The following is a 54,404-nucleotide window of genomic DNA, read 5'->3' as shown; positions in this document are numbered from 1 at the left end:
AGGTTGAATTCTGTAAAATATAAAACCTGTAATTGTAAATTTTTATAGTTTTTTATAGATTCTTATTTACTGTTATTCCCTCCGAACGAATGAGATGATATAGCTTAAGGATAATGAACTATTTGTCTTTGCACAAGTGGTAGTCAGTTTTCTAATTGTATTAAGGTGAGAATTAGTTTCAATTTTTTAATTTTATCTATTATACTTAATATAATGATTAATAAGATTTAAATTCAATGCGAAGGGGATGCTTTGGGGAAGATGTTAAGAAGTTTACGTTTAAAAATTGCGGTAGTATTTTCGGTACTTATTTCTATGATGTTCGTAATATTGGGTACAGCTATGTATCAATTACAGAAAGAGAAGGAAGTGCGCTCCTTAGACCAGTATTCTCAAAATACGATGGATCTTGTGACAGAGCAACTTACAACATTTGTTCAAAGAACGGATGAAGATATGGGGTATTATGCGAACAGTGAGATGATTCGTAATATGCTTCAAGATGGAGTTACTCCAGAAGAGGAAGCATTTTTGACGAAAGAGTTTTCGGAGTATAAAAAGAATCATCCTGGCATTTTAGACTTATATATTGGTACGAAAGATAAAAAAACATTAAGTGCCAACCTTGCTGAAGGTGGACAAGTGCCAGAAGGATATGACCCAACGACAAGACCTTGGTATAAAGACTCAGAAGCTGATGTGAAAAAGGTTCACTGGGGACAACCTATGTATGAAATTGCAACAGGGAAGTTAAGTGTGGGAGTTTCTAAAGCAATTACAGCTCAAGATGGATCTGTATTAGGTGTTGTGGCGATGGATGTATCGCTCGGAACAATTCAGAAATTACTTCATAATATTCAATACAATAACGGCGGAGAAATGTTTATTATAAATGATAAAAATATGGCTCTTGTTTACCCGGAAAAGATAGGGAAAGATGTTTCGAAAGAGCCGCTTGTGCAGAGTTTAAATAAAGATGTAACAAAATATGCTGTCACTACATTAAAAGGTGAAGAGGTAGTTGCATATAGTCAGTCATTTGATTTGATGAAATGGAAGATAGGCATTTTTTATCCGAAAGAAACAATTGATGGGCTATTAAATAGTACGAGAAATACAGTCATTATAATGGCATGTATTAGCTTATTCGTTGGAATCGTAGCTTCATACTTGTTTTCACGAAGATTAGCAAGACCGCTGCAACTATTAACGAATCACGTTCAAAAAGTAGCAGAAGGTGATTTAACGTTGCAAATGAAAGTGACAAGTAAGGATGAAGTTGGAGAACTGACGAACCATTTTAATCATATGGTTGAGCAAATGAATGAAATGGTAAGTAAAATTAAAAATAGTGTATCAACCGTGCAACAATCAACGAGTAATCTACATTATTTAACGAATGAGACTGTAGCAGCTAGTAGAGAAGTGTCAGGTGCAATGGATGACGTGAGCGGAGGAGCTTCTACGCTTGCTAATAGTGTAGATGAAGTTTCAGAACAGCTCGAGAATATGGCGCAGTCAGTGGAACAAATGAATAACTCTGTTGGTGAAATAAAAGGGGTGGCTGGCAAAGCGGAAGAGGCATCTAAGCAAGGGCTAAATACGATGCGTAATTTAGTTCGTACAAGGGGGCAATCATCTTCAATTGTTGTTCATACAGAGGAAGCATCCGGAAAGTTAGAACAAAGAGTTGGCTCGATTCAAAATGTGGTAGAGCTTATAAAGGGGATTTCGGATCAAACGAATTTACTTGCTTTAAATGCTTCAATCGAGGCGGCACGTGCGGGCGAACAAGGTAAAGGTTTTGCTGTTGTTGCTGAAGAAGTTCGAAAATTAGCGGAACAATCAAAAGAAGCAACAGTAGAAATTGCGACGATGATTGGTGATGTACAAGTAGAGGTAAGAAGAGTTGTAGAAGTTGTAAGTAAATTGAAAGACATTGCGGATATACAAAATAATGTTACGACAGAAGCAGAGGCGGAATTCCGTACCATTATGTCAGTTGTAAATACGATTAGTACTTCAGTGGAACAAATTGTAGAAGAGGTACATAACATCGGTCACGAGCAAGGAGAAATTACAGCGGTCATGCATACAATTGCTGGTACGAGTCAAGAAAGCGCAGCGGTTTCGGAAGAGGTAAATGCTGCAACTGAATCACAAGTGAATCATCTAGAAAAGGTAGCTCATACGATGGAAAGCTTGACGGAGCATATGAGAGACTTAGAAAGATTAGTTGAGCAGTTTAAAATAGAGGAATAACAAATTAGTAAAATGATGCGTATTTCGGTAAAATAGACAATGGATATATAAGAAGCAAGTATAGGAGGAAGGCTACTATGGCAATTGTTGACGTATCGATTATTCCAGTAGGAACAGGTAATCCAAGTGTGAGTGAATATGTAGCAGAAGTACAAAAGGTGCTAGAGAAAAACTCAGATCGTGTGAAGTATCAATTAACACCAATGAATACAATTATTGAAGGAGATCTTCCTGTCATTCTAGAAGTAATTCAACAAATGCATGAAGTTCCATATGCGAAAGGTGCGCAGCGCGTTGCAACAACAATTCGTATCGATGATCGTCGTGATAAAGTAAGCACAATGGAGAAGAAATTAAACTCTGTTCGATCAAAATTATAAAGAAAAGCAGCGATCTTCGCTGCTTTTTTCATATAGGAGGTAGATAAGATGAGTGAAAAATTTAACGAACAATTTGACGGGTTGTTAGAGAAATACACGGAACTATTACTTGGAGAGAGCAATGAAGAGAGAAAAGAACAGGTACAGAAGTGGGCACTGTATTCTTACATAGCGAAGACGATGCCGGCTTTAGTGAAGCATTGGAATGAGACGTATCCCGATGCGAAAGAAGAGATGGTGCAGTTAATTACACATATTAAAAGGCTGAATGAAGAGAAGAGAAATGAGCAATAAAAAAACTTGAGGTAAATATAATCTCAAGTTTTCTGTATTAATATCCTCATATAATTTACATGGAATATAAAGGGTTTTATAGGCATGTCGAATATTTTCGGCATGCCTATTTTGTGCCTATTAAACTCTATTTTTCTAAATGTCGAAAAATATTTCAGACATATTTATAAGCGAGAATATAGGTTTTTAAATGTTTTTATAGTATTTTATAAATTATCTAAATAATTATTTGTATCCAATAATTTTAAACAATGATATAATTTCGAAGAGGGGTAAAAAACAGATAAATTAAGTCATAGGGGTGAATTACATGGAACAATTAATGCGAAATTCGTTTCTTTTCTTATCTAAAAATAAAGCGCTAACAAAACTGGCTAAAAAGTACGGTTTACGCTTTGGCGCAGGTCGCTTTGTCGCAGGGGAGACAATTGAATTAGCGACAGCAGCTATTAAACAATTAAACAAGCAAGGACTTTGCGTAACAATCGATTATTTAGGGGAATTCGTTGATAATGAAGCGGAAGCAAATGAAATGGCTAACCAATCGATTGAAGCAATCCGTGCAATTGGAAGAGAAGGTCTTGATTCGCAACTTTCTTTAAAGATGACTTCTATGGGGCTAGATATCTCTGATGAAATCGTAATGAACAATATGCGCCGCATTTTAGAAGCTGCAAAAGAAAATGGTGTGTTCGTTACAATTGATATGGAAGATTATACACGCTGCGGAAAGACAATTGATATCTTTAAACAGTTAAAGTCTGAGTACGATAATATTGGTACTGTTATTCAAGCTTACCTATATCGTACAGAAAAAGATATTGAAGACTTAAATGCTTATAATCCTAATTTACGTCTTGTAAAAGGGGCTTATAAAGAACCTGAAGAAGTGGCGTTCCCGGACAAGAAAGATGTAGATGACAATTATAAAAAGATTATTAAAATGCACTTATTAAATGGAAATTATACTGCAATTGCTTCACATGACGAAGCGATTATTGAATATACGAAAAAACTTGCCGAAGAACACAACATTCCAAGGGATCAATTTGAATTCCAGATGTTATATGGTATTCGTAATGAGCGTCAACTTGAGCTAGTAAAAGAAGGTTACAAAATGCGTGTTTACGTACCTTATGGAAACGACTGGTATGGCTACTTCATGCGTCGTCTAGCAGAGCGTCCAGCAAACGTTGCGTTCGTATTAAAAGGTATGGTTAAAAAATAACCAAGGAGAAAATACTCCTTGGTTATTTTAATTGCTGAAATGCGTAATGTGCCATTTTCTTCGTATCAGGATACAGTTGCTTGCGAGTAGAAGATAATACAACATTAATGACGCGTTTACCGTCTTTCTCATCCACTGTTACGACTGTATATTTTCCGAGTGCTGATAGACCGCTTTTACTTCCAATTGCATATGGATCGTCATATAGTTCTTCCCGTCCATAGTTTGCGATGTTTGGAGAGCGTTCTGAAGTATGTAGAGTTGTACGCGTTGAATTCATATATTCTAAAACAACTGGGTATTTTAATGCTTCTTTCGTAATTATAGCAATGTCATATGGTGATACTTTGTTTCCTAGTGCATCAGCACCACTTGCGTTTTTGAAAGTCGCATGCTTTGTACCGAGTTCCTTCGCTCTAGCATTCATCATTTTTACAAATTCATTTTTTGATCCTGCAATATGTTCTGCGATGGATTCAGCTATTGGGTCTGCACTAATGATAAGCATCAGTTTTAATGCCTCATCACGTTTTAACTTTTCCCCAGCACGAAGTTTAATTTTCTTACTTTGACTTTCTGTTTTAATTGCGTTTTCTGTAACTGTAATTTCCTCATCCTCTTTTACATTCTCTAGTAAAAGAAGGGTTGTCATCATTTTGGCTATACTAGCCGGATAAGAGCGTTCGTCTTCTCGTTTTCCATACAAAATTTCACCTGTGTCTGCATCGATTGTAATCCCGTATTGCCCAGTGATGCTAGGTTGATCGGCTCTTACAGCTTGTTGTCTTTGTGCATAAGAGAAGAAAATCATCCCTGTAAATAGTGTGGCAATCATTACAATCATAACTATTGTTCGTTTCATTATAATTCCCTCATTTGTTACAAATAAATTGGGCAGAAAAAGTAGCCATTACCCATTATGCCACGTTCTCTGCCCAAAAATATAGCGTTATTTTTCGCCCATATTATGCTTCTTATATTGTTGGTTATTACCTTGACGTCCTTTTTCCACGCCTCGATCAGTTGGGCCAGCGTTTCCTGTCACACTTGCTGCGCTAATTCCAGCCTTTGAAGGGTTCTTCTTAAGTTTTGCCATATATATTCCTCCAGTTTCGTCAGATTATAAAAAGGGAAAGTGTATTTTAGTGAAGAAAATACATATATAGCATGGGCAAATAAAAGAAAAATATTTATTTCAGAAAATTTTATCAATAAATATATTGCGAAAATTTAAACAGTATCATATATTTATTAGTAGAGGCTCACTCATTGATTGCGACTTATGTCGAAAAATTGAATGAGCATTCATTCAAGAATAGGGGGAGAATTGGATGTTCCAAATTAAAAAGGCTGCTGTTCTAGGGTCAGGCGTAATGGGTTCAGGAATTGCGGCACACTTAGCTAATATTGGTATTCCGACATTATTGCTTGATATTGTACCACCTGCGCTTACGAAAGAAGAAGAAGCGAAGGGACTTACATTAGAACATAAAAGTGTGAGAAATCGTTTTAGTAATACGGCACTACAAAAACTATTAAAGCAAAAACCAGCTCCTCTGACAGTGAAAGGAAATTTAGCACTGATTGAAGCAGGTAACTTAGAAGATGACCTTGAGCGTCTAGCTGATGTAGATTGGATTATTGAAGTAGTAGTTGAAAACTTAGATATTAAAAAGAAACTATTTGAAAAAGTAGATGCTGTTCGTAAACCGGGTTCTATCGTAAGTTCTAATACGTCAGGCATTTCAGTTGAAAAAATGGCAGAAGGTCGTTCAGACGACTTCCAGAAACACTTCTTAGGCACACACTTTTTTAACCCACCACGATATTTAAAACTTCTAGAGGTAATACCGACGAAAGAAACTGATCCACAAGTATTAAGCTTCATGAAATTATTTGGCGAAGACGTTCTTGGAAAAGGCGTTGTTATCGCGAAAGACACACCAAACTTTATTGGAAACCGCATCGGTACGTACGGTTTATTAGTAACTCTTCAAGAGATGGTAAAACGCGGCTATAGCATTGGGGAAGTTGATTCAGTAACAGGCCCACTTATTGGTCGTCCGAAGAGTGCAACGTTCCGTACATTAGATGTTGTCGGATTAGATACATTCGTACACGTTGCAAATAACGTATATGAAAACGTACAAGAAGAAGAGCGCGATGTATTTAAAGTACCAGCTTTCATGCATGACATGCTTGATAAAAAATGGCTTGGAAGCAAAACAGGTCAAGGCTTCTTCTTAAAACAAGGAAAAGAAATTTTAGAATTAAATCCAGAAACGATGGAGTACGAAGCTCGTAAAAAATTAAAAGCTGCATCGATCGAGTTAAGTAAACAAGAAAAAGGTTTATCGAATAAATTGAAAGCGCTTGTATATGCGAAAGACCGCGCAGGAGAGTTGTTATGGAATATCATCACACCGACTCTTTTATACTCTGCAAAACTTCATAAAGAAATTGCTGACGATATCGTTGCAATTGACCAAGCGATGAAGTGGGGCTTCGGCTGGGAGCAAGGACCGTTTGAAGTTTGGGATGCAATCGGCGTTGAAAAGTCCGTTCAAAAGATGGAAGAAAACGGCGTAGTTGTTCCGGCTTGGGTGAAAGAAATGTTAGAGAAAGGTTTCACTACTTTCTACAAACATGATAACGGAGATAGCTACTATTACGATAATGGCGAATATAAGCTAATTGAGCGTAATAAAAAAGCAATTTCTCTTAAGCAATTAAAAGCGAAAAATGGCGTATTAAAGAAAAATAGCGGAGCGAGCTTAATTGATTTAGGCGACGGCATCCTTTGCTTAGAATTCCATTCGAAGAGCAATGCAATCGGCATGGATATTACGCAAATGATTAACTACGCTGTTGATGAAGTAGAAAAGAATTATAAAGGTCTTGTTATCGGTAACCAATCGAAGAACTTCTGCGTTGGTGCGAATCTAGCAATGATCTTAATGGAAGCACAAGACGACAACTACTTTGAAATTGAGTGGGTTGTGAAAAACTTCCAAGATGCGATGATGAAAATTAAATACTCTTCTAAGCCAGTTGTAGCAGCGCCATATGGTATGACGCTTGGCGGAGGTACAGAAGTTTGCTTACCAGCAGCGAGCATTCAAGCTTCTAGTGAAACGTATATGGGCTTAGTAGAAGTTGGTGTTGGCTTAATCCCTGGCGGAGGCGGTAATAAAGAGCTATACATTAAACACTTAAATAAAATGGCAAACGGCGTAGAATTTGACTTGCAAAAAGTTGCAAATAAAGTGTTCGAAACAGTCGCAATGGCGAAAGTTTCAACTTCAGGACAAGAAGCGGTTTCTCATAACTTCTTAGGTGATAAAGACGGTATTAGTGTGAATGGTGATCACTTACTATACGATGCAAAACAGAAAGCACTTGCTTTATATGAAGCTGGTTATAAAGCACCGATTCGTAAAAAGATACCGGTTGTTGGTGAAACAGGATATGCAACTCTTGCACTTGGTGCAGAAGCAATGCATTTATCTGGCTACATTTCAGAGTACGATCTTCATATTGCGAAGAAACTTGCATATGTCATCGCAGGCGGAAAAGTGCCGTACGGAACAGAAGTTGATGAGCAGTATTTATTAGATGTAGAACGTGAAGCATTTATTAGCTTAGTAAGTGAGATGAAATCACAAGCAAGAATGCAGCACATGCTTGTAAAAGGAAAGCCATTACGTAACTAATAACGAGGGGAGATATCGTTCATGAGAGAAGCTGTCATTGTTGCGGGAGCAAGAACACCAATTGGAAAAGCAAAGAGGGGTTCATTAAAAACAGTTCGTCCTGACGATCTAGGGGCGTTAGTAGTAAAGGAAACGTTAAAGCGTGCGAATTATGAAGGACCAATCGATGATTTAATTTTCGGTTGTGCGATGCCAGAAGCAGAGCAAGGTTTAAATATGGCTCGTAATATCGGCGGATTAGCAGGACTTTCTTACGATGTTCCAGCTATTACAATTAACCGTTACTGTTCTTCAGGTTTACAAAGTATCGCTTACGGAGCAGAGCGCATTATGCTTGGTCACTCGGAAGCGGTATTATCAGGCGGAGCGGAATCAATGAGTTTAGTTCCGATGATGGGACACGTTGTTCGTCCGAATAGTCGCCTTGTAGAAGCAGCTCCAGAATATTATATGGGTATGGGACATACAGCAGAGCAAGTTGCTGTGAAATATGGAATTTCTCGTGAAGAGCAAGATGCATTTGCAGTAAGAAGTCATCAACGTGCTGCGAAAGCATTAGCTGCAGGAAAGTTTGCTGATGAAACAGTATCTGTAGATGTAACGTTACGTACTGTTGGAGCAAATAACAAACTGCAAGAAGAAACAATTACTTTTGCGCAAGACGAAGGTGTAAGAGCAGAGACGACGCTAGATATTTTAGGTAAATTACGTCCAGCATTTAACGTTCGCGGTTCTGTAACAGCTGGTAACTCTTCACAAATGAGTGACGGCGCAGCATCTGTACTATTAATGGATCGTGAAAAAGCAGTGAGCGATGGTATGAAGCCACTTGCGAAATTCCGTTCATTTGCAGTAGCTGGCGTACCACCAGAAGTAATGGGAATCGGCCCAATCGCTGCCATTCCAAAAGCGTTAAAATTAGCTGGCTTAGAGCTATCTGATATTGGCTTATTCGAACTAAATGAAGCATTCGCTTCTCAATCGATCCAAGTTATTCGTGAACTTGGTTTAGATGAAGAAAAAGTAAACGTAAACGGCGGTGCAATCGCACTTGGACATCCACTTGGCTGTACAGGAGCAAAACTAACACTATCTCTTATTCACGAAATGAAACGCCGCAACGAACAATTCGGTATCGTAACAATGTGTATCGGCGGCGGAATGGGAGCAGCGGGAGTGTTTGAATTACTATAAAAAAGTGCAGGTGGCTTGCTCAGAACAGGAGGGCGTTGGAAGCCCTGACGAAGAGGCGCTTTTTGCCTCACAGGAAGGGGTGAAACGACCAACTGTTCTAGCCACTGGAACTGGATTATGAAAAAAAGTGGAAGCGGCTTGCTCAGAATGTGAGGGGGATGGAGCTTCAGACGTAGAGGCGCTCTTTGCCTCGCAGGAAGAAGCGAAGCCACCGAACATTCTAGCCGCTGGAACTGGATTAAAAAAAGTGGAAGCGGCTCGTTCACAACGAGACGCCGACAATGCAAAGAATGGAAGCAACAAAGGTTTATAAAAAATAAACGGGAGAGCTAGCTTCTTTCGAAATGAAAGAAGCGGCTTATGAAAATATGAAGGAGGAAATTTTCATGGAAAAAACAGTAGGAAATGCGGTTAAAGGCGGTAGCTTTTTAGTAGATGAGATTACAATTGATCAAGTGTTTACGCCAGAAGATTTTTCATCTGAGCATAAAATGATTGCAAAAACAACAGAGGACTTTATCGTAAATGAAGTTCTTCCAGAGCTTGAATATTTAGAGCAACATGAGTTTGATCGTTCTGTTCGTCTTTTAAAAGAAGCTGGGGAACTTGGTTTATTAGGCGCTGACGTACCAGAAGAGTACGGCGGAATTGGTCTTGATAAAGTAAGCTCAGCGTTAATCGCAGAGAAATTCTCTCGCGCTGGTGGTTTTGCAATTACTCACGGTGCTCACGTAGGTATCGGATCTTTACCAATCGTGTTATTCGGTAACGAAGAGCAAAAGAAAAAGTATTTACCATTACTTGCAACTGGTGAAAAATTAGCTGCATACGCATTAACAGAGCCAGGTTCAGGATCTGACGCATTAGGTGCAAAAACAACGGCACGTTTAAATGCAGAAGGTACACATTACGTATTAAATGGTGAAAAACAGTGGATTACAAACTCTGCATTCGCTGACGTATTTATCGTATACGCAAAAATTGATGGAGAGCACTTCTCAGCATTTATCGTAGAGAAAGACTACGCTGGTGTATCTACAAGCCCAGAAGAAAAGAAAATGGGTATTAAATGTTCTTCAACTCGTACGTTAATTTTAGAAGATGCGTTAGTACCGAAAGAAAACTTACTTGGTGAAATCGGTAAAGGTCATATTATCGCATTCAACATTTTAAATATTGGTCGTTATAAATTAGGTGTTGGTACAGTTGGATCTGCGAAACGTGCAGTAGAAATTTCAGCACAATATGCAAACCAACGTCAACAGTTCAAACAACCAATCGCTCGCTTCCCATTAATTCAAGAGAAACTTGCGAATATGGCAGCAAAAACATATGCAGCTGAAAGCTCTGTATATCGTACAGTAGGCTTATTCGAAAGCCGAATGAGCACATTATCTGAAGAAGAAGTAAAAGACGGTAAAGCAGTAGCAGCTTCTATCGCTGAATATGCAATCGAGTGCTCTTTAAACAAAGTATTCGGTTCTGAAGTACTAGACTATACAGTAGATGAAGGTGTTCAAATTCACGGTGGTTACGGATTTATGGCAGAGTACGAGATTGAAAGAATGTATCGCGATTCTCGTATTAACCGTATTTTCGAAGGAACGAATGAAATTAACCGCCTAATCGTACCAGGTACGTTCTTACGTAAAGCGATGAAAGGTGAATTACCACTTCTTCAAAAAGCACAAAAATTACAAGAAGAGTTAATGATGATGATGCCAGAAGAAGTAGGCGATGAGCCATTAGCACTTCAAAAATATTTAGTAAATAACGCGAAGAAAATCGGCTTAATGGTAGCTGGATTAGCTGCTCAAAAATACGGTAAAGCATTAGATAAAGAGCAAGAAATTCTTGTGAATATCGCTGACATCGTAAGCAACTTATACGCAATGGAATCAGCTGTTCTTCGTACAGAAAAAGCCATTAAAACAACTGGTCTTGAAAAGAATAAACAAAAAGTGTTATACACTGAAGTATTCTGCCAAGAAGCATTTAACGAAATCGAAGCAGATGCGAAAGAAACACTTATCGCAGTTGAAAACGGCGACATGCTACGCATGATGTTATCATCATTACGTAAATTAACTCGCCACACACCACTTAACGTAATTCCGAAGAAACGTGAAATTGCTGCGAAAATTTTAGAAGATGAGCGTTATACAGTTTAATACCTTTAAAGAACAGTAGTCGTTTATACGGCTACTGTTCTTTTTTCTGAAAAAATGAAATTTTTAGTGGCATAAAACTAATACCATTAGTATAATAAAACTAACGGTATTAGTTTTCGTGAAGAGGGAGATGGGAATATGAGAATGATGCATGAAAAAACGGTATATCAATTGTCATTTTTGCCAAGAGTGTTTCCTGTGAATTGTTACTTTGTGGAGGAAGAAGATGGTTTAACTTTAATTGATGCTGCTTTACCATATAGCGCAAAAGGGATTTTACAGGCGGCTGAGAAAATAGGAAAACCAATTACTAAGATTGTATTAACACATGCGCATGATGATCACATCGGTGCATTAGACGCATTAAAGGAAGTAATTCCTCATGTTCCAGTCTATATTTCTAAGAGGGACGCAAAGCTGTTAGAAGGGGATACGACGTTACAAAAGGATGAACCAAATACGCCAATAAAAGGCGGTGTACCTAAAAAGATAAAAACGGTACCTGATATTTTATTAGAAGATGGTGACCGAGTTGGATCGCTTCTTGCGATTAGGACACCGGGACATACACCGGGCTCCATGTCGTTTCTTGATATAAGAAATAAAGCTCTTATTGTTGGGGATGCATTTCAAACAAGAGGAGGTACGGCTGTTTCGGGACAAATGAAATTTTGGTTTCCGTTTCCTGCAATGGCAACGTGGAGTAAAGAAATATCATTACAAAGTGCAGAGAAGTTAAGAGAATATGAGCCGTCCTTGCTTGCGGCAGGGCATGGAAAAATGATAAACGATCCAGGGGCTTTCATAGAGCTTGCTATTAAGGAAGCGAAGCGAAATATAGAAAGTAGAAAAGAGGGTTAATTTATGTCACCGAGAATCGGACTTACATTACAGAAAATTGTAGAAACAGCAGCAGAAATTGCAGATACAAATGGAATACAAGAAGTAACGTTAGCTTCATTAGCGCAAACATTAGGGGTACGTTCACCTTCGCTATACAATCATGTGAAAGGTTTACAAGATGTACGGAAACATCTTGGTATTTACGGAATCAAGCAGCTGTATAACAAACTGGAAGAAGCGGCCGAGGGTAAACGGATGGATGAAGCAATTCATGCTTTAGGAGAAGCGTATGTAGCATTCGTACGTAAACACCCTGGACTGTATGAAGCAACCTTTTTACGAGATGAAGAAGTAAGAAAAGCAGGTGACGGGATTGTAAAGCTTTGTCTTCAAGTTTTACAACAGTACGGCTTAGAAGGAGAGAATGCACTTCATGCGACACGTGGATTCAGAAGTATTTGTCATGGATTTGCGTCGATTGAACAGCAGGGCGGATTTGGTTTGCCGTTAGATTTAGATATAAGTTTACATGTATTGTTGGAAACGTTTATTAAAGGATTACATGTAATGCGAAAATGAATAAGAAGAAAGAAAACATCTGATTATGCTTTTGTACAGTAAGTTGCGGTTTGTTGGAGGCACATGACAAAAGGATGTGATGTGAAATGTTTGCAGGGCATTTTGGCTTAGCGGCAGTAGTAAAAGCCAAATCACCTAAACTACCAATTTGGGCTCTTATGGTAAGCTCACAATTGTTGGATGTCATTTTTTTGCCACTTTATATTTTAGGAGTAGAGACAATTGAACCTATTAACAGGAATAGTTATGGTGAAGCAATCATTCATGCGGATTACACACACTCTTTAATAGGAGCACTGTTTATTGCTTTTGTTGCAGGAATAGTCGGTACGAGGCTGTGGGGAAAGCGAAATGGCTTTGTTATTGGAGCTGTAGTTTTTAGTCATTGGATTTTAGATTTACTTGTGCACCGTGCTGATTTGCCGTTACTTCCAGGGAATTTTGGAGACTTACCTATGCTTGGGTTTGGTTTGTGGCGATTTCCGGCTATTAGTATCATATCGGAATGTATTCTTATTGCGATAGGTGGTATATTATATTTCCGTTTTATTGTTTCAAGTGCGGGCGAACAAAAGAAATTTATAGCAAGAATAACCGGCGGGTTGGTAGTTATATTATTAATTTTTTCGTTGCTTATCAGTATAGTGTCTTGAATATGGATAGCCGGAAACCTTAGAAGCGATTCTAAGGTTTTTTAGTGCATATGATTCGAAAAGAATGGTAGGTGGGGGTGGATGGATTAAAGTTTCATTTTATTGATGTTAAAAATAATTTACATCATGTTAAAAATAAATTACAATTGAAATATAGAAAATAATGTAAAAAGGAGAGGTTATGAAACAGAGTGGAATTTTACAAAATAATCTCGTTGTACTTAGAGCGGAAAAACGCTGGTCACAAACTGATTTAGCGAACAAAGCTGGGGTAAGTAGACAAACGATTGCCTCAATTGAAGCAAATCGTTACAATCCATCTTTAATTTTAGCTTTTGAAATTGCACATATTTTAGGTAAGGAGTTTCATGAAGTTTTTCAATATAAAATAGAGGGGGAAACGGAATGAGCATTGTAATAGGGATCATAATCTCAGTAGCAGGACTAATAGGTGTTTTATATGCAACACGTTTTCAGAAGAATGAGGGGGAAGACGAAAGAGGTGAGCATATTACAGGAAATGCTGCTAAAATTTCATTATTTGTATTTTTATTTCTATATTTAGTTATCTTTTTAATTGGGAATCTATATTCGTTAACAGGCGAACAGTATAAATTAGCAAATGCATGTTTATTAGCAGGAGTACTTTGTTCTTATGCTTTAACTATTGTAGTTTTGAAAAGAAGATATTAGATGAGAAAGAGCCTCTAGTGGTTTAGAGGCTCTTTCTTGTTAAATGATATTATTTTGCAGGTTTGAAAAATGTGTATATGGCTAAGAAAAAGCAAACGAAACTGAATACGATAGGATCTTGATATGGACTAGGCTCAGAGCCCTTCTGGATTTCTGTAAGGAAGTCATGTGTTTTCATGTTTATTGCTCCTTTAACTAATAAGTTTTATATGATGCGAGGTTTATGGTGAATAGGAAGTGTTTTTTGAAATTTCATACAATAATTATTGCATAGCAATTCTATTCCTAAAACTATAAAATATAAAGTTTTTATAATATGTAAAATTGCATATTATTCTTTTTGTAAAATTTGTTATATTATCTTTATATTTAAATTAAAGGATTTTAATGATATAAATGAGAATAACTGGAGGGATACTGTGAGTAAAACAGTGTTAGAAGCGTATAGTGCAGAAAGAAAAATAGAGAATATAACATATAAAAATCTATTTGTAATGATAGCAATGATTATAGGGATTTCACTCCTAGGAGGACTATTCCTTGGTTTAGCCTTTGGGATTTATGGAGAAGAAGCGTTAAGTACTAAATTAGAAGGATATTATTTGCTCTTATTCGATGCATCTGTTGTTGTTATCGTTTTATTAGCTTATAAACCAGTTCTTCATTTTATTAAATCTATTTGGGATTTATCTGTTTTGAAGAGTTGGAAGACATATTTATATCTATTAATTGGCTTTATTGTCATTGCATTATCACAATATTTAATGTTACATGTGTTTAGTTTTGAAAGTGCAGCAGAACAAAAGGAACAATTAGGGAGTTTAGGACTTCGAAATAGCATACAAAGTATTATATATGTGTTAAGTGTTGCTATCATTACACCGGTTAAAGAAGAAATTCTATTTCGAGGTATTTTATATCGATTTTTAGAAAAGAGATATAATTTTTTAGTTAGTATCATGATTTCTTCCTTCGTTTTTGGAATTCTTCATGGAGGTCTTCTAATTACGGCAACGATTATGGGAATGGTATTTGCAATGTTATACAAAAAGACACAATCTATTATACCTAGTATTATTTTACATATTGTATGGAACTTACTTGTGAGTATAAGTATGATTGTATCTCTATAAAAATAAATACATAACCAGTATAAAAGATGAATGGCTTAGCTATTCATCTTTTATTTTGTATGCACGTGAAAAAGTTAATTTATGTATACAATCAAAAAATAGCTAAATACTAACAGTGAACGAACAAAGAAAGGTAGGAGTATTCTATGCAAAACTTAACAGAGCTTGAAGTAGAAAACTTACGTCATTTAATTGGTGGACACGCAACAATTATTAACAAGTTAGAGCAGTATGCACAAACGTGTACAGATCCACAATTGAAACAAATGCTACAAAAAGATGCGCAAGATGCACGAAATACGAAGCAACAATTAATGACTTTTCTAGGATAGGAGGAAGCAGAACATGAATGAAAAAGATATGGTAAATGATTATTTAGCAGGATTAAATGCAAGTTTAACAAGTTATGCAAATTATATTGCTCAGTCTGATAATGAACAGTTACACCAAACGTTAATTCAAATTCGTAATCAGGATGAGATGCGTCAACGTAATATGTATGAGTATGCAAAGCAAAAGAGTTATTACAAGCCAGCAGCACCTGCGAATCCAATGATTGTACAACAATTAAAAAGTCAATTAAGTGCGGAATAACAGAAAAAAGAAAACGAGCGAATCTATTCGCTCGTTTTCTTTTTGTATATGTCAATAAATACATAATAAATATTTTTCCAGTTGTAACAAATATGACGAAAATGGAATATAACAATTCACAAAAAGGACAAAAACTTTGCTCAATATTTCACAAAGTATCCATGGTTTCTATCGTGGGAACCTCTATAATTAGGAGTGTAAGGAACAAAAGAAATAGATTATATGATCAATTAGGAGAGATTGCTATGAAAAGACATACAAGAAAAATTGCAATTATCGGTACTGGATTAGTTGGATCAAGTTGTGCATATTCCATTGTCAATCAAGGCATTTGCGAAGAGCTATTATTAATTGATATAAATCATGAACGTGCAGTTGGGGAAGCAATGGATTTATCACACTGCATTAACTTTACAAATACAAGAACAAAAGTATATGCAGGAAGTTATGAAGACTGCAAAGATATGGACATTGTTATTATTACAGCAGGACCAGCACCAAAACCAGGGCAAAGTCGCTTAGATACTTTAGGAGCAAGCGCAAAGATTATGGAAAGTGTTGTTGGCGGCGTAATGGAAAGTGGATTTGATGGTATTTTCTTACTTGCATCAAACCCAGTTGATATTATTACATATCAAGTGTGGAAATTATCTGGATTACCTAGAAATCGTGTGATCGGTACTGGTACATCACTAGATTCTTCTCGCTTACGAACAATTTTATCTGAAATGTTACATGTAGATCCTCGTAGTATTCACGGGTATTCATTAGGGGAACATGGTGATTCTCAAATGGTTGCTTGGTCACACGTAACTGTTGGTGGAAAACCAATTCTGCAAATCTTAGAAGAACAAAAAGAACGATTTGGTGAAATAGATTTAGATGAAATCGTTGAGAAGACTGCAAAAGCCGGATGGGAAATTTATAAACGAAAAGGTACTACTTATTACGGAATCGGAAACTCTCTAGCATATATTGCAAACTCAATCTTTAACGATGATCACCGTGTAATTGCTGTATCAGCTATTTTAGATGGTGAGTATGGTGAATATGATATTTGTACAGGAGTGCCAGCTATTATTACTAGAGATGGTATAAGAGAAATTGTAGAACTAAATTTAACAGAGGATGAAGAATCTCGATTCGCAAAATCAAACGACATTTTACGTGATTATATGAAAACAATTGGCTACTAACTTATAGGAGAAGGTGAAACAAATGAAGGAATATATAATGTCTCGTGTATTTAAAGCATCAGCTGGAATCGCACAAGGTATTTTCGTATCCCTTGGAATTGGTTTACTAATCGAAAATATAGGAAGAATTGTTGATATTCCGTTGCTTATTACAATCGGAGTTGTTGCAAAATCACTTATGGCACCAGCCATTGGTGCCGGAATTGCTTTTATGCTCGGTGCAAATGGCCTTGTAATCTTCTCGGCTATGGTAGCTGGAGCGATTGGTGCCGGATCCATTTCAATTACTGAAGCAGGTCTAATTATTAAAACAGGTGAGCCAATCGGTGCATTATTAACAGCGACTTTAGCTGTATATATTGGTAAACGTTTAAGTGGAAAAACTGCGTTAGATATGATGCTCGTTCCATTTGCGGCAATATTAGGTTCTGGTTTAGTCGGCATTTGGTTATCTCATAATATTACTCCTGTTTTAAATGCAGTTGGAGCATTCATTAAAGATAGTTCAGCTGGTAGCCCGTTCATCGCTTCTATCGTCATTGCAGTCGTTTGGGGATTATTACTTATCTCTCCAGCTTCATCAGCTGCGTTAGCGATCGCACTTAGCTTAGACGGTGTTGCAGGTGGTGCTGCTCTTGCAGGCTGCGTTGCTCAGTTTATCGGATTCTCTGTCATCTCTGCGAAAGAAAATAATTTAGGTGGCATATTAGCTCAAGCTCTTTGTACTCCGAAAGTACAGTTGCCAAATATCACTAAAAATCCAATGATTCTCGTCCCAACTGTCGTCGCCAGTGCGATAGTTGGTCCAGTATCCGCATTAATTTTCCAACTGGAAGCAGGAAAAGAAATTGCAGGTCTTGGATTAAGTTCTCTTATCGCACCAATTAATTTAATTTCCAGCGAAGGATGGGAAGTTGTCCCAGCGATGGTAATCACTTATATCGTCATTCCAGTAGCTGTTTCTTATATACTTTACATTGCTCTTAAAAAAGCAGGCCGTATTCACTCTGGTGATATGACTGTACCGCAATCTTAACTTGAAAATCTCCTTTTATATAGAGAAAAGCAGACTGAGAAGCCACAGTCTGCTTTTTACATTTTATGATTTTGTTTTACTGGAACACGTACGGTTTCTTTTGCTAATAAAAGCTGAACGCCGAAGTAGAGTATGCTTGCAAGAGTCATTCCAGAAATGGCGTCTACAAATGCATGTTGCTTCGTAAATAGCGTTGATAAAATAATAAGCGTACCGAAGAAGGTAAGGATGTAATATTCAAAAGCATGCTGTTCTCTACGTTTAAAGGCAGCTAGCATAATGACAAATGTAGTAAGAACATGAATGCTAGGGAAACAATTTACCGGTTGATCGATACTATAAATATAGCGGACTAGTTCGGAAAATACGTCTGTTCCAACGACGGTTGGACGTGGTACAGTTGTCTGCCAAAAATAATAAATGGAAAAACAAGCAAGTTTTCCAAGAATGATACTACTTAAAGTGACATAATATTGTTTTCGATCTGCAAAGCAGTAATAAATAAGTGCGCCGTATAAGTAAGGAAACCAAAGTAAATAAGGAATAATAAATGCTTTCACAAATGGAATCCAATCATCTACTACAGTTGTGACATCTACTGCGTGTACAGTCGATTTATTTAATACATCGTAAAGGGGACTTACGAGTACGAGTAGAAGTATATAACTTAACGGAAGAAAAGATGAAAGTTTAAATTTCTTCATGATAATCTCCTATGTTTAGTAATGTAAGTAAATTCAATTGATTATAATATAGAAACGCAATTTGGGCTATCGATTTTGCTTACATTTTCTTGAATTCACCTTACGTTTTTGTCACTTGACTGAAAAGAAGGGGAGGGTGCTAAATGAAGCGTTTATCGTATTTCTTAGTTTTTATATTCATATGCCTAGCGAGTGCTGGGTGTGCAAAGGATAAAGAAGGAGAGAAATTAGAATATAACGGAAGAGCACTCGTAATTGGAGTTGTTGGAGAAAAACCGAAAGATACGTTTAGGAATGTAAAGTTTGAGGAAATAAAGTTAGAGGAACTGGAAAAGAAATCTAAGGAAGTAGATGGTTTTCTAATAATGAAAGATCACTTTCAAGAAGCCTCAACAGAGCAATATAAAAATGTATTTTCATCACTAAAGAAACCAGTGTTTTTTATCGGTTTACAAGATAAATCGTATTCGATTTTTATTACAAAAGGGATAGAGTATAACAGTGCCCGAAAAGATGTAAATGCTATGTACACGCAAGGGTTTGCAAATATCGGAAGTGGTGAAGGACAACAATGGGCAGTTGGTTTATCAAATGGTGGAAATACTGAAGAAAGTATTCATAATATGTATATCGTTGTATTTCAAACAATTGCAGATTATTTGAATAGATGAGGAAGAAGCCTGTAAACGAGGCTTCTTATTTTTTTAATCAAACGTTTGTTTAAGAGGTATGTTCGGTAGGAAGAAACTGATGTAGCTAAAGGGTGAACAAGGGAAAATAGGAATTTAATCAAACGTTTGTTTAACATATATGTTCGGTAGAAAGAAAACGATGTAGCTAAAAGAGTGAACAAAGAAAAATAGGGAGTTAATCAAACGTTTGTTTAACATATATGTTCGATACAGAATGAGAGGAAAATCTAAAAAAATATATATTTATTTTTTCTTAACAAATGGCGGAAAAATAAGAAAAATTCGCAGGATTATTAAAAATTATCACGAAATAAGTAAAAGTTTAGCGAATAATGGTTTGAAATAATAAAACGTTTTCTATATGATAAAGGTAAAGGTTAGTAAAAAAGTAGGTGAATTTATGACAGTAACATTTTATTCATATCCAAAGTGTGGCACATGTCAAAAAGCAAAGAAATGGTTTGAGGCAAACGATGTAGCATATGAGATGATTCATATTGTTGAAAATCCACCATCAAAAGAAGATTTACGTAATTTACATGAAAAAAGTGAATTACCATTAAAAAAATTCTTTAATACAAGTGGAATGCGTTACCGTGAACTTGGTCTGAAAGATAAGTTGAAAGATGCAAGCGAAGACGAAATGTACGAGCTTTTAGCATCTGATGGCATGTTGATTAAACGTCCAATTGTAACAGATGGAACGAAGGTAACACTTGGTTTTAACGAAGAGCAGTTTGAAAGTGTGTGGAAAAAGTACCAATAAGGTATTTTTACATAATTAATACATTCACTGGAGGTACAGTCATGAGCATTCCAAATAATTTACGTTACTCTGAAGAACACGAATGGGTAAAAACTGAAGGTAATGAAGTTGTTATCGGTATTACTCACTTTGCACAAAGTGAGCTAGGCGATATCGTATTCGTTGAACTTCCAGAAGTAGGTGCAACAATCGAAGCTGACGAGCCATTCGGAAGCGTAGAATCTGTTAAAACAGTTTCTGAATTATACGCACCTGTAAGCGGTAAAGTTGTAGCAGTAAACGAAGAATTAAGTGACCAACCAGAACTTGTTAACGAATCTCCATACGAGGGTGCATGGATGGTTAAAGTTGAACTTTCTGATGCAAGCCAAGTTGAAAAGTTATTAACTGCTGAAAAATATGCAGAAATGACAAACCAAGACTAATTATAGTCGACTGAAGGACAGCCTTTGTGCTGTCCTTTTTTATTTTGTGTTACATAATGCATTTAAAAACGAGCGCAAATGAATAAGCTATTATAGGAATGAATGTTTTTCGATAAGGTTTCATGGGGCTTTGTAATCTGAACGAGCCGCTTGCGCTTTTCTTTGTCCAGCTCCAGCGGCTAGATTGTTCGGTGGCTTCGCTTCTTCCTGCAAGGCAAAAAGCGCCTTTACGTCAGAAGCTCCATCCCCCTCGCAATCTGAACGAGCCGCTTGCGCTTTTCTTTTGCAAAAATAAACAGGAAACAACATGAAAATAACGAATATACTATATACTAAGTTAAAGGTTGTATAGTATATGGTGATCGGGTGATGACATATGATTTATGTAGAAAAAGTCATTATTGTAGAAGGTACATCAGATAGAAGAAAGATTGAATCTATTATTCGTGAACCGGTGGAAATTGTTTGTACAAATGGTACAATTGGTTTGTCGAAAATGGATGAGCTCGTTGATCAGTTTTTTGATAAGGAAGTGTATGTGCTAGTGGATGCTGATGATGCTGGAGAAAAGTTAAGGAAACAGTTTCGAAAAGAATTTCCGCAAGCAGAGCATATTTATATTGATCGCTCGTACCGGGAAGTGGCAACAGCGCCATCTTCACACTTAGCAAATGTATTATGGGGAGCTGACATTGACGTTTATACAGAATATTTACGGTAAGGAATGATAGAAGTGATTGACTGGACAGGAGCCGAAGCTACAGCCCTAATAGAGAATGAAGAAAAAACAGTGTTATATGTATATACTCCAATGTGTGGAACATGCCAATTAGCAAAAAAGATGTTAACAGTCGTTGAGATGACAATTGAAGATCTCAAAATTGGAATGTTAGATTTAAATTATGCTCCGCATTTCGCGAAAGAGTATGGAATTGAAAGTGTGCCTTGTTTACTTGTTTTTGAAAATGGGACACTCATGAAGAAGATATATGCATTTCATTCGGTTGAATATTTATATACGGAATTAAAGTAGGCGGCAAAGTTTTTGCCGCCTCGACATATTTCTTGGGAAATATGTCGAGATGCAGGGTGGTTACAGTATTTGTCGAGCGAAAGTAACAGGATTGCTCTTTAGTGAGAGGGAATGGTATGTAATAGAAAGTGATATGAAGGATGTGATTTAGAGTGGAATTATATTCTTTGCTTCAATCATTTGTAAATTACGCTAATGGTCAATATCATTTAGAGCCGCTTTTAAGACAAGGAGAAAAAACTGTTAATTTCCGCTTTGGAGATGAAAGTTGTTCGTTACAAATTTCAAGAGATTATATAGAACTGTTGAAAGAAGAAAGAGGAACGGAGCAAATCGTTTGTGTAGATGAAGAAGATGTAAAACAATTGGTGAATGGCAATGTACGATTGCAAACGTTAATGAACGATGGACGTATACAATATTCGGGAACGTATCGAACGATGTTATTAATTGAATCGATGTTTCATATATGTAAACCGATGTCAGTGGGCGCTTAAAATTCTGAAGTTTCGTTTTTTACGAAAATTTCTGTTGACATGGTGTGTGGATATTGATACAATTCAATTCATAAAATATAGACAATTTCATAAATTACAAATCAGACGAAAATGTAATCTGATTTCTCTTATCAAGAGAGGTGGAGGGACTGTGCCCTGTGAAGCCCGGCAACCGTCAACTTATGTTGAAATGGTGCCAATTCCTGCAAAGCAAATGCTTTGAGAGATGAGAGAGAGGGATAATGTTGTTATATACGCATATAAACCTTTCTGCTTCTCTAAAGCGGAAAGGTTTTTTTGTTGTTTGAATGTGGAGGACATTCAAATAATAAAAGTAATGAGAACGGTGGACTACACGCATCAAAAATAAAAAATTGCGGAGTCGATCAAAAATCTAGCTCCAGCGGCTAGAACAGTCGGTCGTTTCATCCCTTCCTATGAGGCAAAAAGCGCCTCTACGTCTGGGATTTGGGCGTCCTCTTGTTCTAAGCGAGCCGCTTACGCTTTTTATTAAAAAAAGGGGTGATACACCATGATTCTATTAGAGAATGTAAAGAAAATATATAAAGCAAAAAGCGGTGATGTCACTGCTGTAGATAATGCCAATTTAAAAATAGAGAAAGGTGAAATATTTGGTGTTATCGGATATAGTGGCGCTGGAAAAAGTTCTTTAATTCGATTATTCAATCAGTTGGAGAAACCAACTTCAGGTCAAATTACAATTGCAAATCGCGTCATTTCAGCGATTACAGGAAGCGAACTTCGTAAGGCAAGACAAGAGATCGGAATGATTTTTCAACACTTCAACTTACTTTGGTCACGAACTGTACGTGAAAATATTGAGTTCCCACTTGAAATTGCAGGTGTTGATAAGGCGAAGAGAAGGAAACGCGTGGATGAGTTAATTCATCTTGTTGGATTAGAAGGAAGAGGAGACGCGTACCCATCTCAGCTGAGCGGAGGACAGAAGCAACGTGTTGGTATTGCGAGAGCGTTAGCTAACAATCCGCAAGTACTTTTATGTGATGAAGCAACGTCCGCTCTTGATCCAGAAACGACAGATCAAATTTTAGATCTATTATTAGATATTAATAAACGTCTCGGCTTAACAATTGTACTTATTACACACGAGATGCACGTAATTCGAAAGATTTGTAATCGAGTGGCGGTAATGGAGAAAGGAAAGATTGTAGAAACGGGTCCAGTACTTGATGTGTTCCGTAATCCGCAGCAAGATATTACGAAACGATTTGTACAGCAGTTAACGGATTCTGAAGATACAAATGAAACGATTGAAAGTTTAATTGAAAAATATCCAGATGGAAAAGTAGTTCGTTTGCAGTTTATCGGTGAAGCTGTAGAAAGACCAGTACTTCAAAGATTAATGCAACGCAGTGATATAGAAGTTAGCATTTTGCAAGGAAATATCGCACAAACGAATAACGGCTCTTACGGTAGTTTAGTTGTTCATTTAAATGGTGAGGAAACAGCGATTCAGCAAGCAATAGAGGGAATACATCAAGATCAAGTAGAGCTGGAGGTGATTGCACATGGATAAATTACTCACAAATGTTGATTGGAATCAAATGTTAGAAGCAACGGGTGAAACGTTATATATGACGGCAATCGCAGCTCTTGCCACATTTGTTTTAGGACTCATTTTAGGATTGTTACTCTTTATGACAGCGAAAGATAATTTATGGGAAAACAAAGCGGTTAACACGGCGATTGGAGCGTTCGTAAACATTTTCCGCTCGATACCGTTCATTATTTTAATCATTTTATTAATCCCATTCACAAAGATTCTGCTTGGAACAATTCTTGGAGCGAGTGCAGCACTTCCAGCTTTAATTATTGGAGCGGCACCGTTTTACGCGAGAATGGTTGAAATCGCCCTTCGTGAAATTGATAAAGGTGTAATTGAAGCTTCAAAAGCGATGGGAGCAAAAACAAGCACAATTATTTTGAAGGTGTTAATTCCAGAATCGTTACCAGCATTAGTATCTGGTATTACGGTTACGACAATTGCTTTAGTAGGCTATACAGCAATGGCGGGAGTTGTTGGTGCTGGTGGCCTTGGAACACTTGCTTATTTAGAAGGATTCCAACGAGGAAATAACGACGTAACAATCGTTGCGACAATTTGTGTATTACTAGTTGTATTTTTCATTCAATGGATTGGTGATCGTGTAACGACTCGAATAGATAAAAGATAATAAAAAACGGGAGGATGTTTCAAATGAAAAAGTTATTACTTACAGCACTTATTTCAACTTCTATTTTTGGGTTAGCTGCTTGTGGCGGCAAAGATAAAGATGAAAAGAAACTTGTTGTTGGTGCTTCTAACGTACCGCACGCTGAAATTTTAGAAAAGGCAAAACCGTTACTTGAGAAAAAAGGAATTGAATTAGAAGTGAAAAAATTCCAAGATTACGTGTTGCCAAATAAATCGTTAGCAGATAAGGATTTAGACGCAAACTATTTCCAACACATTCCGTATTTAGAAAAAGAAATGAAAGATAAAAAATACGATTTTGAAGTAGCAGGAAAAATTCATTTAGAGCCAATTGGTGTATATTCTCAAAAATATAAGAGCTTAAAAGAACTTCCAGACGGAGCGACAATTATTATGAGTAATTCAGTTGCTGATCATGGACGTGGTTTAGCAATTTTACAAAAAGAAGGCATTTTAAAAATTAAAGATGGGGTGGATCCAGTTAAAGCAACTCCAAAAGATATTGCGGATAACCCGAAAAACTTGAAATTCAAAACAGATATTGAGCCTGGTTTATTGCCACAAGTGTATAACAATAAAGAAGGCGACGCGGTTCTAATTAACTCGAACTATGCAATTGATGCGAAGTTAAACCCAGAAAAAGATGCAATTGCAATTGAAAGTAATGATTCACCATACGCAAACGTAGTAGCTGTTCGTAAAGGTGATAAAGATAAGAAAGAGATTAAAGCTCTTGTAGAAGTATTACATTCTAAAGAAATTGAAGATTTCATTAATAAAGAATATAAAGGGGCAGTTGTTCCTGTAAAAGAATAATTGCTGTAAAAGGGCTGGTGTATGCCAGCCTTTTTTATAACTACATAATTATACGGGAGAAGGGGACATCAAATGAAAAAGATTCTATTGTCAGTTGTTACAGCGCTGTCTGTATTTACATTAGCTGCTTGCGGAGGAAAAGAGGAGAATAAGCTTGTTGTGGGAGCTTCTAACGTACCGCACGCTGTTATTTTAGAAAAGGCACAGCCAATATTAGAGAAAAAGGGTATTAAATTAGAAATTAAAAAATTCCAAGATTATGTGCTGCCGAATAAAGCGTTAGCGGATAAGGAAATTGATGCAAACTACTTCCAGCACATTCCTTACTTAGATAAAGAAATTCAAGAAAAAGGATATAAAATTGTAAACGCAGGAAAAATTCATTTAGAGCCAATGGGCATTTATTCTAAGAAATATAAAAGCTTAAAAGACTTACCAGATGGCGGGACAGTGATTATGAGTAATAACGTAGCGGAGCGTGGCCGTATGCTAGCACTGTTACAAAAAGGTGGCGTTATTAAATTAAAAGACGGAGTAGATGTTGTGAAAGCAACAGTAAAAGATGTTGTAGAAAATCCGAAAAACTTAAAGTTTAAAACAGATGTAGAGCCTGGTCTTTCACCGAAGTTATATGAAAATAATGAAGGTGATGCATTATTTATTAATTCAAACTATGCAATTGATGCAAAATTAAATCCAACAAAAGATGCGATTGCGATTGAAGGATCAGACTCTCCGTATGCAAATATTATTGCAGTTCGTAAAGGTGACGAGAAGAAAAAAGAAATTAAGGAGCTAGTAGAAGTGCTGCATTCAAAAGAAATTCAAGATTTTATTAATAAAGAATATAAAGGTGCTGTACTTCCGGTAAGTGAATAGATATAAGGAAAGGGCTGGAAATTTACCAGTCCTTTTTTCTTTATATAAATAAGAAGAAAGGTGTATCATATAAGGATGCAAGTGAAATACTTATATACATTTGTGAAAAAATTGTTACTTTTTTTCATCGTTTGCGATATCATTTTATTTGATATAAAATTAGAATGAGAATAAAATGAGAATATGAACGTTTTAGGAATTTTTAAAATGTATATATAGGATTAATGGAGGTATTGAGATGGCTGGTTCTACATTAACGGTTAAAGACTTACACGTATCAATTGATGGCAAAGAAATTTTAAAAGGTGTAAACCTTGAAGTAAAAGGTGGAGAAATCCACGCAATTATGGGACCTAACGGAACAGGTAAATCAACTTTATCTTCTGCAATTATGGGTCACCCAAAATATGAAGTAACAGAAGGTAGCATCATCATCGACGGTGAAGATGTATTAGAAATGGAAGTAGACGAGCGCGCGCAAGCAGGTCTATTCCTAGCAATGCAATATCCAAGTGAAATTAGCGGAGTAACAAACGCTGACTTCTTACGTTCTGCAATTAACGCACGTCGTGAAGAAGGCGATGAAATTTCTCTTATGAAATTTATCCGTAAATTAGATAAAAACATGGAATTCCTAGAAATGGATCCAGAAATGGCACAACGTTACTTAAACGAAGGTTTCTCTGGCGGTGAGAAAAAACGTAACGAAATTCTTCAATTAATGATGATTGAGCCAAAAATCGCAATCTTAGACGAAATTGACTCAGGTCTTGATATCGATGCATTAAAAGTTGTATCTAAAGGTATTAACGAAATGCGCGGCGAAGACTTCGGTTGCCTAATGATTACGCATTACCAACGTTTATTAAACTACATCACTCCAGACTTCGTTCACGTTATGATGAACGGTCGTATCGTTAAATCTGGTGGACCTGAGCTTGCACAACGTCTAGAAGCTGAAGGTTACGACTGGATTAAAAAAGAATTAGGTATTGAAGACGAAACAACAGAGCAAGAAGCGTAAGAGAGGAGCATAAACATGACAATCGGTACATTACCTTTCGATCAAGAAACAATCCGTCAACGCGCAAGCGAAGTAAACGAAGCAGCTTGGTTGACTGAGTTCCGCTTACAAGCTCTTGCACAAGCAACTGAACTTCCAATGCCAACTCCTGATAAAACGAAAATTGACAAATGGGACTTTATCGGAAAAGGCGACGCTGCTAAGCAAGAGCCTGTAAGTTCTTTAACAGAGCTTCCAGAAGCAGTGAAAAACTTAATCGATGAAAATAACAGCGTATTAGTGCAACGTACTGGTACAACTGCATTCGTTTCTTTAGCAGACGAAGCAAAAGAAAAAGGTGTTATTTTCACAGACATCGTAACAGCTGCAACAGAGCATGCTGAACTAGTACAAAAGTACTTAATGAAAGACGGCGTGAAGGTAGACGAGCATCGTCTAACTGCACTTCATGCTGCATTAATCAACGGTGGTGCATTCGTATATGTTCCGAAAAACGTTGTGCTTGAAACTCCACTTCAAGCTGTATTCTTAGTAGACGGCGAAGAAGCTAACGTATATAACCACGTATTATTCGTAGCTGATGCGAACAGTACTGCAACTTATGTAGAAAACTACGTTGCAAATGAAAATGCTAAAGGTATTGCAAATATCGTAGCAGAAGTAATCGTGGAACAAGGCGCACAAGTGAAATTCGGTGCGGTTGATCTATTAGCAAAAGACGTAACAACTTACGTTAACCGCCGCGGTATTGTTGGACGCGACGGCCGCGTTGATTGGGCTCTAGGCCTTATGAATGACGGAAACACAATTTCAGAGAACGTTACAAACTTAATGGGCGACGGTTCATATGCTGATACGAAAACAGTAACAATTGGCCGTGGTAACCAAACACAAAACTTTACAACTAAAGTTGTTCACTTCGGTAAACACTCTGAAGGTTGGATTTTAAAACACGGTGTACAAAAAGATAGTGCAACATCTATCTTTAACGGAATTGGTAAGATTGAACACGGTGCATCTAAATCAAATGCACAACAATCTTCTCGCGTTCTTATGTTAGATGAGAAAGCACGCGGTGATGCAAACCCAATTCTTTTAATTGACGAAGATGATGTTATGGCAGGTCACGCAGCTTCAGTAGGTCGCGTAGATCCAACTCAACTATACTACTTAATGAGCCGTGGTATTCCAAAACGCGAAGCAGAACGTTTAGTCATCCATGGATTCTTAGCACCTGTAGTTAATGAGCTTCCAATTGAAGGAGTAAAGGCACAGCTTGTTGAGGTAATTGAAAGGAAAGTTCGCTAATGAATATTCATGAAATACGCAAACAGTTTCCAATTCTTGATCAAAAAGTGAACGGCAAACAACTTGTTTATTTCGATAGTGCAGCAACTTCTCAAAAACCAATTCAAGTCATTGAAACGTTAGAACGTTACTATAAAGAATATAACTCTAACGTGCATCGCGGTGTTCATACGCTCGGTACGAAAGCTACCGACGCGTATGAAGGTGCACGCGAGAAAGTTCGCAAGTTTATTAATGCGAAATCAATGGAAGAGATTATTTTCACGCGCGGAACGACAACTGCATTAAATACAGTAGCGGCTAGCTATGGTCTTGAAAATGTAAAAGAAGGCGATGAAATCGTTATTTCTTACATGGAGCACCATAGTAACATCATTCCGTGGCAGCAAGTTGCGAAGAAAACAGGCGCAACTTTAAAATACCTTCCGCTTCAACCAGATGGGACAATTTCAATAGAAGATGCTCGTCAAACAATTACACCGAATACAAAAATCGTTTCTATCATGTATGTTTCTAACGTACTTGGAACGATTAACCCTGTAAAAGAAATCGGAGCAATCGCACACGAAAATGGCGCAATTATGGTCGTTGACGGTGCACAAAGTACACCTCATATGAAAGTGGATGTACAAGATTTAAACTGTGATTTCTACGCATTATCTGCTCATAAGATGTGCGGCCCTACAGGTATCGGCGTATTATATGGTAAGAAAGAATTGCTAAACAATATGGAGCCAATTGAATTTGGCGGTGAAATGATTGATTTCGTAGATTTACAAGAATCTACTTGGAAAGAGCTTCCGTGGAAGTTCGAAGCAGGTACGCCGATTATCGGTAATGCAATCGGACTTGGTGCGGCAATTGATTTCCTAGAAGAAATTGGTCTTCATAATATTGAAAAGCATGAGCATGAATTAGCGCAATACGCTTTAGAAAGACTATCAGAAGTAGATGGCGTTACAATTTATGGTCCAAAGCATCGCGCTGGTCTTGTTACATTTAATATTGAAGACGTACATCCTCACGATGTAGCGACAGTATTAGATGTAGAAGGTATTGCGGTTCGCGCAGGACATCACTGTGCACAACCGCTTATGAAGTGGCTGAAAGCTTCTTCAACAGCACGTGCGAGCTTCTATTTATATAATACAAAAGAAGAAATTGATACATTTGTTGAATCGCTAATCAAGACAAAGGAGTATTTCACAAATGTCATTTAATAATTTAGATACGTTATATCGTCAAGTTATTATGGATCATTATAAGAATCCTCGTAACCATGGCGTGTTAGAAGATAGTGTTACAGTGAACTTGAACAATCCAACTTGCGGCGATCGTATTCAACTTACGATGAAAGTAGAAGAAGGTATTGTGCAAGAGGCGAAGTTTGAAGGCGAAGGATGTTCAATCTCAATGTCTTCAGCTTCAATGATGACACAAGCAGTAAAAGGTAAGAAAATTGAAGAAGCACTTCAGCTTTCGAAAATTTTCTCTGACATGATGCTAGGAAAAGAGTACGATGACAGCATCGATTTAGGAGATATTGAAGCATTACAAGGCGTATGCAAGTTCCCTGCACGTATTAAATGTGCAACATTAGCGTGGAAAGCGTTAGAAAAGGGCTTAAACGAAGATAAGTAATGTTAAAGGTTCCTAAAAACGAGGTTATCTAAGGAGGGACACACCAACATGGCGAAGCAACTGCCAGATATCGGCGATTATAAATATGGTTTCAAAGACAAAGACGTTTCGATTTTCCGTGCTGGACGCGGTTTAACAAAAGAGATCGTTGAAGAGATTTCACGTATGAAAGAAGAACCACAGTGGATGTTAGACTTCCGTTTAAAATCACTGGATAAGTTCTACGAAATGCCAATGCCACAATGGGGCGGCGACTTAAACGACTTAGATTTCGATGAAATTACGTACTACGTAAAACCATCTGAGAAATCTGAGAAGTCTTGGGATGAAGTACCTGATGAAATTAAAGCTACATTTGATAAATTAGGTATTCCAGAAGCTGAGCAAAAATATTTAGCTGGTGTATCTGCACAGTACGAATCTGAAGTTGTATACCACAACATGAAAGAAGACCTAGAAGCTCTAGGAATCGTCTTCAAAGATACAGATAGCGCATTAAAAGAGAACGAAGATATTTTCCGTGAGCATTTCGGAAAAGTAATCCCACCAACAGACAACAAATTCGCAGCATTAAACTCTGCAGTTTGGTCTGGTGGATCATTCATCTACGTTCCAAAAGGTGTGAAAGTTGATACACCACTTCAAGCGTATTTCCGTATTAACTCTGAAAATATGGGACAATTCGAGCGTACGCTTATCATCGTAGACGAAGGCGCACACGTACACTACGTAGAAGGTTGTACAGCACCTGTTTACACGACTAACTCACTTCACAGTGCGGTAGTAGAAATCATCATTAAGAAAGATGCATATTGCCGTTATACAACAATCCAAAACTGGGCGAACAACGTATACAACCTAGTTACAAAACGTGCGGTTTGTGAAGAAAACGCAACGATGGAATGGATTGACGGTAACATCGGATCTAAATTAACGATGAAATACCCAGCAGTTATCTTAAAAGGCGAAGGCGCTCGTGGTTTAACATTATCTATCGCGATTGCTGGTAAAGGCCAACACCAAGATGCTGGTGCAAAAATGATTCACTTAGCACCAAACACGTCTTCAACAATCGTTTCTAAATCGATTGCGAAGCATGGTGGTAAAGTAACTTACCGTGGTATCGTACACTTCGGACCAAAAGCGAAAAACTCTCGCTCTAACATCGAGTGTGACACGTTAATCATGGATAACCAATCTACATCTGATACAATTCCTTACAACGAAATCAAAAACGATTACGTTTCACTTGAGCACGAAGCGAAAGTATCGAAAGTATCAGAAGAACAATTATTCTACCTAATGAGCCGCGGTATTTCTGAGCAAGAAGCTACAGAAATGATCGTAATGGGCTTCATCGAGCCATTCACTCGCGAACTTCCAATGGAATACGCAGTTGAAATGAACCGTCTAATCAAGTTTGAGATGGAAGGTTCTATTGGTTAAATAGAAATGCGGAGCCGATTGTTCAGACCCGTTGGCTAAGGTTCTTTCGCACAGAAGATGCTTTTTATCTTCTGGTGCGGAAGGTTCTTAGACATGAGGGTCTAGGAGGCAAAGCTGGACAATATTTAAAGTGGAGGCGGCTCGTCCAGAATGTGAGGGGGATGGAGCTTCTGACGTAGAGGCGCTTTTTGCCTCATAGGAAGAAGTGAAGCCACCGAACATTCTAGCCGCTGGAACTGGATAATATATAAAGAAAGCGCCCTGCTGTGCAGGGCGCTTTCTTATTGTGTGAGCTGGGCTTGGGTTGGGGGTAGCCGAGATACCCAGGTGGGTTTCCAGCTGGATATATCAGCGATTTTTCAAATATATCGATCACAACTCGGAATATATCAGCGATTATTTCAATATATCGACGATTCGACAAGGAATATCGACTTATCAACAAATTACGACAAAAGAAATTCTTCATATACCCTGCAACATTTTATATGAAAGGGGACCGACTGGAAGTAAGGCAAAGATACTGACAAATCCACTGGTGAATCCAATTGAAAAAAGACCTGCGAATCTCCTGTTGAACTTTCTGACAAATCCCCGCTCTACCAACTAATCCCCAGACTGGAAAAAGTAAAGTTTCTCATATGAAAAGGGCAATCTTTTGCTTTTTCTCACAATGCGAGTACAATGTAAAATAGCAAGAAAAGACGAAAAGTATTTACAGGATTATTGCATACGCATAGCGTAAATGGCAGTAAGGAACTGAGAGGAGGTTTTTTCTCTGAATATAAATAAAGAAACAATTATCCACCTTTATCATACAAACGATATACATAGTCATTTTGAAAATTGGCCGCAAATTTCTCGGTTTGTACAAGGAGAGAAAAAGCGAAGACAGGAAGCGGGAGAGACTGTTTTGACTGTAGATATCGGCGATCATGTGGATCGTTTTCATAGTATTTCGGAAGCGACGAATGGGCTTGGCAATACGAAGCTTTTAAATGAGGCGTTATATGATTATGTAACGATCGGAAACAATGAAGGAATTACGTTAGCGAAGGAGCATTTGAATCGTCTATATGATGATGCTGGATTTGAGGTGCTTGTCGCGAATTTATTTGAAAAAGAAGGGGTACGTCCAGAGTGGGCAAAGCCTTATAAATTACATACAACGACAGATGGGATTACGATTGCTTTTATCGGATTAACGGTTGCGTATCCAGAGTTTTATCAAATGTTAGATTGGCATATTGAAGATCCAATCGAGCATTTAGAGTCTATTTTAGAAGAAGTGAGAGATGAGGCTCATATAACGGTTGTCCTTTCTCATCTTGGAAAAAGTATGGATGAGCATATGGCGGAGCATTATGATATAGATGTGATTTTAGGGGCACATACGCATCATTTATTTGAGCGTGGTGTTCTTATGAATAATACGTTACTTTGTTGTTGTGAAAAGTGGGGACGTTACGTTGGGCATGTCCAGCTTACTGTGGATAAAGAGACGAAGAAGCTTTTGAAAAAGGACGGTAGAGCGATTAAGACAGACCGTTTAGGTGCTTATAGTAAACCGTTATCCACAATTGAAGCGCTGCAGGAAGAAAGTACACATATTATGGAAGAACCTGTCGTTCATTTAAAGGAATCATTACCGGTTGATTGGTTTCATGAGACAGCATTTTCGCACATGTTAGCAAATGCGCTGAAAACGTGGTGCGGTGCAGAGATTGGCATGGTGAACGCTGGTGTACTTCTTGAAGGATTAGAAGAAGGCGTTGTGACGCGCGGAGATATTCACAGAATTTGTCCACATCCAATTAATCCATGTCTATTAAAAGTGCCGGGGAAAACGTTACGAGAAGTGATCTTGAAAGCACGTCGCCCGAATATGGAGAACCTTGAGGTAAAAGGATTCGGATTCCGCGGGAAAGTAATGGGAAAAATGATTTACGCTGGTGTAGAAGTCATTCCAGATACGATTCCTGGGAATAAAATTTTACTCGAAGATGTATTAATTAACGGGGAATCGCTGGAATTAAATCGTATATATACAGTAGGAACGATTGATATGTTTACATTTGGCTACTTATACCCAGAGCTATCCTCACTTTCTGACAAACAATATTATATGCCAGAACTACTTAGAGATGTGTTAACAGACATGTTAATAACTTATACATCTTCCGTCAAACTATAGGCTAGTTAACTTGTAACACTCATTTTTCTCTTGTCATACAGATAAGAAAGAGAGGAGTGTGAACTATGGTTAATGTGGAGCCAATTATAATCGATAATTATACGTTTATTGCGGTTAGCGTCAAACTTCCAAAGACAAATTTGCTAGCTGTAATGAGCGATAAAGGATATATTATGTGCGGTGCATTAGATGTAGGTCTTTTAAATGAGAAGTTAGGGGATCGAGGTATTATTGCTGGCCGTGCGGTTGGTGTAAGAACGATTGAACAACTTCTTGAAGCACCGCTAGAATCAGTAACGATTGAAGCCGAAGCTTTAGGTATTACGGCTGGTACAATTGGAAAAGAAGCATTATTAAAAATGAGATAAGCATATATCGTCCCTCCTTCTTGCATAGAAATGATATAAGAAGGAGGGTTTTGTATGAGTATATTTCGTTCGAAAAATTCGCGGTTTCGAAGGGGACCTATTTCCTTTCGGCACATACTGCTTATGTCGTTTATTCTTTTTGTCATATTACTCGTGCAAGGATTATGGATTGTGAATAGCAGCATTCAGCCGACATTAATGAAATATGGAGAAGTAGAGACACATAAAATGGCGACAGCGGTTATGACGAAGGCGGTAAAAGATAGGATCGATGAGGGATTCGATGTCGATTCATTAATGAAAGTACAAAATGATAAAAACGGGAAAGTGTCCACAATTAATTTAAATACGAAGCAAGTAAATGAAATCGTAACGTCAACGACCACATACATAGAAAAATATTTACAGCAAGTAGAACAAGGAAATTTGAAGGAGCTAGGTATTTCTGAAAAAAATGGGACAACGATGGCCGTTCCTTTTGGTCGTGTAACGAATAATGCGCTTCTTGGAAATATGGGACCTAACATTCCAATTGATTTCACGACGATTGGTCATGTAAATACGGATATTAAACAAAAAATTGAACCGCACGGGATCAATACGACAGCGATTCAAATTATTATGGAGATGGAAGTCACGTTGCAAGTCATTATTCCATTTCATACGAAAGAAATAAAAGTAAAACAAGATGTTCCGATTGCGACGCGTATCGTTCAAGGGGAAGTGCCTACGTATTATGGAAGCGGAAGTGTTGTTGTACCTGATAAAAAGAAAGCGGATAGTTAGACTGTAAATAAAAAATAACCGTAGCAATGTGCTACGGTTATCGTTTTGTATTCGCGCGTTCTTTTCGCTCCCAAAGACTTAAGTGCATGTAGGGGTCGAAAGCCCATTCTGTATAACCATTGTCTTTATACATGCCGAAATGTAGGTGGGGCGGGAATTTTCCAGCTGTGCCGGGAGGGCCGTAACCGGTGCTACCAACAAATCCGATTACTTTTCCAGGCTCGACAATTTGTCCAAGCTGTATTTCTTTTGAGAATCCGCCTAAGTGAGCGTAATAATGATAATTGTTATGAAGGTCACGAATACCGATACGCCATCCGCCAAGGCGGTTCCAGCCTTTTGTTTCAATAATGCCATAGCAAGTGGATCTTACTGGTACGCCATAGCCTGCGAATATATCGGTTCCTTCATGAACCCTTCTTCCCCCAAAACTTCTTCCAGCGCCAAAAGTACTACGGTAGCTATGGTCACTGCGAATCGGAAGAGGGAACGCATTTCCTTCTAAATTAATACGTCCGTAATGTTTATAAATTTGGGCGTATTCGGTAATTAAATCAACTGTTTTTGCACGTCTATAATATTCCCAGAGCATGATTTTAATGCGTTCTTCTGACGTTCCTTGTTTCTTTAAAATCGTTGCTGCTGTATGCAAAAGATCACGGTCGTTATTTGCATTTGCAAATCCATCTTTGTCACCATCTAAACCTAACCCGCCAAATAGAGCAATTGTATGGGGAAGAGTGTCGTTACCATTAACAGGTCCAGCCCATATTTCTGGTTTGAAATAGAGGGAGATGATGGCATCTGGTTTTTTCGGAATATCTTTTCTTACGCTCCGTATATTTCTTTCATATTGATCCATTGCAGCTAAGTAATACCACGGAATGCCTGAAGATTGCTCGGTTTCTTTATATAGTGCCATGCGCTTTTCATATATGCTTTGCTGATTATCTTCACCGTAAGCGATGTTTTGGTGGAGAAGAAAGCAAATCGAAAGCAAAAGAGAAATTTTTCGAAGCATGAAATAGACTCCTTTCACATCATCACTCTTTTTAGTGTGGGATATACGGAGTATTTCATTATAGGGAACGATTGGAAAAAATCTTAGAATCTTCATTTGAGCAAATCGCTTTCATACGTTAGAATAGATATGTTACATTGAAAGAAGCGAACACGGTAAACTATTTCATATTGTGCGGAGTTGATAACCATGACAAAACAAACAGAATATAAGCGCAAGCCCGAATGGTTGAAAATTAAGTTAAACACGAATGAAAACTATACAGGCTTAAAGAAAATGATGCGTTCTAAAAATCTTCATACAGTTTGTGAGGAAGCAAAATGTCCGAATATTCATGAATGCTGGGCTGTAAGAAAAACAGCAACATTTATGATTTTAGGTGCGGTTTGTACACGTGCTTGTCGTTTTTGTGCGGTTAAAACAGGCTTACCAACTGAGCTTGATTTACAAGAGCCAGAACGCGTAGCAGATTCTGTAGTACAAATGGGCTTAAAGCACGTTGTTATAACAGCGGTTGCACGTGATGATTTAAAAGATGGTGGAGCAGCTGTTTTTGCTGAAACAGTACGCGCTGTACGTCGTAAAAATCCATTTACGTCAATCGAAGTATTGCCATCTGATATGGGTGGAGTAGAAGAAAACTTAAAAATGTTAATGGATGCAAAACCAGATATTTTAAACCATAACATTGAAACAGTACGTCGATTATCTGACCGAGTTCGCGCTAGAGCAAAATATGATCGTTCATTAGAGTTTTTACGTCGAGCAAAAGAAATGCAGCCTGATATTCCAACTAAATCGAGCATTATGGTGGGCTTAGGTGAAACGAGAGAAGATTTAATTGAAGCAATGGATGACTTACGTGCAAACAATGTGGATATTTTAACTCTTGGACAATACCTACAACCATCTAAGAAGCATTTACCAGTTCTTAAATATTACCCACCAGCGGAATTTGCAGAGCTAAAAGAAATTGCACTTAGCAAAGGCTTTAGCCACTGTGAAGCTGGCCCACTTGTGCGTTCTTCTTACCATGCGGACGAGCAAGTTCGTTCTGCAAAAGAAAACACAGCAGAAGCAAAATAATGAAAAAAGGGAGCTAATGATTAGCTCTCTTTTTGTTTGTACTCTAAAACAGTATTTGAACATGTTAATAAAATCTTTTTTAATTCTTCTGTGGATAATTCAATTGTAAATTCAGGTACACCAGGTGTAATTAAAATTTTATCGTACGTATAAATAGCGTTATCCACAATAATTGTTACATCGTGTGAATACCCGAAAGGAGCTACACATCCTGGCGTACAACCAGTTTTGTCTCGCAGTTCATCAGCGGAACAGAGAGATAAGCGTTCTCCTGTTAGTTCTTTCATCTCTCCGCGGTTAAGCCTTGTGCCCTCTAACGTGAAAAATACGTAATAATCTCCAGCCTTTGATTTTAAAAATAAGCTTTTACTTGGAGTACCTTGTAAGCCAAGCCTCTCGCGTACGATCCGATCTGTCTCATAATCGAGTACCGGTTCGTGTTCGAATTTTTCATAAGAAACATTTGTTTTATGTAGTAAAGCAAGTACATCTTCGTACATATGGAGTGATACCCCTTTCTATTATTAGTACAGTTTCTTCTCGTGGCGTCAACTGAATGTGTTGGAAAGAGATATTACTTGGACGGTGCTTTCCATAATCGTTTTAGGCTACATTGTTCATCAATTGTAATTTCGTACATATCAGGATTCGTTAAAGCTCTCCATTCATGAAAGCCGATCGTATGATCAAAGTGCTTTAAAATGAGCGTAAGTAAGTTTCCGTGTGTAACGAGTAATATTGTAGTATGGTTTAATTTTAAAACGTCTTCGATAAGCGATATAGCACGGTCCGTTGCTTGTTTTGTTGACTCTCCGCCTGAAAAGGCAATATCTATATTTGTAAAAGTAGATTCTAGTTTTTGCATCCAATCGTCCATTGGAATGTCGCTTAATATGCGTTCAGCTAATCGTTCATCTTCTTGGATAGACAAATTAGCTTGGAGTGCATAGGGCCGAATAGAATCGATAGCTCGCACAAATGGGCTTGAAATAATATGGTCTATTTGTAGTTGGTTTTCTAAAAGGAATGTAGCAAGGGTGTTTGCTTGTTTTTTTCCATCGGTCGTTAATTCGGCATGACGTTCTTGGCCAGTTGCTGAACAATGTCGTATGACAATAATTTTCTTCATAATTCATCCCCATTTTTCAAGTTGACGCTATATACTTCGACGAATGCGGAAAAAATTCCTTTTTATCCCGCTTTAATGGGCAGTAAGACCCCCACCTCAAAATTCAGCGCAAGCAAAGAAGTTAGGTGGGGGTCGGGCTGCCCATAAAAGTCCGATTGGTGAGGGCTGATTAAAGTTTCACTTTATTGGAAACGGCATAGTGATTTATAGATGTGGAAAAATAATGTGGATAATGAAAAATGAGGTGCCAGTATGAAAAAAATGATATGTCTCGTATTCATGATTTGTTTTCTTACGCAAATGTCCACAACATATGCACAATCCAATCAAAAGTTAGATTATCCGAGCAATCGAAATAAGTCATTTGTAAGTGGGGATGTGTTTTACGAACAGTTAGATAAGAAAATTTATAAAGAATACAAAAATGCAGCGTATAGTGTTCGGAAAAAGATTTTATTTAAAGAAGTACCCGACGAAGAATTTTCCTTTCTACAAAAAACAGCCGCGGGTTGTCGGGGTGAAGTGGTGCTTCAAGATTCTTTCATTCACCCTGATCGCCAAGTTTATTTTTTCGCTTCCTTTTCTCAAAATGAAGTAGAAGAGTTACAAAAGTACATCGTGATAGATGCAGAAACAAAGAAGGAGCTGCAAAGCGGTAAAAGTTATCATCGCTATGATAATCTTTATAAAAAATAACCCACCAACAGGCGGGTTATTTTTACTTTGGCACACTCATTAATTTCTCTTTCATTTTACGAATAAGAATGATAGCGCCAATTGTGAAGAGAAGGGTGATTCCTTCTGCAACAAAGATGTTAATTGTTTTCGTTTGGTAAAGTGCCGCGAAGAAGTCTACAAGTGCGTGGAATAGTATAGCGTACACAAGGAAGATATACTTCTTCTGTTTTACTGCGTATAAAACAAGCATTGTAAAGGCGATTTGCAGCACGAGTGCCATAATTCTTTCTAAGCTGCCAAGGAAATATAAGTAGGCAGGTTGCTGAATTAACATGTCCTGTAGGCGGCTTAGTTCTGGCATTTTTTCGACCATCTGGGCGAAGCTACCGTTGTTAATTGAATTCGCAAATATAAGTGCTTGGAATGCAGAGAATCCGCCAACTAAAATGGATTCAATGCCGCCGTGACCAATTCCGTAAGCGAAGCCATCTTTATATTCTTGATATTTTTTTAGTAAGAAGAAGAAGGCAACAAAGCGTCCTAATTCTTCAAAAATACCAGCAGTGAGTCCGCCATAAAGTGCGAAGACAAATGGATTTTCTAAAATTGGAGCGATTGCTGGATTACCGCGCATAAATAGGTGGAATGGTGTTTCGAGAATTTGGGTAAATCCGATAAAGATAAGAACACCAACGCCGACTACTTTCCAATTTATATTATATTTTTTACGGAAATAAACGAGTACAATAATTGGGACCAGAATCGAGACAATGAGTTGAAAGATGATGCTGGCAATTACAGTATTTGAAACCATATTTTCACCGCTTTCTAATATATGTACATATCTATTATGCATGAAATATTTTATAAAGAAAATGAATTTACTTATTGACTCTAACGTTGCGTCATACTTTATCGTATGTATTAAGGGGGAGATACACATGGCAATGAAGGTAAAAGAAGTAGCTAATTTAGTTGGAATTAGTGTGCGCACACTGCATCATTACGATGAAATTGGGTTGTTAACCCCAGATGAGACGACAGAGTCTGGATATCGCCTGTATTCCAATGAAAATTTAGAGACGCTGCAGCAAATTTTATTTTTTAAAGAATTAGGCTTCCCTTTGAAGAAAATTAAAGAAATTATCATGAGTCCATCATTTGACCGGGAAGAAGCATTGCAGCTTCATAAGAAAATGCTTCTTGAAAAGCGGGCTAGGTTAGATAAAGTGATTGCGACGATTGATAAAACAATTCAGTATACAAAAGGAGAGATTGAAATGACGAATAAAGAGAAATTTGAAGGCTTCGATTTCAGCCATAATCCGTACGAAGAAGAAGCGCGTGAAAGATGGGGAGACGCAGCTGTAGATAAAGCGAATGAATATGCAAAAGGTATGTCAAAAGAGAAGCAAGAAGAGTTTAATGCTATTTACAGAAATTTAGCGGCACTTAGACATGGTGCACCTGATTCCAAAGAGGCGCAAGAAGCTATCAAAGTATGGTACGATTACTTGCAAAACTTCAGTCACTATTCATTAGATGCTTTTAAAGGGCTCGGCCAAATGTACGTCGCTGATGAGCGCTTTACGAAAAATATCGATAAGTTTGGCGAAGGTTTAGCGCAGTTTATGTGTGATGCGATGGAGATTTATGCGGATCGTAATAAATAGTAAAAAATAAAGAAGGTGGAGGTTCTCTCCGCCTTCTTTATTTTTTTATCATATCATTTAAAGTCTGATCCCCTGTATTGTTCAAATGAGGATTTTTACTCATTTCACGTTTTAACATATCGAGGCTTTGCGTATATTCTGTATCATTTAATGCGCCAGATTGAAGTCCTTGAATTTGAGAAATCAACTTTTGGTCTGTTGATACATATGCTTTATAATAGCGAGGGACGATGGATAAAGCAGCTCTATATACTTGATCCGCTACAAGTTTCGGATCCGTTGTGTTTGCACGGTATACAACAAATACTTCATCGTCTGTAACGAGCGTAGCAGCATTTGTAACGTCAGGGAGTTTAACTGTCATGCTTGTAATCATTTCAGCGACTTTTTCACGGTTAATGGCTCCTACTTGTTTGTTAGATACTTCATGCTTTTGTTTAGATGAATAGCCGACTCTCGTTAATCGTGTATTTGTATTTTCCGTATGATACATGTCGTTTTTATTGGAAACAAGAACACGACTTCCTTCTTCACGTTCCATTTCGGCTTTATTTGTTTGGCAGCCTGCAAATAAGGAAAGAGTGAGGAGAGAGAGCATAATTTGTTTTTTCACGATGTATCACCTCCTTCTCCATAGCATGCACTAATTTGCAAATTTTTGTATTTGAAATTGTTGGTTGGTATGCTTTGTGATACGATAAAAAGAAGAATGCTTAGAGAGGAAGTTAATGATGGAGCAAAAGCAAGAGATTCATGCTACGGTGAGCATTAATAATGTTCAGTACGAAGTAATTAAAAACTTTCGTGACGGTTTTAGTGAAGAAGCATTTAAAGAGCGCTATGCAGAAATTTTAAATAAATATGATTACATCGTTGGGGACTGGGGTTATGAGCAACTTAGATTGCGCGGATTCTTTGATGATAGTAACCAGCGTGCGACATATGATACGAAAATTAGTACGTTATCGGAGTATTTATACGAGTACTGCAACTTCGGTTGTGCACATTTCGTATTACGAAAAGTGAAGAAGTAAAAAAATCCTCTTACGATTGTAAGAGGATTTTTTTACTTGCTCACAAACAAATTGAAATAGAATCGCCTTCAGAAAGTATTGTATTTGGTTTCATTTGTTGTCCGTTCAATTGAATATCCCCGTTTTTAATTTTATCCACAATGAGTGTACGGCTCCAGTCGGAAATATATGTGGATAAGGCTTTATCCATTCGGTGGGAACCGAAAACGAGGTCTAATACAATCGTGATTTCGGCTATGCCACTTTCTTTATGCTGTGTAATGGAAATGGTAGTAGTTGTTTCTGTTTGATCTTGTTGCGCCATATCGATTGTTTCCACATGATCAGTAAATGATTTATAAATCCGAAGTTTTTGATTCCACGTATGATCTTTCGGACATTTATAAATAGCAAAGCGATATATGTTTTTTCCGTTGGCGTTATGCCTACGAATATTTGTGTCGGTAAATAGGGTAGTGCGTCTGCAATTTTTACAATACTTTTCGATTGTGTTTTGCTCATTTTCATATAAACTCCAAGAAAGTTGTACTTTCTGCATTTTCCTTCACCTCTTATAGTAGTGGTAAAGGAACGTAATACAGCTATTTGGATGTCTTGTAGTATGAAGACAGGAGAAATAGATAAAAATAAAAGGAGGTTCCCAAAAGAGGAACCTCCGTAAACATCATACTACAGATGCGTTACGCTCCTTTGTAATGGGAATGGGCAGACTACTCCCTTGAAAAAGCGTGGTGCTTTTTTGAGAGTAATGCTATCCAATTGCTGGTCCATTACAAAGTAAATGTTGGCATACGTAGATAACGTCCTTTCTATCCAAATAGATTTATTCTTCATTATAACATAAAGATTTGAAAATTCAAAATACTTAAAACGAAAAAACACCAGCTAAAAAGCTGGTGCCTAAGATAAATTATATAAGTTCAAATAAAAATGAGCGTAATTCTTCTGCAATTTCTTCAGTCATAGAAAATGCGTGCTCTAAGTAGCCTGGTTCGTTTAAATCGTCAGCGCCGATGATTGCAAATTTATTGCGCTGCATATCAAGGACAATTGTTTTACCGTAATGACGATCGGAGTATAGTAGCGCTAAATCGTGACGCTCATTTTCTCCCATAAAGCTAACGAAACGAGTTTTTGTAGCGACAGTGTCGTCGTACAGAAAGAAACGTTCTTCCATACACATGGCTCCTTTTATTAAATATCTAAGTTTAAGTGTGGCTTATGATCTAAATGGTGATGCGTTTTAATGAATCGTACTGTTCTTGTTTTGTAACGCATTACGATAGAGTATGTTTCAGCTAAATCTCCGCCTAGGAATTTCACGCCGTCTAATAACTCACCAGCAGATACGCCAGTTGCTGAGAAGATTGCATCATCACCAGATACTAAATCGTCTAACATAAGAAGTTGACGAGGATCTTCTAATCCCATTTCACGACAACGAGCTTCTTCTTCTTCGTTCATTGGAACTAAGCGAGCTTGCATTTCACCTTCAAGGCATTTTAATGCTGCTGCAGAAATAACGCCTTCTGGAGCTCCGCCAATACCTACGAATAAATCAATACCAGTTCCAGGTAGTGCTGTTGCGATTGACGCACCAACATCACCGTCACCAAATAATTTTACGCGTGCACCTTTTGCACGAACACGATCAATAATATCTTGATGACGTTCACGTTCTTGAACGATAACTGTTAGATCGCGAATCTTTTTATTGTTAGCTTCCGCTACAATTTCAATTGTTTTTTCAATTGGATCATCTAAGCTAATTTTACCAGCTGCTTTTGGACCAACCGCGATTTTTTCCATGTACATATCAGGAGCATGAAGAAGGTTTCCTTTATCTGCGATTGCGATAACTGCCATTGCATTTGCAAGACCTTTTGCAACGATGTTTGTACCTTCTAATGGGTCAACGGCGATATCTACTTCTGGACCGTTACCTGTTCCTAGTTCTTCACCAATATATAACATCGGTGCTTCATCAAGTTCTCCTTCACCAATTACAACTGTACCTGCCATGTTTACTGAATCGAACATATCACGCATTGCTGTAGTTGCTGCATCATCTGCTTCGTTTTTCTTTCCGCGGCCCATCCACTGTGCGGATGCTAATGCTGCTGCTTCTGTTACACGGACAATTTCTAGTGCGAGTTCACGTTCCAAGGTTCCATTCCTCCAATTTCAAAAATCATACAAATATAACTATAACAAATAACGGAGAAAAGGTGAATTCGAAAAATTGTCGATTTTTTCAGAAGAAAGCGTTACAATTAAAATGTAAATGCTTTAATTTCCAGGTAGGTGACATTCATGTATTTTGTAGACAGAAAGAAAATAGAACAAATGCTAGTATGTTTAGAACGAGCAACAAGTACATTTCAAGAGAAAAAGATATATGAAACCGAGTTTGAATTTTACGCATTAGAACGCATAGCTCATCTAATGATTGATTCTGTATTAGATGTGGGGAATGCGATGATTGATGGATTTATTATGCGCGATCCAGGAAGTTATGAAGATATTATCGATATTTTAATGGACGAGCGAGTGATAAGTACAGAAGATGGACAAGGGATGAAAGAAATTATCCTTCTTCGAAAAATGCTTACGCAAGATTATATTCAAATGAATCATGATGAATTATATAAGACGATTCAAAAACATATTGCAGTGGTAGAGAAATACCCAGCAAATATTCGCAGTTATTTAGAGAAGGAATTAGGACCTGTATCTGCATTTGTACCAGAATAATTATGCTTATAAGATCCCCAGAGAATGCCTTTTGGGGGTCTTATATTGTATGTGAGGGAGAAGGGTGAAGCATGGGGGAAGCACGTACGACGAAAGATGAAATTGTGCAGTTGTTGAAAGTAAAGGGAGAGCACACCGTAGCGGAACTAGCTGAAATTTTAGAGATTACAGAAATGGCAATTCGAAGACATTTAAGTAATCTTGAGAAAGATGGTTTCATCTATTCCAAGATGGTAAGGCAACATGTCGGAAGACCAACTTATTTGTATGGATTAAGCGAAAAGGGAGAAGATACATTTCCGAAAGAGTATAAGCAATTTGCGATTGATATGCTAGAAGATTTAGCTCGAATGGGCGATGAAAAAATACTTCGTTACGTTTTAAAAGAGAGAACGAAGCGTATGGAAGAACAGTTGCAAAAGCGAGTGAGTAATCAAAAGAATTTAGCATATAAAGTGCAAGAGATAGCAGCTATGCAAGAGAAAAATGGTTATATGGTTCAAATCAAGAGAGACGGAGAGAACTCTTTCGTAATTGAAAAACAAAACTGTCCGTTAAAGGAAATCGCTGAGAGATTCCCGCAAGTGTGTGAAGATGAAAAAGAGATGTATAATCGTTTATTTGCGAACGCAGATGTAAAAACGCTAGCAAACATGTGCGAGGGCGATTGTAGTTGTTCTTACCAAATAAAAGAGAAAAAATGAACGTTATGGGGCGCTTTAAGGTAAAGCGTTTTTTTCTTTTGGAAAAGCGGGTAATATAAGAGTGGTATGATAAGGTGAGAACGTTAGCATAGAAGGAGAGACATAATCGATGTATAAAGGTTACTTAATTGACTTAGACGGTACAATGTATCGCGGGGAAGAACAAATTGAAGAAGCGAGCGACTTCGTCAAAGCGTTAGGAGAGCGCGGTATTCCATATTTATTCGTTACGAATAACTCAACTCGTAAACCAGAACAAGTGGCAGAGAAACTTGTTCGTTTCGATATTCCAGCGAAAGCAGAGCAAGTATTCACAACGAGTATGGCAACAGCAAACTTCATTTACGAACGTAAACAAGACGCAACTGTATATATGATTGGTGAAGAAGGCTTACATGATGCACTTGTGGAAAAAGGATTTGAACTTGTGGATGAAAATCCTGATTTCGTTGTTGTTGGTTTAGATCGTGACATCACATATGAAAAATTAGCAAAAGCTTGTCTTGCTGTACGTAACGGCGCAACGTTTATTTCTACAAATGGAGATATTGCCATTCCGACTGAGCGCGGATTATTACCAGGTAACGGTTCATTAACATCAGTTGTAGCAGTATCAACAGGTGTGGATCCGATCTTTATCGGAAAACCAGAATCAATCATTATGGAGCAAGCTTTAAAAGTGCTTGGTATAGAAAAGAATGAAGCCTTAATGGTTGGGGATAACTACGATACAGACATTTTAGCAGGAATAAATGCTGGTATGCATACGCTTCTTGTCCACACTGGAGTAACAACTGTGGAGAAGTTAACAGAATACGAAGTTCAACCGACGCAAGTTGTGCATAACTTGACGGAGTGGATTGAGAAGATGTAATGAAGAAAGCTGTTCCAAACTTTGGAGCAGCTTTTTTTGATATTTGCGGGCACCCGATTAGTTTGAGCTAATATTCAGTTGTGAATGGTGTCGATTTTTGTCGGTAAGTCGATATATTTAGAAAATCGCCGATATAATCTGAGTTGCGCTGATATATTTAAAAAATCGCTGATATAATCTGAGTTGCGCTGATATATCTTAAAAATCGCTGATATCGTTGTATTTAGAATGCACGATTCACAACATCTTTAACCTCTTCAAGATATTGTTTACGCACACTATTATCCACAGAAGGAACACTCGTATAGAATGTATGCTCAATTGTTTCAATACCTGTAAATTCAAAGATACCAACATCTGTTGTCTTCTTCATTGCTTCAAACATACCGCCTGCTGTGTATGCCTCTTTCGTATTTCCCATTGTAGATAATAATAAGCCTTTTTTACCACTTAATAACTTCTCAATACCATTTTCACCGTAAGCATAAGCGAAGCCGTGGCTAAATACACGGTCAACGTATCCTTTTAAAATAGCAGGAAGTCCCGCCCACCAAACTGGATAAATGAATGTAATGCTGTCAGCCCAAGAGATATGCTCTTGCTCTTCTTTAATATCTTCTGGTGTGTTTCCTTGAGAAAATGAGATGAAATCGGAAGCGCCTAATACTGGATTGAAGTTTAACTCGTATAGATCGCGAACGCGTACTTCATGACCTTTTTCTTCTAATTCACTTGTTACTGTTTCTAAAATCGCATGGTTGAAGCTTTCTGTATTTGGGTGTGCATAAACGATTACATGTTTCATTGTTCTTCCTCCTATTTGTGGATATGTGAATGGTTTATCTGTAACCATTATTGTTACTTCTTTTATGAAAGTCAAGTAATACATATGTATAAAAAGACGCCTCAAATCGTCTTTCTACACTCCGCTCATACAAAGAACAAAGAAAACAAATAAAATAATAACAATACCAATGCCAAAGTTAAATACGAGAGTACTATCCATACTATGGAACCTCCTTATTTGAAAGTAAAAAGCACTCTAGCCAAGAGTGCTTTTTTATTTTGAGTCTACTTCAAAACTTTGAGAAAAGGACTCATGCATGTAAAGAGTTACATTATTTTATGTGTTTATACTTTGAAATGAGTAAGTCCTTGTCAGGTATAGAAAAAAAGACACTCTTTCGAGTGTCTTTCAAGATGACAAAATGTGCCAATTGCTTGAGTTTGATAAGGCGTTAATATCCGTTTTAACGCCTTTTCTTTGATCAAGAAGTGTAGCAACAGCGATTCGAGTAAATTGTACCATTTCTTCTATGGGCGTGCGTATGCAATTGTGCATATTTCAATTAGAGGGAAATGAGGCTTTAAAAATGAATGATTATATATAGAATATTTGATAAGGGGAGAGCAGGATGAATATACATAAGTTAACGGTAGAAGAAGCAAATGAGGTAAATACGTGGACGTACGAAGGACACTATAATTTATATAGCTTTTCAGGCGAGGAAGAAGTAATAGAAGAATTATTAGATGGGACGTATTATGGCTGCTGTGACGATAATGGGGAGTTTATCGGCTATTTTTGTTTTGGAGAAAATGCACAAGTGCCAGGGGGACGAGATATTCATTTATATGGTGGAGAAGATGTAATGGATATCGGACTTGGCATGAAGCCAGCGTTAACGGGGAAAGGGCTGGGAAAAATGTTTTTTCAAGCTGGCATAGCCTTTGCTGTTAAAGAATTTAGGCCGAAAACGTTTCGACTTAGCGTAGCGACATTTAATACAAGAGCGATTACGCTATATAAAAACATAGGTTTTCAGCAAGGTCCTATTTTTTTGAGTCGCGGAAGAGAATTTATGCTCATGGAATATGAAAGACCGTCAGTATGAAACTGACGGTCTTTCATATTTTATTATTCCGAATGCTCAGCTCTGTGCGCTAAACGGCTTGAAGCAGCGGCAGCGATTCCGCCAACGATATCATCAAGGAATGTATGCACCTTTCCAGTTGATTTATCATTTAAGTATTCTAAAATACCAGGTTTTAATTTATCGATATATCCAAAGTTTGTGAAACCGATAGAGCCGTACACATTAACGATAGAAAGTGCGATCACTTCATCAATTCCGTATAAGCCTTCATCACGTTTTACGATATCTTGTAATGGCTCACTTAACATTCCTTTTTCAGCGAGAACATCGAGTTCGATACCTGTAATCAGTGCGTTTTGTACTTCACGTTTTGATAATACACGCTCAACGTTATAACGGCATTCTGACATCTCTAAATTTGGATGATATTTTTTTTGAAGAAAATGAACAAGCTCAGCAATATCGTCAATTGTTACACCGCGTTCTTGTAATAGTTGTAATGCTCTTTCTTGTAGTTGATTTGATTCTTTCATGTTTATCACCTTTTTTTCTTTTTAGTATTTGTATACGTTTCGTTGCTTTATCCTGTGCATAGGAATGAAAGGCGAGCACAAGCTCATATATATAAAGAAAAACCATAGGTGGCGACTGCGATGATTCATCATATTTATGAGCATTATCACATGCATGTTAAAGAATTAATCCCCCTTGGCCCCTATAAAAGCTTTTGGATTCGCAACAAAATTTATGTACTTGTTCCAATTGGAGAAATGGAGGAAGAAGTACTTGTAGAGATGAAAAAGCTCAGTGACTATATGAACCAGCAAGGGGATATAACTGTAGCGACTTTCGTTCCGACTATACACGGCTACTATGTAAGTGAGATAGAAGAACAAAATTACTGCTTATTAAAAGGTATGCGCGCGTTAGAACGACATGCTACGTCATTAGGAAGTGAGCTTTCTATATTCCATAAACGAGGTGCATTCTTTCCAGAAGAAATTGAGCAATTAAGCCGCATTGGCGAATGGAAAGCGTTATGGGAAAAAAGGCTCGATCAGTTAGAAAAGTTTTGGCAGTCACAAGTGATGAACCACCCTACAGACGTATTCGATCAATTGTTTATTGAATCCTTCCCGTATTACTTAGGAGTTGCGGAAAATGCCATTCAATATGTTGTTGATACAGAAATGGATGACACACCGCAACTAACGGATGCAGCAACAATTTGCCAAGAACGATTCACACCTTTATTATGGCATCAAACGAAGCGTCTCAAACTCCCTTTTGATTGGGTGTATGATCACCCAACTCGAGATATAGCAGAATTAATCCGCTATATGATGATTGAAAAAAAGAAAGACTGGGAGCAAACAATCGTTCAATTTGTTACAGATTATGAACGGAATTATTCGCTATCCTCATTTGGGTGGCGCCTATTATTTGCAAGACTGCTGTTCCCACTTCACTATTTTGAAACAGTCGAACGATATTACCAAACTGGAAACGAAGAACAAAAAAGCATATATAGAGATCGCTTAGAAGCCATTCTACACGATGTGAACCGCTCTGAGCAATTTATGAAGCATTTTTATGGCTCACTCCGTTTACCAGTTGATAAGCTTGGGATTAGAAAATTAGATTGGCTGTCTTAAAAATATAAAAAAGAGACCGATTGAGGTCTCTTTTTTATATACTACAATTGTATGTAATACATTATGCCCCTACCTGTTGATCTGCACATATATTTAAAATGAATTGATGTTGTTCGATTTTTTCATTGACTTTACTTAATAATTCTTGCTGGATTTCTTTAAATAAAAATTGATAGCTCGCATTCCATGTTGGTATAACAGATGAAAGATCTAATAAATATTCTTTTTTCTTTTCTAGTTCTTGAATTGTTAAAAACGTGTTTCCCATTCTTGGCATGTGTCGTCCCCCTATGTTTTTTACTTTATATGTGTGAACGATTCACTATATAGTATCAATTATCGCATTTTTTGAGAAGGATTTCCAATTTTGTTTTATGATGTTAACGGATAAATGTGATTTGTATAAAAAAAGGAGACCAAATTTGGTCTCCTTTTAGCAAGTGGCTTTGAACGAGCCGCTAGATAATATCTAGCTCTAGCGGCTAAAATGTTCGGTGGCTTCGCTTCTTCCGCCGAGGCAAAAAGCGCCTCTATGTCAGAAGCTCCATCCCCCTCACATTTTGAACGAGCCGCTTCCGCTTTTAGATAATATCTAGCTCCAGCGGCTAGAACAGTCGGCCATTTCGCGCCTTCCTGTGAGGCAAAAAGCGCCTCTTCGTCAGGAGCTCCAATGACCTCCTGTTCTGAACGAGCCGCTTCCGCTTTTAATTAAAATACTTGTTCTACTTCGATAACGCCTGGTACTTCTTCAAGTAACGCGCGCTCGATACCAGCTTTTAGTGTGATTGTAGAACTTGGGCAGCTTCCGCATGCACCCATAAGGCGTAATTTTACGATACCTTCTTCAATGTCTACTAACTCAACGTCTCCGCCATCGCGAAGTAAGAATGGACGTAATTTATCTAATACTTCTAGTACTTGTTCTTGCATATGTGGGTTTTCCATTTTTATCGACTCCTTTCATCAGTTTTATTATAATCAAGATAGAGGGGAAAATCTATTTTTTCTGTTCTTGTTTTATTGCCGAAATTTTTTATCATGTTTACAACGTGTTTTTTCAGTATAGGGGTATGGAATAAGTTTGTAAAATGATGTGCTTATGTAATAAGGTATCTGAATATACTGTCAGAACAAGAAGTGGGGGAGAAGAAATGGTTAATGTGCAAGTGTATGGGACGAAAGTAATTTGTGCGAGCTGCGTTGGAATGCCATCTTCAACAGAAACGTTTGAGTGGTTACAGGCGGCGATTGGTCGTAAATATGAAGGACAAGAAAATAAATTTAATTTCGAGTATATTGATTTTCAAGAAGAACAAGAAGATGAAGAGAAAAAAGCATTCGCAGAGCGCGTAGTGGAGGAAGATTTATTTTATCCGGTCGTTCTTGTAAATGGAGAAATTGTTGGAGAAGGAAATCCTCGTTTGAAGGATGTTTACGAAGAAATCGAGAAATATTTATAAAGCAGGAAGTCTTTGCGAATTTGCAAAGGCTTTTTTATTGGAGGGATAGATGTGGAGAATGTAGTAAAGCATGCGTTACCAAAAGAAGTAGAGCGGTTGATGGAGCGATACATAATAGGGTTAAAAGAAATTTTTTTAGATGAAAAAATAGTTGGCGTATATATTTACGGATCCATCGCACTCGGTGCATTTCATGCAGAAACGAGCGATGTTGATTTTGTCACGGTAATAAGTGATCCCGTGAATGAAGCTGAAAAACAGCAACTTGTAGAACTTCATAAGAAACTTAGTAATAGTACGTTAGGTAAAAGAATGGATGGCATGTATATTCCGCTTGTTGATTTAGGGAAATACAATGATGAAATGAATGAGTACGTGTATTGTGCAGATGGTAAAGCGAATGTAGGTCATTGGGATATTAATGCAGTCACATGGTGGACATTGAAAAATCAAGGTATTACAGTTACCGGGAAAGAAGCGGAAGACCTTTCGTTTCAAATAGGGTGGGATGATGTAGTCAATACGATGAAATACAACGTAGAACGATACTGGAGTGAAAAAGCGAAGCAGCCATATTTATTTTTTATAGAAGAGTGGGTAGAATCAGCTGTCGTTACGATGGGCCGCATTTTATATACTCTAGATCATAAAACAATCGTTTCAAAAGATAGAGGATTGCAATACTTGTCAGAACGTTCAGGGGAAGAATGGGAGATTTTATTAAAAGAAGTAGCAAGAATACGGCAGAATCCAAAAGAAAAGCGAATGCTCTCAAGGTGGAGAAGGGCAGATATGACGAAGAGGTATTTGCTGCACTTAATTGAGACGTGTAGAGAGAAATGGTAGGGAAGAAAATGGACGATACAGTTGAATGTATTGTCTTTTTTTACGTTTAATTTGGTATATAATGGTTGAAAAGGTTTAATTATACTGGAGGGGATATAGTGGACACGGAATTAGTTACATATAAAGAAAAGAATGTGCAAATGAGTATGTTAGAAGTAATCAGCATGATAGTAATTATTTTTGGGATCATGTATGGAATTGGTTATTTGAACTTTTTATATGACTCCTCATTATATCCGTGGTATGTAGATCATCTCATTTCACCCTTCACGTTTTGTATGATTATTGTAATGTATGCACCGGCAAGAAATTACTGTGTGCATTTACTAAAATCAATACAATTCAATAACTTAAAACATTATGTAACAATAATAATGACGATGATCGTACTGCTTATATATCTTGCGGTATTAAATTTAGTTTTACCACATGGGCTTCGTGTGGAGGAATCTAATATAGTAATAGAGCCTACTAAAAATGAAATCATTTTATATGTAGTTGTACTCACGATTTTTGCGCCGATTTGGGAAGAGCTTGTATTCCGAGGTATGTTTTTTATGAAATTATCTCAGCGCTTCTCTACACTTAGTAGTGCCGTTATAAGTGCTTTCATATTTACTTTAGGGCATCCCCTTACAGTAGGGAGTATTTTATATATTTTTGGTATAGGCATAAGTTTAGCCTACACCTATAAGAAAACAAACAATTTACTCGTTCCAATTGGAATTCATGTATTAAACAATGCATTTTATTTATTAGTAAATTTTCAACTGTAAAAAAGACGCCTTTTTGAAAGGGCGTCTTTCGTATTTTGTAGTAGGTGGGAAAGGCTTTACAAGTATTATGTAGAGGAAAGATAATAGAAAAAATATGTGTGTGGAGGAAGACGATGAATAAATATAAATTACATATAGATAGAGAACAATTATGGAAAGGCTGCATCTTAAATTCGATTGCAAATGCAATTTTTGTAGCACATGATCCTGATCTCTCACATGAAAGTTCATGGGATGGATGTAACTATAGTATGCAAGATAGTCAAGGCGGAAGAGGGACAATTACGTTTCATCCGGATTATACGATCGTATGTCTTCAAGATGTGAATAGTGAAAGAATTGATGAGTGGATTGATGCGAAAAATTATTTTGAAGAGGCACCTTCGGAAGTAATAGATATTGCGAAAGAAGAAGCACTTCAATATGTATTAGAAGAAGTAGAAGGTGAAACAGTTCCTTTTATTACAACTGCATTTTGGATTGAGGATAGCGGTGCGTATTCAATTGATTCATTTGAAGAGATGGAAGAGCACGGCGGATTCTTATTAGAAATTCCATTACTTGATAAGGAATCAGCGATGGAAAGATTGGAAGAAGAGTATGAGCTAACAGAGGAACAAATAGAGCTTTTACAAATCGTGTATGAGAGAAAAATTAAAAATCCAAACGAGGAAATGATGTTGTCTAAAGAAGAAGTAGCGATGATCGGAACGGATGATAGTGAAGGATTGGAAGTATGTAAGGATTCATTTGAAGAGATGAATATTACTTGGGCGTTGTAGGAGGATATAAAAGGTGTGATAAAGGACTAGTGGGAAGCAAAATGTGAAATTATATTTTGCTTCCCACTAGTTTTTTCATATACATATCAACTTCACGAAAGAATACTTGCTCTTTTTCCTCGGTATTAAGATGTACAGCACAATGCAAATATTGCTGTAAGTAGCGATTAGCTTGTTCGTACTGTTTTAAGCTATAGAAAGAGAAACAAGTAAGAAGCAGAAATGCTTTTTCTTGTAATATTGGAACGACAGCTAGTACCGGAGTAATAGCGTATATATTTGTTTTTATTAAATTTTCATAAGACGCCTACACATGAAACCAGTCGAAAATAGTAGAAAGGTAATTCGGAATGTCGATAGTTTCATGTGAAACATTATGCAATAATTGGTTCTGTTTCATATGTATAGGTTCTATTCTCGTTTGTAGAATGCAATCGAATATTGAAATGTTTTCTTGTATTTGTAACTGGTCTGTAATAAGCTGCGGGAGACCGATCGGGTGAACTCCGATGTTTACATAAAAACTATCTTCAAACTGGCTTTTTTGTATGTTAATGAGCTTATAAAATCCGTTTTCAGCTTTGCAAAATGTATGTCTTTTTTTCTTAAATCCAAGTGGTTTTAAAGCAACGTGCAAATTTGTAATGAAATTTTTCTCCTCTTTAGAATAAGGCTTACTCTTCGTCATATTCATATGTAGTTAAGTTTTGTAAGAAACTTTCAAAGTTAGGTGCTAATTCAATTATTTGCTCAACTTCATTATCAATAAATATAACTGGAGGATTTTCAGCTACATTTCGATAGTCTAATGCAATCCACGTATGCCCGTCCCCTGATAAAAGTACGAGATTCTCAGGCATTTCCCATTCCTGAATGAAATAATGACTCTCTAAAATACTAGATTCATTTTCATCAAAAGAAATGCCATATAAGCCAGAAACATTAACGTGATCGTCTGCCCAAGAATTTGGCTCTGAAGTAGGGTGAGCATCAAGGCGCAGTGTTCCTCCATTTTGTTCTTTTAGAAGGTTTATGTATGATTCCGGAAGCTTTACGTTCAGTACTTCTTCTGCTTTTTTGATTAGTTCGTCGTTAATGGGTGCTAGTTTTAAATAATCATCTTCTGTCCAAATTGTAGTCTTCATATTGGATCACCTCAAATAATAGTTTTAAGAATCTTATGTCATATATTATAGTTAGTTTGAATAACGAGCAATAGAGGGAGGAAATAATGAAAAAGTTTCAAGTCGAACTAAATAAACTGCCGACAG

67 protein-coding genes, 1 pseudogene and 1 riboswitch (1 of these 69 only partly in view) are annotated in these 54,404 nt (G+C 37.3%); of the genes and pseudogenes, 50 read left to right on the top strand and 18 right to left on the bottom strand.

Going from position 1 to position 54,404, the window contains the following annotated elements:
• Window positions 1-261 precede the first annotated feature (261 nt).
• From FH036_RS22475 to FH036_RS22460, 4 genes are all read left to right on the top strand, one after another.
• Entirely contained in the window at window positions 262-2,262 is a 2,001-nt protein-coding gene (locus FH036_RS22475; RefSeq protein ID WP_014481782.1) for a methyl-accepting chemotaxis protein, read from the top strand.
• Window positions 2,263-2,339: 77 nt separating this feature from the next.
• Window positions 2,340-2,642 carry an MTH1187 family thiamine-binding protein gene (locus tag FH036_RS22470; protein ID WP_001018866.1) on the top strand — a complete coding sequence of 101 codons (303 nt, stop codon included), beginning with the start codon at window positions 2,340-2,342 and terminating at the stop codon, window positions 2,640-2,642.
• Window positions 2,643-2,690: 48 nt separating this feature from the next.
• The gene (locus tag FH036_RS22465; protein ID WP_001290596.1) at window positions 2,691-2,936 is read left to right on the top strand and encodes a YusU family protein; all 246 of its coding nucleotides are present in this window, start codon (window positions 2,691-2,693) and stop codon (window positions 2,934-2,936) included.
• Between the two features lie 310 nt (window positions 2,937-3,246).
• Window positions 3,247-4,164: a proline dehydrogenase family protein gene (locus FH036_RS22460; RefSeq protein ID WP_000436772.1), complete on the top strand. Its 918-nt coding sequence runs from the start codon at window positions 3,247-3,249 to the stop codon at window positions 4,162-4,164.
• A gap of 22 nt (window positions 4,165-4,186) precedes the next feature.
• On the opposite strand, the gene FH036_RS22455 is transcribed toward FH036_RS22460, so the two are convergent.
• Together FH036_RS22455 and FH036_RS22450 are read right to left on the bottom strand one after the other, a co-directional pair.
• Window positions 4,187-5,026, bottom strand: a complete 840-nt coding sequence (locus tag FH036_RS22455; protein ID WP_070807103.1) for a D-alanyl-D-alanine carboxypeptidase family protein — start codon at window positions 5,024-5,026, stop codon at window positions 4,187-4,189.
• Between the two features lie 87 nt (window positions 5,027-5,113).
• Window positions 5,114-5,260 (bottom strand): YuzL family protein, encoded by a 147-nt coding sequence (locus FH036_RS22450; protein WP_001096347.1) that lies wholly within the window; start codon window positions 5,258-5,260, stop codon window positions 5,114-5,116.
• 235 nt (window positions 5,261-5,495) lie between these two features.
• On the opposite strand from FH036_RS22450, the gene FH036_RS22445 reads away from it, so the two are divergent.
• The 14 genes from FH036_RS22445 to FH036_RS22380 all read left to right on the top strand — a co-directional run bounded on the left by FH036_RS22445 (window position 5,496) and on the right by FH036_RS22380 (window position 17,969).
• The gene (locus tag FH036_RS22445) at window positions 5,496-7,877 is read left to right on the top strand and encodes a 3-hydroxyacyl-CoA dehydrogenase/enoyl-CoA hydratase family protein (protein ID WP_000486344.1); all 2,382 of its coding nucleotides are present in this window, start codon (window positions 5,496-5,498) and stop codon (window positions 7,875-7,877) included.
• 21 nt (window positions 7,878-7,898) lie between these two features.
• Window positions 7,899-9,071: an acetyl-CoA C-acetyltransferase gene (locus FH036_RS22440; RefSeq protein ID WP_046946678.1), complete on the top strand. Its 1,173-nt coding sequence runs from the start codon at window positions 7,899-7,901 to the stop codon at window positions 9,069-9,071.
• 127 nt (window positions 9,072-9,198) lie between these two features.
• Complete coding sequence (locus FH036_RS22435) at window positions 9,199-9,384, top strand: hypothetical protein (protein WP_000386909.1); 186 nt, start codon at window positions 9,199-9,201, stop codon at window positions 9,382-9,384.
• A gap of 73 nt (window positions 9,385-9,457) precedes the next feature.
• Window positions 9,458-11,242 (top strand): acyl-CoA dehydrogenase family protein, encoded by a 1,785-nt coding sequence (locus FH036_RS22430; protein WP_000416278.1) that lies wholly within the window; start codon window positions 9,458-9,460, stop codon window positions 11,240-11,242.
• Between the two features lie 138 nt (window positions 11,243-11,380).
• Window positions 11,381-12,103, top strand: coding sequence for an MBL fold metallo-hydrolase (locus tag FH036_RS22425; protein WP_001242586.1), 723 nt, complete (start codon window positions 11,381-11,383; stop codon window positions 12,101-12,103).
• 3 nt (window positions 12,104-12,106) lie between these two features.
• A complete protein-coding gene (locus tag FH036_RS22420; protein WP_074606434.1) occupies window positions 12,107-12,664 on the top strand; it encodes a TetR/AcrR family transcriptional regulator in 558 nt (185 codons plus the stop codon).
• A gap of 86 nt (window positions 12,665-12,750) precedes the next feature.
• Complete coding sequence (locus tag FH036_RS22415; RefSeq protein WP_000457311.1) at window positions 12,751-13,317, top strand: hypothetical protein; 567 nt, start codon at window positions 12,751-12,753, stop codon at window positions 13,315-13,317.
• A gap of 181 nt (window positions 13,318-13,498) precedes the next feature.
• Window positions 13,499-13,726 (top strand): helix-turn-helix transcriptional regulator, encoded by a 228-nt coding sequence (locus FH036_RS22410; protein ID WP_000813828.1) that lies wholly within the window; start codon window positions 13,499-13,501, stop codon window positions 13,724-13,726.
• Window positions 13,723-14,010 (top strand): DUF2178 domain-containing protein, encoded by a 288-nt coding sequence (locus FH036_RS22405; protein ID WP_000029285.1) that lies wholly within the window; start codon window positions 13,723-13,725, stop codon window positions 14,008-14,010. The genes FH036_RS22410 and FH036_RS22405 overlap by 4 nt, the downstream gene beginning before the upstream one ends.
• 419 nt (window positions 14,011-14,429) lie before the next feature.
• Entirely contained in the window at window positions 14,430-15,143 is a 714-nt protein-coding gene (locus tag FH036_RS22400; RefSeq protein WP_000048025.1) for a CPBP family intramembrane glutamic endopeptidase, read from the top strand.
• A gap of 146 nt (window positions 15,144-15,289) precedes the next feature.
• Window positions 15,290-15,475, top strand: a complete 186-nt coding sequence (locus FH036_RS22395) for a hypothetical protein (RefSeq protein ID WP_001180555.1) — start codon at window positions 15,290-15,292, stop codon at window positions 15,473-15,475.
• A 13-nt stretch (window positions 15,476-15,488) separates the two neighbouring features.
• Window positions 15,489-15,737, top strand: a complete 249-nt coding sequence (locus tag FH036_RS22390; RefSeq protein WP_001002987.1) for a spore coat protein — start codon at window positions 15,489-15,491, stop codon at window positions 15,735-15,737.
• Window positions 15,738-15,982: 245 nt separating this feature from the next.
• Window positions 15,983-16,933, top strand: coding sequence for an L-lactate dehydrogenase (locus FH036_RS22385; RefSeq protein ID WP_000820657.1), 951 nt, complete (start codon window positions 15,983-15,985; stop codon window positions 16,931-16,933).
• Between the two features lie 22 nt (window positions 16,934-16,955).
• Window positions 16,956-17,969 carry a PTS sugar transporter subunit IIC gene (locus FH036_RS22380; protein WP_000666170.1) on the top strand — a complete coding sequence of 338 codons (1,014 nt, stop codon included), beginning with the start codon at window positions 16,956-16,958 and terminating at the stop codon, window positions 17,967-17,969.
• A 56-nt stretch (window positions 17,970-18,025) separates the two neighbouring features.
• On the opposite strand, the gene FH036_RS22375 is transcribed toward FH036_RS22380, so the two are convergent.
• Window positions 18,026-18,673, bottom strand: a complete 648-nt coding sequence (locus FH036_RS22375) for a phosphatase PAP2 family protein (protein WP_000713766.1) — start codon at window positions 18,671-18,673, stop codon at window positions 18,026-18,028.
• Window positions 18,674-18,816: 143 nt separating this feature from the next.
• Here FH036_RS22375 and FH036_RS22370 point away from each other — a divergent pair, with 143 nt between their 5' ends.
• From FH036_RS22370 to gcvH, 3 genes are all read left to right on the top strand, one after another.
• Window positions 18,817-19,344 (top strand): hypothetical protein, encoded by a 528-nt coding sequence (locus FH036_RS22370; RefSeq protein WP_000826890.1) that lies wholly within the window; start codon window positions 18,817-18,819, stop codon window positions 19,342-19,344.
• A gap of 421 nt (window positions 19,345-19,765) precedes the next feature.
• A complete protein-coding gene (locus tag FH036_RS22365; RefSeq protein ID WP_000218967.1) occupies window positions 19,766-20,131 on the top strand; it encodes an arsenate reductase family protein in 366 nt (121 codons plus the stop codon).
• Between the two features lie 41 nt (window positions 20,132-20,172).
• Window positions 20,173-20,556, top strand: coding sequence for a glycine cleavage system protein GcvH (gene gcvH, locus FH036_RS22360; protein WP_000026900.1), 384 nt, complete (start codon window positions 20,173-20,175; stop codon window positions 20,554-20,556).
• 120 nt (window positions 20,557-20,676) lie between these two features.
• On the opposite strand, the gene FH036_RS27235 is transcribed toward gcvH, so the two are convergent.
• Window positions 20,677-20,865, bottom strand: a complete 189-nt coding sequence (locus FH036_RS27235; RefSeq protein ID WP_014481781.1) for a hypothetical protein — start codon at window positions 20,863-20,865, stop codon at window positions 20,677-20,679.
• 67 nt (window positions 20,866-20,932) lie between these two features.
• Here FH036_RS27235 and FH036_RS22355 point away from each other — a divergent pair, with 67 nt between their 5' ends.
• From FH036_RS22355 to yunB, 15 genes are all read left to right on the top strand, one after another.
• Window positions 20,933-21,277 carry a toprim domain-containing protein gene (locus FH036_RS22355; protein ID WP_000640869.1) on the top strand — a complete coding sequence of 115 codons (345 nt, stop codon included), beginning with the start codon at window positions 20,933-20,935 and terminating at the stop codon, window positions 21,275-21,277.
• A 3-nt stretch (window positions 21,278-21,280) separates the two neighbouring features.
• Entirely contained in the window at window positions 21,281-21,589 is a 309-nt protein-coding gene (locus FH036_RS22350; protein ID WP_001998544.1) for a thioredoxin family protein, read from the top strand.
• 152 nt (window positions 21,590-21,741) lie between these two features.
• Window positions 21,742-22,086: a hypothetical protein gene (locus tag FH036_RS22345; RefSeq protein ID WP_000424933.1), complete on the top strand. Its 345-nt coding sequence runs from the start codon at window positions 21,742-21,744 to the stop codon at window positions 22,084-22,086.
• A 125-nt stretch (window positions 22,087-22,211) separates the two neighbouring features.
• Window positions 22,212-22,319, top strand: a riboswitch (SAM riboswitch).
• 299 nt (window positions 22,320-22,618) lie between these two features.
• Entirely contained in the window at window positions 22,619-23,644 is a 1,026-nt protein-coding gene (locus FH036_RS22335) for a methionine ABC transporter ATP-binding protein (protein ID WP_000601777.1), read from the top strand.
• The gene (locus tag FH036_RS22330) at window positions 23,637-24,302 is read left to right on the top strand and encodes a methionine ABC transporter permease (protein ID WP_000359556.1); all 666 of its coding nucleotides are present in this window, start codon (window positions 23,637-23,639) and stop codon (window positions 24,300-24,302) included. The genes FH036_RS22335 and FH036_RS22330 overlap by 8 nt, the downstream gene beginning before the upstream one ends.
• Window positions 24,303-24,325: 23 nt before the next feature.
• Window positions 24,326-25,138, top strand: a complete 813-nt coding sequence (gene metQ, locus FH036_RS22325) for a methionine ABC transporter substrate-binding lipoprotein MetQ (protein ID WP_000735095.1) — start codon at window positions 24,326-24,328, stop codon at window positions 25,136-25,138.
• Window positions 25,139-25,210: 72 nt separating this feature from the next.
• On the top strand, window positions 25,211-26,017 hold the full coding sequence (gene metQ / locus FH036_RS22320; RefSeq protein ID WP_000722401.1) for a methionine ABC transporter substrate-binding lipoprotein MetQ: 807 nt from the start codon (window positions 25,211-25,213) through the stop codon (window positions 26,015-26,017).
• Between the two features lie 238 nt (window positions 26,018-26,255).
• The gene (gene sufC / locus FH036_RS22315; RefSeq protein WP_000929157.1) at window positions 26,256-27,041 is read left to right on the top strand and encodes a Fe-S cluster assembly ATPase SufC; all 786 of its coding nucleotides are present in this window, start codon (window positions 26,256-26,258) and stop codon (window positions 27,039-27,041) included.
• A 15-nt stretch (window positions 27,042-27,056) separates the two neighbouring features.
• Complete coding sequence (gene sufD, locus FH036_RS22310) at window positions 27,057-28,349, top strand: Fe-S cluster assembly protein SufD (protein ID WP_000152165.1); 1,293 nt, start codon at window positions 27,057-27,059, stop codon at window positions 28,347-28,349.
• Complete coding sequence (gene sufS, locus FH036_RS22305; protein ID WP_001020763.1) at window positions 28,349-29,569, top strand: cysteine desulfurase SufS; 1,221 nt, start codon at window positions 28,349-28,351, stop codon at window positions 29,567-29,569. Before sufD ends, sufS begins: the two co-directional genes overlap by 1 nt.
• Window positions 29,559-29,990 carry a Fe-S cluster assembly sulfur transfer protein SufU gene (sufU, locus tag FH036_RS22300; protein ID WP_000009523.1) on the top strand — a complete coding sequence of 144 codons (432 nt, stop codon included), beginning with the start codon at window positions 29,559-29,561 and terminating at the stop codon, window positions 29,988-29,990. The genes sufS and sufU overlap by 11 nt, the downstream gene beginning before the upstream one ends.
• A gap of 48 nt (window positions 29,991-30,038) precedes the next feature.
• Window positions 30,039-31,436: a Fe-S cluster assembly protein SufB gene (sufB, locus tag FH036_RS22295; protein WP_001118823.1), complete on the top strand. Its 1,398-nt coding sequence runs from the start codon at window positions 30,039-30,041 to the stop codon at window positions 31,434-31,436.
• A gap of 778 nt (window positions 31,437-32,214) precedes the next feature.
• Window positions 32,215-33,630, top strand: coding sequence for a bifunctional metallophosphatase/5'-nucleotidase (locus FH036_RS22285; RefSeq protein ID WP_306821680.1), 1,416 nt, complete (start codon window positions 32,215-32,217; stop codon window positions 33,628-33,630).
• A 65-nt stretch (window positions 33,631-33,695) separates the two neighbouring features.
• Complete coding sequence (locus FH036_RS22280; protein WP_000248463.1) at window positions 33,696-33,998, top strand: YunC family protein; 303 nt, start codon at window positions 33,696-33,698, stop codon at window positions 33,996-33,998.
• Window positions 33,999-34,052: 54 nt separating this feature from the next.
• A complete protein-coding gene (gene yunB / locus FH036_RS22275) occupies window positions 34,053-34,784 on the top strand; it encodes a sporulation protein YunB (protein WP_014481779.1) in 732 nt (243 codons plus the stop codon).
• 37 nt (window positions 34,785-34,821) lie between these two features.
• Here yunB and FH036_RS22270 read toward each other — a convergent pair whose 3' ends face one another.
• Complete coding sequence (locus FH036_RS22270) at window positions 34,822-35,805, bottom strand: M23 family metallopeptidase (protein WP_000944673.1); 984 nt, start codon at window positions 35,803-35,805, stop codon at window positions 34,822-34,824.
• A gap of 189 nt (window positions 35,806-35,994) precedes the next feature.
• Between FH036_RS22270 and lipA the strand changes: the two genes are divergently transcribed.
• Window positions 35,995-36,891 carry a lipoyl synthase gene (lipA, locus tag FH036_RS22265; RefSeq protein WP_000166370.1) on the top strand — a complete coding sequence of 299 codons (897 nt, stop codon included), beginning with the start codon at window positions 35,995-35,997 and terminating at the stop codon, window positions 36,889-36,891.
• 20 nt (window positions 36,892-36,911) lie between these two features.
• Here the strand turns inward: lipA and FH036_RS22260 are convergent, their stop codons facing one another.
• Window positions 36,912-37,391 carry a YbaK/EbsC family protein gene (locus tag FH036_RS22260; RefSeq protein ID WP_000272743.1) on the bottom strand — a complete coding sequence of 160 codons (480 nt, stop codon included), beginning with the start codon at window positions 37,389-37,391 and terminating at the stop codon, window positions 36,912-36,914.
• A 74-nt stretch (window positions 37,392-37,465) separates the two neighbouring features.
• The gene (locus FH036_RS22255) at window positions 37,466-38,020 is read right to left on the bottom strand and encodes a histidine phosphatase family protein (RefSeq protein WP_000721042.1); all 555 of its coding nucleotides are present in this window, start codon (window positions 38,018-38,020) and stop codon (window positions 37,466-37,468) included.
• A gap of 252 nt (window positions 38,021-38,272) precedes the next feature.
• Between FH036_RS22255 and FH036_RS22250 the strand changes: the two genes are divergently transcribed.
• Window positions 38,273-38,716 (top strand): hypothetical protein, encoded by a 444-nt coding sequence (locus FH036_RS22250; RefSeq protein WP_000738186.1) that lies wholly within the window; start codon window positions 38,273-38,275, stop codon window positions 38,714-38,716.
• 22 nt (window positions 38,717-38,738) lie between these two features.
• On the opposite strand, the gene FH036_RS22245 is transcribed toward FH036_RS22250, so the two are convergent.
• A complete protein-coding gene (locus FH036_RS22245) occupies window positions 38,739-39,554 on the bottom strand; it encodes a YhfC family intramembrane metalloprotease (RefSeq protein ID WP_002163480.1) in 816 nt (271 codons plus the stop codon).
• 85 nt (window positions 39,555-39,639) lie between these two features.
• Here FH036_RS22245 and FH036_RS22240 point away from each other — a divergent pair, with 85 nt between their 5' ends.
• Window positions 39,640-40,371 carry a MerR family transcriptional regulator gene (locus FH036_RS22240; protein WP_139896233.1) on the top strand — a complete coding sequence of 244 codons (732 nt, stop codon included), beginning with the start codon at window positions 39,640-39,642 and terminating at the stop codon, window positions 40,369-40,371.
• Window positions 40,372-40,408: 37 nt separating this feature from the next.
• Here FH036_RS22240 and FH036_RS22235 read toward each other — a convergent pair whose 3' ends face one another.
• Window positions 40,409-40,984, bottom strand: a complete 576-nt coding sequence (locus FH036_RS22235; RefSeq protein WP_000744209.1) for a YhcN/YlaJ family sporulation lipoprotein — start codon at window positions 40,982-40,984, stop codon at window positions 40,409-40,411.
• 118 nt (window positions 40,985-41,102) lie between these two features.
• On the opposite strand from FH036_RS22235, the gene FH036_RS22230 reads away from it, so the two are divergent.
• Window positions 41,103-41,405, top strand: a complete 303-nt coding sequence (locus FH036_RS22230; RefSeq protein WP_000435941.1) for a YutD family protein — start codon at window positions 41,103-41,105, stop codon at window positions 41,403-41,405.
• A 40-nt stretch (window positions 41,406-41,445) separates the two neighbouring features.
• On the opposite strand, the gene FH036_RS22225 is transcribed toward FH036_RS22230, so the two are convergent.
• The 3 genes from FH036_RS22225 to glpX form a co-directional block, all read right to left on the bottom strand.
• A complete protein-coding gene (locus tag FH036_RS22225) occupies window positions 41,446-41,943 on the bottom strand; it encodes a cytoplasmic protein (RefSeq protein WP_139896232.1) in 498 nt (165 codons plus the stop codon).
• A gap of 372 nt (window positions 41,944-42,315) precedes the next feature.
• A complete protein-coding gene (locus FH036_RS22215) occupies window positions 42,316-42,582 on the bottom strand; it encodes a DUF3055 domain-containing protein (RefSeq protein WP_000392606.1) in 267 nt (88 codons plus the stop codon).
• A 17-nt stretch (window positions 42,583-42,599) separates the two neighbouring features.
• Window positions 42,600-43,571 carry a class II fructose-bisphosphatase gene (gene glpX / locus FH036_RS22210; RefSeq protein ID WP_000439090.1) on the bottom strand — a complete coding sequence of 324 codons (972 nt, stop codon included), beginning with the start codon at window positions 43,569-43,571 and terminating at the stop codon, window positions 42,600-42,602.
• A 147-nt stretch (window positions 43,572-43,718) separates the two neighbouring features.
• Here glpX and FH036_RS22205 point away from each other — a divergent pair, with 147 nt between their 5' ends.
• From FH036_RS22205 to FH036_RS22195, 3 genes are all read left to right on the top strand, one after another.
• Complete coding sequence (locus FH036_RS22205; RefSeq protein WP_000274015.1) at window positions 43,719-44,159, top strand: DUF86 domain-containing protein; 441 nt, start codon at window positions 43,719-43,721, stop codon at window positions 44,157-44,159.
• A gap of 71 nt (window positions 44,160-44,230) precedes the next feature.
• Entirely contained in the window at window positions 44,231-44,863 is a 633-nt protein-coding gene (locus FH036_RS22200) for a helix-turn-helix transcriptional regulator (RefSeq protein ID WP_000503352.1), read from the top strand.
• 109 nt (window positions 44,864-44,972) lie between these two features.
• Window positions 44,973-45,737: a TIGR01457 family HAD-type hydrolase gene (locus tag FH036_RS22195; RefSeq protein WP_000276467.1), complete on the top strand. Its 765-nt coding sequence runs from the start codon at window positions 44,973-44,975 to the stop codon at window positions 45,735-45,737.
• A 223-nt stretch (window positions 45,738-45,960) separates the two neighbouring features.
• Here FH036_RS22195 and FH036_RS22190 read toward each other — a convergent pair whose 3' ends face one another.
• Window positions 45,961-46,542 carry an NAD(P)H-dependent oxidoreductase gene (locus FH036_RS22190; RefSeq protein WP_000683455.1) on the bottom strand — a complete coding sequence of 194 codons (582 nt, stop codon included), beginning with the start codon at window positions 46,540-46,542 and terminating at the stop codon, window positions 45,961-45,963.
• 610 nt (window positions 46,543-47,152) lie between these two features.
• Here FH036_RS22190 and FH036_RS22185 point away from each other — a divergent pair.
• Entirely contained in the window at window positions 47,153-47,632 is a 480-nt protein-coding gene (locus tag FH036_RS22185; protein ID WP_044791002.1) for a GNAT family N-acetyltransferase, read from the top strand.
• Between the two features lie 23 nt (window positions 47,633-47,655).
• On the opposite strand, the gene FH036_RS22180 is transcribed toward FH036_RS22185, so the two are convergent.
• The gene (locus tag FH036_RS22180; RefSeq protein ID WP_000665103.1) at window positions 47,656-48,147 is read right to left on the bottom strand and encodes a phosphatidylglycerophosphatase A family protein; all 492 of its coding nucleotides are present in this window, start codon (window positions 48,145-48,147) and stop codon (window positions 47,656-47,658) included.
• A gap of 120 nt (window positions 48,148-48,267) precedes the next feature.
• Between FH036_RS22180 and yutH the strand changes: the two genes are divergently transcribed.
• Entirely contained in the window at window positions 48,268-49,269 is a 1,002-nt protein-coding gene (yutH, locus tag FH036_RS22175) for a spore coat putative kinase YutH (RefSeq protein WP_000581272.1), read from the top strand.
• A 61-nt stretch (window positions 49,270-49,330) separates the two neighbouring features.
• Here the strand turns inward: yutH and FH036_RS22170 are convergent, their stop codons facing one another.
• Window positions 49,331-49,546 carry a hypothetical protein gene (locus FH036_RS22170; protein WP_001137787.1) on the bottom strand — a complete coding sequence of 72 codons (216 nt, stop codon included), beginning with the start codon at window positions 49,544-49,546 and terminating at the stop codon, window positions 49,331-49,333.
• 431 nt (window positions 49,547-49,977) lie between these two features.
• Window positions 49,978-50,214, bottom strand: coding sequence for a NifU family protein (locus tag FH036_RS22165; protein WP_000431159.1), 237 nt, complete (start codon window positions 50,212-50,214; stop codon window positions 49,978-49,980).
• 206 nt (window positions 50,215-50,420) lie between these two features.
• Here FH036_RS22165 and FH036_RS22160 point away from each other — a divergent pair, with 206 nt between their 5' ends.
• The 4 genes from FH036_RS22160 to FH036_RS22145 all read left to right on the top strand — a co-directional run bounded on the left by FH036_RS22160 (window position 50,421) and on the right by FH036_RS22145 (window position 53,133).
• The gene (locus tag FH036_RS22160) at window positions 50,421-50,729 is read left to right on the top strand and encodes a DUF1462 family protein (protein WP_000248594.1); all 309 of its coding nucleotides are present in this window, start codon (window positions 50,421-50,423) and stop codon (window positions 50,727-50,729) included.
• 51 nt (window positions 50,730-50,780) lie between these two features.
• Window positions 50,781-51,575, top strand: coding sequence for a nucleotidyltransferase domain-containing protein (locus FH036_RS22155; protein ID WP_139896231.1), 795 nt, complete (start codon window positions 50,781-50,783; stop codon window positions 51,573-51,575).
• Window positions 51,576-51,673: 98 nt separating this feature from the next.
• Window positions 51,674-52,351 carry a CPBP family intramembrane glutamic endopeptidase gene (locus tag FH036_RS22150; protein WP_000379274.1) on the top strand — a complete coding sequence of 226 codons (678 nt, stop codon included), beginning with the start codon at window positions 51,674-51,676 and terminating at the stop codon, window positions 52,349-52,351.
• A gap of 113 nt (window positions 52,352-52,464) precedes the next feature.
• Window positions 52,465-53,133 carry a hypothetical protein gene (locus FH036_RS22145; RefSeq protein WP_001046063.1) on the top strand — a complete coding sequence of 223 codons (669 nt, stop codon included), beginning with the start codon at window positions 52,465-52,467 and terminating at the stop codon, window positions 53,131-53,133.
• Between the two features lie 49 nt (window positions 53,134-53,182).
• Here FH036_RS22145 and FH036_RS27495 read toward each other — a convergent pair.
• Window positions 53,183-53,821 (bottom strand): annotated as a pseudogene (locus FH036_RS27495) (DUF4304 domain-containing protein).
• Window positions 53,808-54,278 carry an SMI1/KNR4 family protein gene (locus FH036_RS22135; RefSeq protein WP_002028779.1) on the bottom strand — a complete coding sequence of 157 codons (471 nt, stop codon included), beginning with the start codon at window positions 54,276-54,278 and terminating at the stop codon, window positions 53,808-53,810. The pseudogene FH036_RS27495 and the gene FH036_RS22135 overlap by 14 nt, the downstream one beginning before the upstream one ends.
• A gap of 86 nt (window positions 54,279-54,364) precedes the next feature.
• Here FH036_RS22135 and FH036_RS22130 point away from each other — a divergent pair, with 86 nt between their 5' ends.
• On the top strand, window positions 54,365-54,404 hold the beginning of the coding sequence (locus FH036_RS22130) for an outer membrane protein assembly factor BamB family protein (RefSeq protein WP_000714503.1). It continues 1,619 nt past the right edge of the window; only the first 40 of its 1,659 coding nucleotides appear in the window; its start codon is at window positions 54,365-54,367; its stop codon lies beyond the right edge, outside the window.

Origin of the sequence: Bacillus sp. CD3-5, from assembly GCF_006349665.1 — a bacterium.
Taxonomy (GTDB): Bacteria; Bacillota; Bacilli; order Bacillales; family Bacillaceae_G; genus Bacillus_A; species Bacillus_A paranthracis.
This window is presented reverse-complemented; position numbering and strand designations above follow the sequence as displayed.

What these genes read in the sequence shown, in the direction of transcription:
- FH036_RS22475 (WP_014481782.1), top strand. Translation starts at nt 262, where the DNA reads ATGTTAAGAAGTTTACGTTTAAAAATTGCGGTAGTATTTTCGGTACTT.
- FH036_RS22470 (WP_001018866.1), top strand. Translation starts at nt 2,340, where the DNA reads ATGGCAATTGTTGACGTATCGATTATTCCAGTAGGAACAGGTAATCCA.
- FH036_RS22465 (WP_001290596.1), top strand. Translation starts at nt 2,691, where the DNA reads ATGAGTGAAAAATTTAACGAACAATTTGACGGGTTGTTAGAGAAATAC.
- FH036_RS22460 (WP_000436772.1), top strand. Translation starts at nt 3,247, where the DNA reads ATGGAACAATTAATGCGAAATTCGTTTCTTTTCTTATCTAAAAATAAA.
- FH036_RS22455 (WP_070807103.1), bottom strand. Translation starts at nt 5,026, where the DNA reads ATGAAACGAACAATAGTTATGATTGTAATGATTGCCACACTATTTACA.
- FH036_RS22450 (WP_001096347.1), bottom strand. Translation starts at nt 5,260, where the DNA reads ATGGCAAAACTTAAGAAGAACCCTTCAAAGGCTGGAATTAGCGCAGCA.
- FH036_RS22445 (WP_000486344.1), top strand. Translation starts at nt 5,496, where the DNA reads ATGTTCCAAATTAAAAAGGCTGCTGTTCTAGGGTCAGGCGTAATGGGT.
- FH036_RS22440 (WP_046946678.1), top strand. Translation starts at nt 7,899, where the DNA reads ATGAGAGAAGCTGTCATTGTTGCGGGAGCAAGAACACCAATTGGAAAA.
- FH036_RS22430 (WP_000416278.1), top strand. Translation starts at nt 9,458, where the DNA reads ATGGAAAAAACAGTAGGAAATGCGGTTAAAGGCGGTAGCTTTTTAGTA.
- FH036_RS22425 (WP_001242586.1), top strand. Translation starts at nt 11,381, where the DNA reads ATGAGAATGATGCATGAAAAAACGGTATATCAATTGTCATTTTTGCCA.
- FH036_RS22420 (WP_074606434.1), top strand. Translation starts at nt 12,107, where the DNA reads ATGTCACCGAGAATCGGACTTACATTACAGAAAATTGTAGAAACAGCA.
- FH036_RS22415 (WP_000457311.1), top strand. Translation starts at nt 12,751, where the DNA reads ATGTTTGCAGGGCATTTTGGCTTAGCGGCAGTAGTAAAAGCCAAATCA.
- FH036_RS22410 (WP_000813828.1), top strand. Translation starts at nt 13,499, where the DNA reads ATGAAACAGAGTGGAATTTTACAAAATAATCTCGTTGTACTTAGAGCG.
- FH036_RS22405 (WP_000029285.1), top strand. Translation starts at nt 13,723, where the DNA reads ATGAGCATTGTAATAGGGATCATAATCTCAGTAGCAGGACTAATAGGT.
- FH036_RS22395 (WP_001180555.1), top strand. Translation starts at nt 15,290, where the DNA reads ATGCAAAACTTAACAGAGCTTGAAGTAGAAAACTTACGTCATTTAATT.
- FH036_RS22390 (WP_001002987.1), top strand. Translation starts at nt 15,489, where the DNA reads ATGAATGAAAAAGATATGGTAAATGATTATTTAGCAGGATTAAATGCA.
- FH036_RS22385 (WP_000820657.1), top strand. Translation starts at nt 15,983, where the DNA reads ATGAAAAGACATACAAGAAAAATTGCAATTATCGGTACTGGATTAGTT.
- FH036_RS22380 (WP_000666170.1), top strand. Translation starts at nt 16,956, where the DNA reads ATGAAGGAATATATAATGTCTCGTGTATTTAAAGCATCAGCTGGAATC.
- FH036_RS22375 (WP_000713766.1), bottom strand. Translation starts at nt 18,673, where the DNA reads ATGAAGAAATTTAAACTTTCATCTTTTCTTCCGTTAAGTTATATACTT.
- FH036_RS22370 (WP_000826890.1), top strand. Translation starts at nt 18,817, where the DNA reads ATGAAGCGTTTATCGTATTTCTTAGTTTTTATATTCATATGCCTAGCG.
- FH036_RS22365 (WP_000218967.1), top strand. Translation starts at nt 19,766, where the DNA reads ATGACAGTAACATTTTATTCATATCCAAAGTGTGGCACATGTCAAAAA.
- gcvH (WP_000026900.1), top strand. Translation starts at nt 20,173, where the DNA reads ATGAGCATTCCAAATAATTTACGTTACTCTGAAGAACACGAATGGGTA.
- FH036_RS27235 (WP_014481781.1), bottom strand. Translation starts at nt 20,865, where the DNA reads ATGTTGTTTCCTGTTTATTTTTGCAAAAGAAAAGCGCAAGCGGCTCGT.
- FH036_RS22355 (WP_000640869.1), top strand. Translation starts at nt 20,933, where the DNA reads ATGATTTATGTAGAAAAAGTCATTATTGTAGAAGGTACATCAGATAGA.
- FH036_RS22350 (WP_001998544.1), top strand. Translation starts at nt 21,281, where the DNA reads ATGATAGAAGTGATTGACTGGACAGGAGCCGAAGCTACAGCCCTAATA.
- FH036_RS22335 (WP_000601777.1), top strand. Translation starts at nt 22,619, where the DNA reads ATGATTCTATTAGAGAATGTAAAGAAAATATATAAAGCAAAAAGCGGT.
- FH036_RS22330 (WP_000359556.1), top strand. Translation starts at nt 23,637, where the DNA reads ATGGATAAATTACTCACAAATGTTGATTGGAATCAAATGTTAGAAGCA.
- metQ (WP_000735095.1), top strand. Translation starts at nt 24,326, where the DNA reads ATGAAAAAGTTATTACTTACAGCACTTATTTCAACTTCTATTTTTGGG.
- metQ (WP_000722401.1), top strand. Translation starts at nt 25,211, where the DNA reads ATGAAAAAGATTCTATTGTCAGTTGTTACAGCGCTGTCTGTATTTACA.
- sufC (WP_000929157.1), top strand. Translation starts at nt 26,256, where the DNA reads ATGGCTGGTTCTACATTAACGGTTAAAGACTTACACGTATCAATTGAT.
- sufD (WP_000152165.1), top strand. Translation starts at nt 27,057, where the DNA reads ATGACAATCGGTACATTACCTTTCGATCAAGAAACAATCCGTCAACGC.
- sufS (WP_001020763.1), top strand. Translation starts at nt 28,349, where the DNA reads ATGAATATTCATGAAATACGCAAACAGTTTCCAATTCTTGATCAAAAA.
- sufU (WP_000009523.1), top strand. Translation starts at nt 29,559, where the DNA reads ATGTCATTTAATAATTTAGATACGTTATATCGTCAAGTTATTATGGAT.
- sufB (WP_001118823.1), top strand. Translation starts at nt 30,039, where the DNA reads ATGGCGAAGCAACTGCCAGATATCGGCGATTATAAATATGGTTTCAAA.
- FH036_RS22280 (WP_000248463.1), top strand. Translation starts at nt 33,696, where the DNA reads ATGGTTAATGTGGAGCCAATTATAATCGATAATTATACGTTTATTGCG.
- yunB (WP_014481779.1), top strand. Translation starts at nt 34,053, where the DNA reads ATGAGTATATTTCGTTCGAAAAATTCGCGGTTTCGAAGGGGACCTATT.
- FH036_RS22270 (WP_000944673.1), bottom strand. Translation starts at nt 35,805, where the DNA reads ATGCTTCGAAAAATTTCTCTTTTGCTTTCGATTTGCTTTCTTCTCCAC.
- lipA (WP_000166370.1), top strand. Translation starts at nt 35,995, where the DNA reads ATGACAAAACAAACAGAATATAAGCGCAAGCCCGAATGGTTGAAAATT.
- FH036_RS22260 (WP_000272743.1), bottom strand. Translation starts at nt 37,391, where the DNA reads ATGTACGAAGATGTACTTGCTTTACTACATAAAACAAATGTTTCTTAT.
- FH036_RS22255 (WP_000721042.1), bottom strand. Translation starts at nt 38,020, where the DNA reads ATGAAGAAAATTATTGTCATACGACATTGTTCAGCAACTGGCCAAGAA.
- FH036_RS22250 (WP_000738186.1), top strand. Translation starts at nt 38,273, where the DNA reads ATGAAAAAAATGATATGTCTCGTATTCATGATTTGTTTTCTTACGCAA.
- FH036_RS22245 (WP_002163480.1), bottom strand. Translation starts at nt 39,554, where the DNA reads ATGCATAATAGATATGTACATATATTAGAAAGCGGTGAAAATATGGTT.
- FH036_RS22240 (WP_139896233.1), top strand. Translation starts at nt 39,640, where the DNA reads ATGGCAATGAAGGTAAAAGAAGTAGCTAATTTAGTTGGAATTAGTGTG.
- FH036_RS22230 (WP_000435941.1), top strand. Translation starts at nt 41,103, where the DNA reads ATGGAGCAAAAGCAAGAGATTCATGCTACGGTGAGCATTAATAATGTT.
- FH036_RS22225 (WP_139896232.1), bottom strand. Translation starts at nt 41,943, where the DNA reads ATGCAGAAAGTACAACTTTCTTGGAGTTTATATGAAAATGAGCAAAAC.
- FH036_RS22215 (WP_000392606.1), bottom strand. Translation starts at nt 42,582, where the DNA reads ATGGAAGAACGTTTCTTTCTGTACGACGACACTGTCGCTACAAAAACT.
- FH036_RS22205 (WP_000274015.1), top strand. Translation starts at nt 43,719, where the DNA reads ATGTATTTTGTAGACAGAAAGAAAATAGAACAAATGCTAGTATGTTTA.
- FH036_RS22200 (WP_000503352.1), top strand. Translation starts at nt 44,231, where the DNA reads ATGGGGGAAGCACGTACGACGAAAGATGAAATTGTGCAGTTGTTGAAA.
- FH036_RS22195 (WP_000276467.1), top strand. Translation starts at nt 44,973, where the DNA reads ATGTATAAAGGTTACTTAATTGACTTAGACGGTACAATGTATCGCGGG.
- FH036_RS22190 (WP_000683455.1), bottom strand. Translation starts at nt 46,542, where the DNA reads ATGAAACATGTAATCGTTTATGCACACCCAAATACAGAAAGCTTCAAC.
- FH036_RS22185 (WP_044791002.1), top strand. Translation starts at nt 47,153, where the DNA reads ATGAATATACATAAGTTAACGGTAGAAGAAGCAAATGAGGTAAATACG.
- FH036_RS22180 (WP_000665103.1), bottom strand. Translation starts at nt 48,147, where the DNA reads ATGAAAGAATCAAATCAACTACAAGAAAGAGCATTACAACTATTACAA.
- yutH (WP_000581272.1), top strand. Translation starts at nt 48,268, where the DNA reads ATGATTCATCATATTTATGAGCATTATCACATGCATGTTAAAGAATTA.
- FH036_RS22170 (WP_001137787.1), bottom strand. Translation starts at nt 49,546, where the DNA reads ATGCCAAGAATGGGAAACACGTTTTTAACAATTCAAGAACTAGAAAAG.
- FH036_RS22165 (WP_000431159.1), bottom strand. Translation starts at nt 50,214, where the DNA reads ATGGAAAACCCACATATGCAAGAACAAGTACTAGAAGTATTAGATAAA.
- FH036_RS22160 (WP_000248594.1), top strand. Translation starts at nt 50,421, where the DNA reads ATGGTTAATGTGCAAGTGTATGGGACGAAAGTAATTTGTGCGAGCTGC.
- FH036_RS22145 (WP_001046063.1), top strand. Translation starts at nt 52,465, where the DNA reads ATGAATAAATATAAATTACATATAGATAGAGAACAATTATGGAAAGGC.
- FH036_RS22135 (WP_002028779.1), bottom strand. Translation starts at nt 54,278, where the DNA reads ATGAAGACTACAATTTGGACAGAAGATGATTATTTAAAACTAGCACCC.